This window comes from Streptomyces sp. sk2.1 (assembly GCF_008120935.1).
Classification (GTDB): Bacteria; Actinomycetota; Actinomycetes; order Streptomycetales; family Streptomycetaceae; genus Streptomyces.
In genome coordinates, this window is sequence record NZ_RDBO01000033.1 from 226735 (window position 1) to 283835 (window position 57101).

The 57101-nt window shown below is 72.1% G+C and carries 48 protein-coding genes (1 of these 48 running past the window's edge); 24 read left to right on the plus strand and 24 right to left on the minus strand.

The genetic code is table 11. The annotated features are described in order from the left end of the window. Window positions 1–48: 48 nt before the first annotated feature. Window positions 49–1305 carry a sugar ABC transporter substrate-binding protein gene (locus tag EAO76_RS13090; protein WP_222872154.1) on the minus strand — a complete coding sequence of 419 codons (1257 nt, stop codon included), beginning with the start codon at window positions 1303–1305 and terminating at the stop codon, window positions 49–51. Window positions 1306–1531: 226 nt separating this feature from the next. On the opposite strand from EAO76_RS13090, the gene gcvPA reads away from it, so the two are divergent. From gcvPA to EAO76_RS13120, 6 genes are all read left to right on the plus strand, one after another. After that, a complete protein-coding gene (gene gcvPA / locus EAO76_RS13095) occupies window positions 1532–2911 on the plus strand; it encodes an aminomethyl-transferring glycine dehydrogenase subunit GcvPA (RefSeq protein ID WP_148836098.1) in 1380 nt (459 codons plus the stop codon). Then, window positions 2908–4506 carry an aminomethyl-transferring glycine dehydrogenase subunit GcvPB gene (gene gcvPB, locus EAO76_RS13100; RefSeq protein WP_262375433.1) on the plus strand — a complete coding sequence of 533 codons (1599 nt, stop codon included), beginning with the start codon at window positions 2908–2910 and terminating at the stop codon, window positions 4504–4506. The genes gcvPA and gcvPB overlap by 4 nt, the downstream gene beginning before the upstream one ends. Continuing rightward, window positions 4503–5708 (plus strand): NAD(+)/NADH kinase, encoded by a 1206-nt coding sequence (locus EAO76_RS13105; RefSeq protein WP_222872155.1) that lies wholly within the window; start codon window positions 4503–4505, stop codon window positions 5706–5708. Before gcvPB ends, EAO76_RS13105 begins: the two co-directional genes overlap by 4 nt. 36 nt (window positions 5709–5744) lie before the next feature. Next, window positions 5745–6491 (plus strand): SDR family NAD(P)-dependent oxidoreductase, encoded by a 747-nt coding sequence (locus EAO76_RS13110; protein ID WP_148836099.1) that lies wholly within the window; start codon window positions 5745–5747, stop codon window positions 6489–6491. A 48-nt stretch (window positions 6492–6539) separates the two neighbouring features. Further along, window positions 6540–7181 (plus strand): GntR family transcriptional regulator, encoded by a 642-nt coding sequence (locus tag EAO76_RS13115; protein WP_148836100.1) that lies wholly within the window; start codon window positions 6540–6542, stop codon window positions 7179–7181. A 164-nt stretch (window positions 7182–7345) separates the two neighbouring features. Then, window positions 7346–7963, plus strand: coding sequence for a hypothetical protein (locus tag EAO76_RS13120; RefSeq protein ID WP_148836101.1), 618 nt, complete (start codon window positions 7346–7348; stop codon window positions 7961–7963). Window positions 7964–7990: 27 nt separating this feature from the next. Here the strand turns inward: EAO76_RS13120 and EAO76_RS13125 are convergent, their stop codons facing one another. Continuing rightward, entirely contained in the window at window positions 7991–8551 is a 561-nt protein-coding gene (locus tag EAO76_RS13125) for a hypothetical protein (protein ID WP_262375434.1), read from the minus strand. A gap of 419 nt (window positions 8552–8970) precedes the next feature. Here EAO76_RS13125 and EAO76_RS13130 point away from each other — a divergent pair, with 419 nt between their 5' ends. From EAO76_RS13130 to EAO76_RS13145, 4 genes are all read left to right on the plus strand, one after another. Further along, window positions 8971–9900: a serine hydrolase domain-containing protein gene (locus EAO76_RS13130; protein ID WP_262375435.1), complete on the plus strand. Its 930-nt coding sequence runs from the start codon at window positions 8971–8973 to the stop codon at window positions 9898–9900. A gap of 135 nt (window positions 9901–10035) precedes the next feature. Next, window positions 10036–10329: a helix-turn-helix transcriptional regulator gene (locus tag EAO76_RS13135; protein ID WP_148836103.1), complete on the plus strand. Its 294-nt coding sequence runs from the start codon at window positions 10036–10038 to the stop codon at window positions 10327–10329. Next, window positions 10326–10712 carry a VOC family protein gene (locus EAO76_RS13140; RefSeq protein WP_148836104.1) on the plus strand — a complete coding sequence of 129 codons (387 nt, stop codon included), beginning with the start codon at window positions 10326–10328 and terminating at the stop codon, window positions 10710–10712. The genes EAO76_RS13135 and EAO76_RS13140 overlap by 4 nt, the downstream gene beginning before the upstream one ends. Before the next feature lie 301 nt (window positions 10713–11013). Next, window positions 11014–11373, plus strand: coding sequence for a peptidoglycan-binding domain-containing protein (locus tag EAO76_RS13145; protein WP_222872156.1), 360 nt, complete (start codon window positions 11014–11016; stop codon window positions 11371–11373). Between the two features lie 167 nt (window positions 11374–11540). On the opposite strand, the gene EAO76_RS13150 is transcribed toward EAO76_RS13145, so the two are convergent. Then, window positions 11541–12743: an erythromycin esterase family protein gene (locus EAO76_RS13150; RefSeq protein ID WP_148836105.1), complete on the minus strand. Its 1203-nt coding sequence runs from the start codon at window positions 12741–12743 to the stop codon at window positions 11541–11543. Window positions 12744–12801: 58 nt separating this feature from the next. On the opposite strand from EAO76_RS13150, the gene EAO76_RS13155 reads away from it, so the two are divergent. Next, complete coding sequence (locus EAO76_RS13155; RefSeq protein WP_148836106.1) at window positions 12802–13536, plus strand: TioE family transcriptional regulator; 735 nt, start codon at window positions 12802–12804, stop codon at window positions 13534–13536. A 60-nt stretch (window positions 13537–13596) separates the two neighbouring features. On the opposite strand, the gene EAO76_RS13160 is transcribed toward EAO76_RS13155, so the two are convergent. Next, window positions 13597–13806 (minus strand): MbtH family protein, encoded by a 210-nt coding sequence (locus tag EAO76_RS13160; protein ID WP_148836107.1) that lies wholly within the window; start codon window positions 13804–13806, stop codon window positions 13597–13599. A gap of 165 nt (window positions 13807–13971) precedes the next feature. On the opposite strand from EAO76_RS13160, the gene EAO76_RS13165 reads away from it, so the two are divergent. Next, complete coding sequence (locus EAO76_RS13165) at window positions 13972–15063, plus strand: alpha/beta hydrolase-fold protein (RefSeq protein ID WP_148836108.1); 1092 nt, start codon at window positions 13972–13974, stop codon at window positions 15061–15063. A gap of 28 nt (window positions 15064–15091) precedes the next feature. Here the strand turns inward: EAO76_RS13165 and EAO76_RS13170 are convergent, their stop codons facing one another. From EAO76_RS13170 to EAO76_RS13215, 8 genes are all read right to left on the minus strand, one after another. Further along, window positions 15092–16792: an ABC transporter ATP-binding protein gene (locus EAO76_RS13170; protein ID WP_148836109.1), complete on the minus strand. Its 1701-nt coding sequence runs from the start codon at window positions 16790–16792 to the stop codon at window positions 15092–15094. Continuing rightward, complete coding sequence (locus tag EAO76_RS13175) at window positions 16779–27704, minus strand: non-ribosomal peptide synthetase (RefSeq protein WP_148836110.1); 10926 nt, start codon at window positions 27702–27704, stop codon at window positions 16779–16781. Before EAO76_RS13175 ends, EAO76_RS13170 begins: the two co-directional genes overlap by 14 nt. Before the next feature lie 55 nt (window positions 27705–27759). Further along, window positions 27760–29547: an ABC transporter ATP-binding protein gene (locus EAO76_RS13180; RefSeq protein ID WP_148836111.1), complete on the minus strand. Its 1788-nt coding sequence runs from the start codon at window positions 29545–29547 to the stop codon at window positions 27760–27762. A 40-nt stretch (window positions 29548–29587) separates the two neighbouring features. After that, window positions 29588–30643: an iron-siderophore ABC transporter substrate-binding protein gene (locus EAO76_RS13185; protein WP_148836112.1), complete on the minus strand. Its 1056-nt coding sequence runs from the start codon at window positions 30641–30643 to the stop codon at window positions 29588–29590. A 142-nt stretch (window positions 30644–30785) separates the two neighbouring features. Then, on the minus strand, window positions 30786–31658 hold the full coding sequence (locus EAO76_RS13190) for an ABC transporter ATP-binding protein (protein WP_148836186.1): 873 nt from the start codon (window positions 31656–31658) through the stop codon (window positions 30786–30788). 100 nt (window positions 31659–31758) lie between these two features. After that, window positions 31759–32877, minus strand: a complete 1119-nt coding sequence (locus tag EAO76_RS13200; protein WP_148836113.1) for an iron chelate uptake ABC transporter family permease subunit — start codon at window positions 32875–32877, stop codon at window positions 31759–31761. Next, complete coding sequence (locus EAO76_RS13205) at window positions 32874–33932, minus strand: iron ABC transporter permease (RefSeq protein WP_148836114.1); 1059 nt, start codon at window positions 33930–33932, stop codon at window positions 32874–32876. The genes EAO76_RS13200 and EAO76_RS13205 overlap by 4 nt, the downstream gene beginning before the upstream one ends. A 111-nt stretch (window positions 33933–34043) precedes the next feature. Beyond that, complete coding sequence (locus EAO76_RS13215; RefSeq protein ID WP_148836115.1) at window positions 34044–35399, minus strand: lysine N(6)-hydroxylase/L-ornithine N(5)-oxygenase family protein; 1356 nt, start codon at window positions 35397–35399, stop codon at window positions 34044–34046. 245 nt (window positions 35400–35644) lie between these two features. Between EAO76_RS13215 and EAO76_RS13220 the strand changes: the two genes are divergently transcribed. Then, window positions 35645–36592, plus strand: a complete 948-nt coding sequence (locus tag EAO76_RS13220; RefSeq protein WP_148836116.1) for a methionyl-tRNA formyltransferase — start codon at window positions 35645–35647, stop codon at window positions 36590–36592. Between the two features lie 53 nt (window positions 36593–36645). On the opposite strand, the gene EAO76_RS13225 is transcribed toward EAO76_RS13220, so the two are convergent. Both EAO76_RS13225 and EAO76_RS13230 read right to left on the minus strand, forming a co-directional pair. Then, the gene (locus EAO76_RS13225) at window positions 36646–36972 is read right to left on the minus strand and encodes a hypothetical protein (protein ID WP_148836117.1); all 327 of its coding nucleotides are present in this window, start codon (window positions 36970–36972) and stop codon (window positions 36646–36648) included. Between the two features lie 84 nt (window positions 36973–37056). Beyond that, window positions 37057–38733 (minus strand): NAD(P)-dependent oxidoreductase, encoded by a 1677-nt coding sequence (locus EAO76_RS13230; protein ID WP_148836118.1) that lies wholly within the window; start codon window positions 38731–38733, stop codon window positions 37057–37059. Between the two features lie 194 nt (window positions 38734–38927). Between EAO76_RS13230 and EAO76_RS13235 the strand changes: the two genes are divergently transcribed. From EAO76_RS13235 to EAO76_RS13245, 3 genes are all read left to right on the plus strand, one after another. Further along, window positions 38928–40019, plus strand: a complete 1092-nt coding sequence (locus EAO76_RS13235) for an NAD(P)-dependent oxidoreductase (RefSeq protein ID WP_148836119.1) — start codon at window positions 38928–38930, stop codon at window positions 40017–40019. A gap of 62 nt (window positions 40020–40081) precedes the next feature. After that, complete coding sequence (locus tag EAO76_RS13240) at window positions 40082–40576, plus strand: NUDIX domain-containing protein (protein WP_148836120.1); 495 nt, start codon at window positions 40082–40084, stop codon at window positions 40574–40576. A 5-nt stretch (window positions 40577–40581) separates the two neighbouring features. Continuing rightward, the gene (locus EAO76_RS13245) at window positions 40582–41559 is read left to right on the plus strand and encodes a mevalonate kinase (RefSeq protein ID WP_148836121.1); all 978 of its coding nucleotides are present in this window, start codon (window positions 40582–40584) and stop codon (window positions 41557–41559) included. On the opposite strand, the gene EAO76_RS13250 is transcribed toward EAO76_RS13245, so the two are convergent. The 4 genes from EAO76_RS13250 to EAO76_RS13265 form a co-directional block, all read right to left on the minus strand. Then, on the minus strand, window positions 41541–42641 hold the full coding sequence (locus EAO76_RS13250; protein ID WP_148836122.1) for a radical SAM protein: 1101 nt from the start codon (window positions 42639–42641) through the stop codon (window positions 41541–41543). The two genes, EAO76_RS13245 and EAO76_RS13250, sit on opposite strands and share 19 nt — an antisense overlap. Window positions 42642–42708: 67 nt before the next feature. Further along, window positions 42709–43566: a carbohydrate ABC transporter permease gene (locus EAO76_RS13255; RefSeq protein WP_187438589.1), complete on the minus strand. Its 858-nt coding sequence runs from the start codon at window positions 43564–43566 to the stop codon at window positions 42709–42711. Next, window positions 43563–44477, minus strand: a complete 915-nt coding sequence (locus EAO76_RS13260; RefSeq protein WP_148836123.1) for a carbohydrate ABC transporter permease — start codon at window positions 44475–44477, stop codon at window positions 43563–43565. Before EAO76_RS13260 ends, EAO76_RS13255 begins: the two co-directional genes overlap by 4 nt. Then, window positions 44467–45750: an extracellular solute-binding protein gene (locus EAO76_RS13265; protein WP_148836124.1), complete on the minus strand. Its 1284-nt coding sequence runs from the start codon at window positions 45748–45750 to the stop codon at window positions 44467–44469. Before EAO76_RS13265 ends, EAO76_RS13260 begins: the two co-directional genes overlap by 11 nt. 313 nt (window positions 45751–46063) lie before the next feature. Between EAO76_RS13265 and EAO76_RS13270 the strand changes: the two genes are divergently transcribed. Together EAO76_RS13270 and EAO76_RS13275 are read left to right on the plus strand one after the other, a co-directional pair. Then, entirely contained in the window at window positions 46064–47242 is a 1179-nt protein-coding gene (locus EAO76_RS13270; RefSeq protein ID WP_262375436.1) for a serine/threonine protein kinase, read from the plus strand. Between the two features lie 9 nt (window positions 47243–47251). Then, complete coding sequence (locus EAO76_RS13275) at window positions 47252–48004, plus strand: HAD family hydrolase (protein ID WP_262375437.1); 753 nt, start codon at window positions 47252–47254, stop codon at window positions 48002–48004. On the opposite strand, the gene EAO76_RS13280 is transcribed toward EAO76_RS13275, so the two are convergent. Continuing rightward, entirely contained in the window at window positions 47934–49427 is a 1494-nt protein-coding gene (locus tag EAO76_RS13280; RefSeq protein WP_262375438.1) for a N,N-dimethylformamidase beta subunit family domain-containing protein, read from the minus strand. The genes EAO76_RS13275 and EAO76_RS13280 overlap by 71 nt on opposite strands. A 169-nt stretch (window positions 49428–49596) precedes the next feature. On the opposite strand from EAO76_RS13280, the gene EAO76_RS13285 reads away from it, so the two are divergent. Next, complete coding sequence (locus tag EAO76_RS13285) at window positions 49597–50469, plus strand: class I SAM-dependent methyltransferase (protein ID WP_187438590.1); 873 nt, start codon at window positions 49597–49599, stop codon at window positions 50467–50469. Further along, window positions 50466–51227 carry a GNAT family N-acetyltransferase gene (locus EAO76_RS13290; RefSeq protein WP_148836126.1) on the plus strand — a complete coding sequence of 254 codons (762 nt, stop codon included), beginning with the start codon at window positions 50466–50468 and terminating at the stop codon, window positions 51225–51227. Before EAO76_RS13285 ends, EAO76_RS13290 begins: the two co-directional genes overlap by 4 nt. 19 nt (window positions 51228–51246) lie before the next feature. On the opposite strand, the gene EAO76_RS44495 is transcribed toward EAO76_RS13290, so the two are convergent. Then, entirely contained in the window at window positions 51247–51408 is a 162-nt protein-coding gene (locus EAO76_RS44495; protein WP_187438591.1) for a hypothetical protein, read from the minus strand. A gap of 63 nt (window positions 51409–51471) precedes the next feature. Here EAO76_RS44495 and EAO76_RS13300 point away from each other — a divergent pair, with 63 nt between their 5' ends. Both EAO76_RS13300 and EAO76_RS13305 read left to right on the plus strand, forming a co-directional pair. Further along, on the plus strand, window positions 51472–52158 hold the full coding sequence (locus EAO76_RS13300) for a hypothetical protein (protein ID WP_187438592.1): 687 nt from the start codon (window positions 51472–51474) through the stop codon (window positions 52156–52158). A 151-nt stretch (window positions 52159–52309) separates the two neighbouring features. Further along, window positions 52310–53032 (plus strand): DUF981 family protein, encoded by a 723-nt coding sequence (locus EAO76_RS13305; RefSeq protein WP_148836127.1) that lies wholly within the window; start codon window positions 52310–52312, stop codon window positions 53030–53032. A 56-nt stretch (window positions 53033–53088) separates the two neighbouring features. On the opposite strand, the gene EAO76_RS13310 is transcribed toward EAO76_RS13305, so the two are convergent. The 3 genes from EAO76_RS13310 to EAO76_RS13320 form a co-directional block, all read right to left on the minus strand. Beyond that, window positions 53089–53970, minus strand: a complete 882-nt coding sequence (locus tag EAO76_RS13310) for a glycosyltransferase family 2 protein (RefSeq protein ID WP_148836128.1) — start codon at window positions 53968–53970, stop codon at window positions 53089–53091. A gap of 142 nt (window positions 53971–54112) precedes the next feature. Beyond that, window positions 54113–55060, minus strand: a complete 948-nt coding sequence (locus tag EAO76_RS13315) for a hypothetical protein (protein WP_187438593.1) — start codon at window positions 55058–55060, stop codon at window positions 54113–54115. A gap of 127 nt (window positions 55061–55187) precedes the next feature. After that, window positions 55188–55412 (minus strand): hypothetical protein, encoded by a 225-nt coding sequence (locus tag EAO76_RS13320; protein ID WP_148836129.1) that lies wholly within the window; start codon window positions 55410–55412, stop codon window positions 55188–55190. Between the two features lie 108 nt (window positions 55413–55520). Between EAO76_RS13320 and EAO76_RS13325 the strand changes: the two genes are divergently transcribed. Continuing rightward, the gene (locus EAO76_RS13325) at window positions 55521–56363 is read left to right on the plus strand and encodes a helix-turn-helix transcriptional regulator (protein WP_148836130.1); all 843 of its coding nucleotides are present in this window, start codon (window positions 55521–55523) and stop codon (window positions 56361–56363) included. Continuing rightward, window positions 56332–56574, plus strand: coding sequence for a DUF397 domain-containing protein (locus EAO76_RS13330; RefSeq protein WP_376447841.1), 243 nt, complete (start codon window positions 56332–56334; stop codon window positions 56572–56574). Before EAO76_RS13325 ends, EAO76_RS13330 begins: the two co-directional genes overlap by 32 nt. 64 nt (window positions 56575–56638) lie before the next feature. On the opposite strand, the gene EAO76_RS13335 is transcribed toward EAO76_RS13330, so the two are convergent. After that, window positions 56639–57101 carry the end of a coagulation factor 5/8 type domain-containing protein gene (locus EAO76_RS13335; protein WP_148836132.1) on the minus strand. Its footprint extends 1343 nt past the window's final position, so the window shows 463 of its 1806 coding nt (coding positions 1344–1806); its start codon lies off the right edge, out of view; the stop codon is at window positions 56639–56641.

A 57101-nucleotide genomic window follows, 5' to 3' on the forward strand; every position in this document is an offset into this window, starting at 1 on the left:
CGGGCGGGGGCGACCGGCCGCTCGGGGGCGGTGGTGACGGCCATCGGGCTACTTCATCCTCTCGCGGCCGGTGGCCGCGGCGATCTGCCGTGCCGCCGATTCCAGGGAGGCGCGCGGGTCCTTGCCGCGGAGCGTCGTACCGGTGACGGCGGAGACCATGATGTCGACGGCCTTGGCGTCGTCCTTGGTGTACTCGACCGGCGGGATGTTGCGGGCGAGCCGGGCGAACACGTCGAGGACCGGCTGCCCGCCGAAGTACTCCTGGCCGGCGCTCAGGTACGGGTCCTCCAGCGCGGGCAGGTAGGCGGGGAAGAGGCCCTCGCGCTTGAGCATGGAGACCTGGTTGGCCCGGTCGGTGAGCACGAACTCGATGAAGTCCCAGGCCAGTTCGGGGTTCTTGCTCTGGGCGGGGACGCAGAGGGTGGAGCCGCCCTCGTTCGAGGTGCGGGGGCCGTCGGCGGTGAAGCCGGGCAGCGGCACCACGCCGAACCTGCCCTTCAGTTCCGGCATCTCCTCGGTGAGGGTGCCGGTCCACCAGGCGGCGGTGGGCGTGGTGGCGGCCTTGCCCTCCTTGGTGCCGGTGACCAGTCCGCTCCAGCCCTTCTCGTAGTCGACCAGGCCCCGGTCGTGCAGGGTCTTCATCAGGGTGAGGGCCTTCACGGCCTCGGGGCTGTCGACCGCGACCCGGCCGTTCCTGAAGTAGGACTGGCCCTGCTGCTGGAGGAGCATGGGCAGGATTCCGGTGTCGGTGGTGTCCATGATGAGCAGCTTGTGGCCGGTGGCCTTCTTGATGCGGACACCCGCCTCCACGTAGTCGTCCCAGGTGAGGAGCTTTTGCGGGTCGACCCCGGCGGCGCGGAAGTGGTCCTTGCGGTAGTAGAGCGCGCAGGGTCCGATGTCCCAGGGCAGGGCGAAGACCTCGCGGTCCGGACCGGTGACGGTGCGCCAGGAGGCGCGGTCGAAGTCGCCCCCGTAGCGGCCGCCGAGGCTGCTCAGGTCGTAGAAGCCCCGGGGGAAGTTTCCGGTGTAGCGGGGCAGTTGGGTGCCCCCGATCGTGAGGACGTCGGCGAGCCCGGAGCCGCCGCGCAGACCCACGGTGATCTTGTCGGCGGCGTTGTCGTAGCCGATGTCGGTGACGTCGACGGTGGTGCCGGGGTGGCGTTCCTCGAAGGCGCGGGCGAGGCGTTTCAGGGCGTTGGCGGCCACGTCCCACGACCAGACGGTGATCTTCCCGCTGACCTTGCCCCGTTCCTCCTTCTTCCCGCCACCGATGTCACGGGCGTCCCCGCCGCCCGTGCCCCCCATGGCGCATCCGCTGACCAGTGACGATGCCGCGGTCGCGAGACCCGCTGCCAGAACAACCCGTCGGGTGGGCCGTGTTGACACTCTTGCCTCCTGGAGCCTGAATGCCTAATGCTGTATTCAGAACACTGAATGACGGAGCTTCCCGTCAAGAGGTGTACACCCAAAGACTTTCGTTGCTGTGGTTCATGACCGGCCCGGCCGGGCCGGCTCACGCGAAAGGCGCGGCATGACGTCACCCCAGGACTTCGTCCACCCCTACATCCCCAACGCGGTCCCTGCCGTGCGGCAGGCGATGCTCGCGGAGATCGGCGCGGCGAGCGTCGAGGACTTCTACGCCGACATCCCGGACGGCATCCGGCTGCACCGCCCCCTCGACCTCCCGGACCCGCTGCGTTCGGAAGCCGAACTCACCCGCCACATGGAGGGGTTGCTCGGCCACAACACCTCCACCCGGCAGGTGCTCAGCTTCCTCGGCTCCGGCTGCTACCAGCACCACGTGCCGGCGGTCGTGGACGAGGTGGTCAACCGCAGCGAGTTCCTCACGGCGTACGCGGGCGAGCCCTACGAGGACCACGGCCGCTTCCAGGCGTTGTGGGAGTACCAGTCGATGATGGCCGAGCTGCTCGACGTCGAGGTCGTCAACGTCCCGGTGTACGACGGCTTCCAGGCCGCAGGAACCGCCCTGCGCATGGCCGGCCGGATCACCGGCCGCCGCCGGGTGCTCGTCGTCACCGCGATCGACGCCGACAAGCTCTCCCGGGTGTGCGACTACGTGCGCCCCGACCACGACGTGGTGGTGGTCCCGGTCGATCCGGGCACCGGTTGCGCCGATCTCGCCGCGGTGCGCGGGGAGCTGGCCGCCGGTGACACGGCGGCGGTGTACGCGGACATGCCGTCCGCGCTCGGCATCGTCGACGAGGCGCTGCCCCGCCTCGCCGAACTCGCGCACGACGCGGGGGCGCTGTTCGTCGTGGGCTGCAACCCGATCGCGCTCGGCGCGCTCGCGCCGCCCTCCGCGCACGGCGCCGACATCACCTGCGGCGACATCCAGCCGCTCGGCATCCACCAGAGCTTCGGCGGCGGCAACGCGGGCTTCATCGCCACCCGGGACGAGGAGAGGCTGGTCGCCGAGTACCCCTCGCGGCTGTTCGGCCTCGTGCCGACCGCCGTCGAGGGCGAGTACGGCTTCGGTGACGTCGCCTACGAACGGACCTCGTTCGCGCTGCGCGAGGAGGGCAAGGAGTGGGTCGGCACGGCCGCCGCGCTGCACGGCATCGGCGCCGGGGTCTACCTCGCGCTGATGGGGCCGCAGGGCATGCGGGAGATCGGTGACACGATCCTCGCGCTCACCGCGTACGCCCGCGGCCGGCTCGCCGAGGTGCCCGGCATCGAGGTCCCGTACGGCGACGCCCTGCACTTCGCCGACTTCACCGTCCGCTACACGGGCGGCAGGACCGCCGCCGAGATCCGCGCCGCGCTGAAGGAGCGGGGCATCTTCGGCGGTGTGCCGACCGGCGAGCACGAGGCCGCGTACTGCGTCACCGAAGTCCACACCAAGGCCGACATCGACCGGCTCGCCGCGACCCTGGAGGAGATCGTCAAGTGACCGCCCCGCACACGCCCGTGTCCGTCTCCCCCGATCAGGCGCGCATCGCCGGCAAGCCCGGCCTGCGCCGTTTCCGGCAGGCGTCCTGGGACGAGGAGCTGATCTTCGAGCTCGGTTCGCCGGGTGAGCGCGGTGTCCTCGTGCCGGCCCCGGACCCGTCCGTCCCGGCGGCCGAGGTGCCCGCGGCCCTGCGCCGGGCCGAGCCGCCCGCCCTGCCGGAGATGTCCCAGCAGCAGGTCCTGCGGCACTACCTGCGCCTGTCGCAGGAGAACCTGGGCGCCGATCTCAACATCGACGTCGGCCAGGGCACCTGCACCATGAAGTACAGCCCCAAGGTCAACGACCAGTTCGTCCGCGACCCGCGGATCGCGGCGCTGCACCCGCTCCAGGACGAGGACACGGTCCAGGGCGTCCTCGGCATCATCCACGGCCTGGAGCAGCTCCTGAAGGAGATCTCCGGCATGGACCGGGTCTCGCTCCAGCCGGGCGCCGGTTCCGCCGCGATCTACACCAACGTGGCGATGATCCGCGCGTACTTCGCCGCCCGCGGCGAGCTGGAGCAGCGCGACGAGATCATCACGACGATCTTCTCCCACCCGTCGAACGCGGCCTGCGCGAAGACCGCCGGCTTCAAGGTCATCACGCTCCACCCGGACGCGGACGGCTACCCGGACATCGAGGCGCTCAGGGCGGCGGTCGGCCCGCGCACGGCGGCGCTCCTCATCACCAACCCCGAGGACACCGGCATCTACAACCCGCGCATCGAGGAGTTCGTGCGGATCGTGCACGAGGCGGGCGGCCTGTGCTCGTACGACCAGGCCAACGCGAACGGCATCCTCGGCATCACCCGGGCCCGGGACGCGGGCTTCGACCTGTGCCACTTCAACCTGCACAAGACGTTCTCGACGCCGCACGCGTGCGGCGGCCCGGCGGCGGGCGCCTGCGCGGTCACCGAGGAACTCGCCCCGTACCTGCCGCGCCCGACGGTCGAGAAGGACCCGGGGACGGGCAGGTACCGGCTGGACGACGACCGGCCCGAGTCGGTCGGCAAGATGCGGCCGTTCTACGGGGTCGTGCCGAACCTGGTCCGCGCGTACGCCTGGATCATGTCGCTCGGCGCACCGGGGCTGCGGGCCGCCGCGGAGACGGCCGTCCTCAACAACAACTACCTGCTCCACAAGGTGCGGCAGATCCCCGGCGTCTCGGTCCCCTACGCGGCGGGGCGCCCGCGCGTCGAACAGGTCCGCTACAGCTGGGAGAAGCTCCACCAGGACACCGGCCTGCACTCCGAGGACCTCGGCCTGCGCGCCGCGGACTTCGGTACGCACTACTGGACCAGCCACCACCCGTACGTCGTGCCGGAACCCATGACGCTGGAGCCGACCGAGTCCTACACCCGCGCCGACCTCGACGAGTACGCGGCGATCCTCGCGGAGGTCGCCCGGGAGGCGTACGAGGACCCCGGGACCGTCCGTACGGCGCCGCACCGCTCGACCATCCACCGGGTCCGCCCGGAGGCCCTGGACGACCCGGCGGTCTGGGCGGTCTCCTGGCGCGCCTACCGCCGCAAGGTGCTCGGCGGGGCCGAGCGGTGAGAAGGGTCGGTCTGGTGGTCAACCCGGTCGCCGGTCTCGGCGGCCGGGTGGGCCTGGGCGGCACCGACGGCCCGGACCGGCTCCGCCTGGCGCGCTCGCTGGGCGCGCTGCCCTCGGCGGGGGTCCGGGCCACCGCCGCCCTGGGTGAACTGGCGGCGCGTTCGGGGCGGTCGACCGGGGGCGGGGACCTCGCGCGGTCCGGGGCACCGGGCCCTGCCCCGGCCGGTTCCCCACCGGACGCCGGTCTCTTCGTCGTCACCGCCGCCGGTCCCCTGGGCGCCGACTCCGTGGCCGCCGCGGGGCTCACGGGGCGGGTCGTGTACGCCGCCGGGGCCGGGCGGGACACCTCGGCCGCGGACACGGACGCCGCGGTGCGGGCCGTCGTCGCCGAGGGCGTGGACCTCCTGCTCTTCGCGGGCGGCGACGGCACCGCGCGGGACGTGCTCGGCGCCCTCGACGGGGCCTCCTGCCCGGTCCTCGGCGTGCCGACCGGGGTGAAGATGCACTCGGCCGTCTTCGCCGTCGGCCCGCGCGCCGCCGGCGAGGTCGCGGCGGCGTGGCTCGCCCGCGGGGGCGGCGTCCGGCTGCGGGACGCCGAGGTGATGGACCGGGACGAGGGCGCCCTGGGCGAGGGCCGTGTCACCTCACGGCTGTTCGGCTGGCTGCCGGTCCCCGACGTACCGGTCCGGGTTCAGCAGCGCAAGACGGGCAGCACCGTCACCGCGCCCGACGCGGTCGGCGGCATCGCGGCCGATGTCGCCGAGCGCGTCGGGGACGGGCTGCTCGTGCTCGGCCCCGGCACCACCACCCGGGCGGTCGCGGCGGCACTCGGCGCGGACACCTCCCTGACCGGGGTCGACGTGCTCCGCCTGCGGCCGGACCGGCCGCCGTGCGTCGTGGCCCGCGACGCGGGCGAGGCCGCCCTCCTCTCGGCCGGCCCCGCCTGGATCGCCCTCTCCCCCATCGGCGGCCAGGGTTTCCTCCTCGGCCGCGGCAACCAGCAGATCTCGCCGCGCGTCCTGCGCGCGGCGGGCGGTCGCGAGCGCCTGCTCGTGCTGTGCACGGAACGGAAACTGGCCGCGCTCGGCGGCCGTCCGCTCCTCCTCGACACCGGCGACGACGCGCTCGACGCGGAGCTGTCCGGCTACCTCCCCGTCATCACCGGCAGGCGGCGCACCTCGCTGTACCGCCTGACTGGATGACCCGCACCTCTTCCCCTCTTCCAGAAGGAGCCCAGGATGATCTCCCTTGAAGGCAAGCGCGCCATCGTGACCGGTGGCGGAGCCGGGATCGGCCGTGCCACCGCCCAGGTCCTCGCGGAGCTCGGCGCCCGTGTGGTGGTCGCCGACATCGACGCGGACGGCGGCGAGCGCACCGCGAAGGACACCGGCGGGGTCTTCACGCGCTGCGACGTGTCACGACGCGAGGACTGCGAGGCCGTGGTGCGCACGGCCGAGGAGCGGTTCGGCGGGGTGGACGTCCTCTTCAACAACGCCGGCATCATCCGCCGCTCCACGGTCTGCGAGATCACCGAGGACGACTGGGACCTGGTGATGGCCGTGAACATCCGCTCGGTGATGCTGATGAGCCGGCTCGTGATCCCCGGGATGGTGGCCCGGGGCGGCGGCTCCATCATCAACACCGGTTCCGGGTGGGGCATCCGCGGCGGCGGCCGGGCCGTCTCGTACTGCGCGTCGAAGGGCGCCGTCGTCAACATGACCCGTGCCATGGCCATCGACCACGGCCCCGACAACATCCGCGTCAACTGCGTCTGCCCCGGTGACACGGCGACCGGGATGCTCGCCGAGGAGGCCCGCCAGCTCGGCGAGAGCTCCGAGGCGTTCTACGCCGACGCCGCCGACCGGCCGCTCGGCCGGATCGGGCAGCCCCGCGACATCGCCCGGACCGTGGCGTTCCTCGCCTCCGACGCCTCGGCGTTCCTGAGCGGGGCGATCATCCCGGTCGACGGCGCCGGTACCGCGTGATCTGCCGGTAGCGGATAATCGACCGGACCGAAGGGAGGGCAGCCTCACATGCCAATCGAAAACCGCCCGCTGCGCGAACAGGTCAAGGAGGAACTGATCAAGCGCCTGGGGCGCGGCACGATCGCGACCAACTCACCGATCAACGAGGGGCAGCTCGCCACCGAACTCGGCGTCAGCCGCACACCGCTGCGCGAGGCGCTGATCACGTTGGAGCGCGAGGGCGTCATCACCAGCGAGCGCGGCAAGGGCTTCCGCTTCACGCCGCTCAGCGCGCAGGAGTTCCGGGACCTGTCCGCGATCGTCGCGACGCTGGAGGCGCTCGCCCTGGAGTCCAGCGATCCCGGGCACCTGGCGGAGATCGCTCCCCGCCTCCTGGAGGAGGCACGCGCCTTCTCGGCCCCGCAGGCGCCGCACGACGTCATAGAGCGTTACGACGACGCGTGGCACGACCTGCTCCTGTCCGGCTGCACCAACGACCGCCTGATGAAGCTGATCACCTCCCTGAAGGTGACGATGCACCGCTACGAGCGGGTGGCGCTGGGCGACCAGGACGTCCTGGAGCGTTCGGCGATGGAGCACGAGCGGATCGCCGAGTGCCTGCAGCGCGGCGACCTCGACGCGGCCGTCGCGGCGCTCAAGGAGAACTGGAACAGCGGGATGCACCGCATCCTGGAGCATCTGAAGGACTGACCGCGGGCGGCGGGCCCGCCGTCGCAGCATGAACACGGCGACGGCGGGCCGGGAACACCGGAACCCGGCCCGCTGCGCCTCACCCGCCGCATTGGCCCCGAGGAGGGGCCCTCGCCGCCGCAACTCCCTCGCGCCGGCCGGGAGGTGCGGATAGGTTGACGGCCGTGGACACCGAATGGACCTGGGCGCACTACAGCGACGACAACCCGTCCTCCGCACCTCTGAGCACCGGTGAGGACTACCCCACCGAGGCGGCGGCCAGACAGGCGCTCGCCCACCACATCGCCGCGCTCGGCTCGCCGCACACCGAGGAGGCACTTCAACAGCTGCGCTCCGCGCCGACGGGGCAGAACGTCGTCCTCGTCGTCCCGGACGCCGTGTTCACCACCAGGTTCGCCGGAATCCCCCACGAGGACCCCCGGGGGCGGAACCCCGAGGCACGGCCCGCCGGGTCCGCAGGTTCGCCCCGGACGGGTTCCGGCGGCCGTGACGAGGTCGAAGCGCTCCGGCCGGTCGACTCCGGCAGGGCGCGCATCAGGCCCAAGGACGTGCCCGTACCCATGCGGGTCGAGGGCTACCTGATCGGCCTGTGCGTCGCCGCGGGCTTCCTGCTGACCGGGACCGGCATCAGGGCGTGGGCCCGGCCGGAGAGCAACGTGGCCAGTCCGGTCCTCCTGCTTCCCGGCCTCGTCCTGTTCTTCGGCGCCTTCTGGTGGACGTCGAACTGGCGCCGCCGCGCCGCTGCCCGTCTCGCCCGGGCGGGCCGCGCCGGGCGACGATGAGCGGGAGCGGGCCGGGCGTCGAGCGGCTCAGTCGTGGAGGGTGACGCCGGGCAGCGGGTGGCCCGCGGTGTCGAACAACGCGGCTCCGCAGTCGCAGTGTTCACCGGCCAGGGTCTGGTCCGCCGGAAGTTCCCAGACCAGCATCTGCGCGCAGTCCGGGCAGTTCAGGCTGACCAGGGTCTGCTCGGGTTCCGAGCCCCAGGCCCGTACCGGGACGCCCTGGTGCGTCAGCCCGGCCGGCTCGTGCCCGTCGGTCAGCGCGACCATCACCTCGTAGGCGTCGGTGCCGCTGTCCAGCACCACGAGCGTGCAGCCGAGATGTGCCAGCACACCGGCCAGATGATCGAGCTGGCGGACCGGGACATCGCCCCGGCGCAGGGCCGGGTCGGCCTCGGCCGCCCGCTGGACGGCACTCGTGTCCACGTCCGCCGGGTCCGCCCCGAAGGCCCGTACCCGACCGGCCACGAACTCCGCCAGCTGCCCCGGATGGTCCTCACCGGTCCAGTCCATCACGAACAACACACTGTCGGCCTGAACCCCCCGGGCCCGCTCGTCGGGGGTCAGGACTGTTTCTTCCAGCTCTGTCACGGCGCTCACGCTACCAACCACCGGAAGCCGTCATGCCGTTGCCACCGCCACCGCCGTGCGGGACGGGCACTCGACGGCTCGGGGCCGGTCCGGGGTCGTGGTCGGGGACCGGTCCGGGACGGCCCCGATGCCCGGGCGTCCGCCCGCCGACAACGTGGCGGCATGAACACAACGCACATGTCACGAAGGGGTTCTGTGGGCACCGCCCTGGCGGGGGCCGGGGCGGTGGCCGTCACCGCGGCACTCCCCGGGCGCGGCCTCGCCGCCGCGCCCGCGCCGCTTCCGCCGCTGGACCCGGCCGCCCTGCGAGCGGCGACCTGGGACACTCGCCGTCGACCGCGGCCCAGTTACGCGTGGGCGGGACGGCCGGACGCCGGTACGGCGCCTCGGGCGTGGCCGACATCAGGACGGGGCGACCGGTGGAAACGCGCGACAGGATCCGGATCGGCGGCATCACCGAGGTTTTCGTCGCCACCGTGGTGCTGCGACTCGTGGCGGAGGGCCGGGTCGCGTTGGACGCGCCGGTACGGGGCGTCCTGCCGGGACTGCTGCCGGCCCGGTTCTCCCCCGTCACCGTGGCGCACCTGCTGAACCACACCAGCGGGCTGCCCGACCACGTCGGCGTCCCGGAGCCGAAGACCGTGCAGGAGGTGCTCCGGCACCGCTTCGACCGCTGGACGCCGCGGGAGTGGGTGGCGACCGCGACGCACGGGCCGCTGAAGTTCGCCCCGGGCACCCGGCAGAAGTACCGCGGCATCAACTACGTGCCGGCCGCGCTGATCATCGACGAGGTCACCGGCCGCCCGTACGGGGAAGCCGTCGCGGCCCGCGTCCTCGGCCCGCCGGGTCCGGCGCGCACCACGGTGCCCGGCGACGATCCGCGCGTCCGCGGACGGCATGTGCACGGCTATCCGGCGGAGGCCGACGGCCGGCTGCGGGACGTCACCGTGTACGACCAGAGCCCCTGCCGCGGCGAGGGCGACATGATCTCCACCACGAAGGACCTCGATCGGATGCTCGTCGCGCTGTTCTCCGGCGAACTGCTGCCGCCGGAGCTGCTGGAGCCGATGTTCACCCTGCCGCCCGAGGAGGTGCGCATGCTGGACGGCTCCCCCGCCCGCTACAGCACCGGGCTGCAACGGGCCACCGTCAGCGGCGTCGCCCTCTGGGGCAGGACCGGCGAGACGTACGGCTACAAGAACGCCGTGTTCTCCACCCGTGACCAGCGGCGCCGCTTCGTGCTCGCCCACCATCCGACGGCCGTCCGCGGCGACGAGGAGGGCCGGGTGGCCGCCCGGGTCGCCGACCTGCTCTCCCGCGACCCGAGCACGGGGAGGCGGCCCGCCTGAGGCGTGCGTGCCCCCGTGAAGGGCTCCGGGGGCGGGAGAGGCGTGGAGGAGGGCGTGGATCACCGGGACGGGTCCGGCGGGTGACGGCAGCCGCCCGACTTGATAGGCAAGTCGATGCTTGCCTATGGTTCGGTCATGGCGGACGATGTCTTCAAGGCACTGGCCGACCCCACCCGCCGGCTCATCCTCGACGAGCTGACGGAGCGGAACGGCCAGACCCTGTTCGAGATTTGCTCACGGCTGGTCACCAAGCATGGTCTGGGGCTGTCCCGTCAGGCGATCAGTCAGCACCTGGCCGTACTCGAATCCGCGGGCCTGGTCCTCTCCCGCCGCCAGGGCCGCTACAAGTTCCACGACCTGAACACCGAACCCCTCGAACACATCGTGGCCCGGTGGCTCGGGCCCGACACACCGGAGAGCACCACATGAGGATCCACATTTCCAGCGTCTTCGTCGACGACCAGGACAAGGCCCTGCGCTTCTACACCGACGTGCTGGGCTTCGTGAAGAAGCACGAGGTCCCCCTGGGCGAGGACCGCTGGCTGACCGTGGTCTCACCGGAGGACCCCGACGGGACCGAGCTGCTGCTGGAGCCCGACGGCCACCCCGCCGTGAAGCCGTACAAGACGGCCCTGGTGACGGACGGCATCCCGGCCGCCTCCTTCGCCGTGGACGACGTGCGGGCGGAGTTCGACCGGCTGCGCGGGCTCGGGGTGCGCTTCACCCAGGAACCGCTGAAAATGGGACCGGTCACCACTGCGGTTCTGGACGACACCTGCGGCAACCTGATCCAGATCGTGCACAGCGAATAGGGCTTCCCGCGTGGAGGTGGCGGGGCCCCGTCAACATCCGGCCAGTCTCGCCGCCGGGCCGTTCTCGAACTGACGTCGGGAACAAGTGCGGGAAGCCGGGGCACGCCGCCCCGCAGCGGTGCACCCCGGGCCCGGCCTCGAACACACGGACCGGTCCGCCTACGCCGCCCCCGCCCGGCGGGCGGCACACGATGCAGGGCCGCTGGCCGAACTTCGTCCCGGCGTTCTCGACAGAGAACCTTCGCATCCTTACAGTCGCAAAATGTCACACATAGTGATCATTTGAGTGGGGGAAGGTGCCATGAAAAACCGGATCATGTCCGTCCTGGGTGCCGCTGTACTCGCCGCCGGATTCCTGGGGGTCGGCGCGCCATCGGCCGGCGCCGCGCCCGGAGGCTGCGCCCACGTCTCGTCGACCCATCGCCCGACCGTTCAGTACGGCAATACGGGAGTGGCGGTGAAACAGGCCCAGTGCCTGTCGAACATCTGGGGCGGCGTTCCCAAACTGGGCGTCGACGGCGCCTTCGGCAGCAAGACACGCGCCAAGATCAAGTGGATCCAGGGGTGCCACGGCCTGACCAAGGACGGAATCGTCGGCGCCAGGACCTGGAACGTCCTCTACCACCCCGCCCTCGACTGCTACGACCCCTACCCGGGATAGGACTTCGCCGGACGACCGGGGCCCCGCCCGGACCGCTGTCGGGCGGGGCCCCGGTCCGTCCCGCCTCCCGCACGCGCCGGAGGACCCCGAAGAGGAGTGCGTGCGGAACACCGGGAAAGGCGTGCGCGGAACACCCGTGCCGAACACGGCGACCCGGGTGTCAGGCCCTATCCCCGGGGTACGTCCTTGACGAACACGATGCCGTCGCTGCCCGCCAGGTGGGCCGGGTCGAACGGGGCGTAGCCGAACCAGGGGGACACGCGGGGCGCGGGCAGTGCGTCGCCGAGGGCGGCGGCCAGTCGCGCGGCGTCGACGACACAACGGTCCTCCGGGAGCGCGTACAGGAGCCCTTCGAGGGTGTCCGGCGGCGGCACGTCCACACCCCGGTGCCGGATCGTGCCGAGGGCCGTGGCCACGAAGGCGTACTCCTCGCCGAGCCGGGCGCCCGCCAGCGCTCCGGCGCTCCACCATTCCACCGGCCCCTCCCACATCCGCATCGAGCTCTTCTCCCGCTGGAGGTGGGAGTTCTGGGCGTGGACGAGCACCGGGCCCCGCTCGGCGAGGGCGAGGAGGTTGTGGGCCATCATCTGGTCCCGCAGGCCCACCAGCCGGGTCATGCGGGCCGGTGAGGTGTCGGCCATCCAGTGGTGGTAGCGCAGCAGACCGGTCGCGGTGCGCCCGTACAGCCGCAGCCGGTCCCCTTCGTCCTGCGGGACCGCCTCGATCAGGTGCGGTGCCTGCGCGTCGAGCAGTGTCACCAGGTCGTCGGCGATCAGCCGCAGCCGGTCGGCATCGGCCGACCGTCCCACGGAGCGCGACGGGTCCATCATCGCGGCGGGCTCGGTCCACCGGTCGTCGGGGCCGAGCAGTCGGTCGAGCGTTTCCGCGGTGCAGGGGAGCAGGTCCGCGTCCACCCGGGCCGAGAGGTGGTCGTGCAGTGCGGTGAGGGTCCGCCGGGGGCTCTCGGCGGCGGTGATCTCCAGCGGGCCGTCGAAACCGGCGAAGCGGACCTGATCGGAGGCGGGCCGGCCGTCGTTGTGGTCGCGCATCCAGCGCACGAGCTCGCGGTTGCCCGCGTGGGCGCCCCAGCCGTGGCTGAATCCGTGCTCCATGACCTCGTCGAGCGCGCCCGCGCCCGAGGTGACGTACTCGTCCACGACCAGGCCCCTCATGCAGTCGCTCTCGACCGTGATCGTCCGGTAGCCCTCCTGCTCGACCAGTTGCCGGAAGAGCTCGTTGCGCAGACCCAGCAGGGTGTCCTCGCCGTGGGTGGGCTCGCCCAGGGCGAGCATCCGGGGCCGGTTCGGGAGCAGCCCCATGACGGCGGCGGCCTCGACGGCATGGACGGTTTCCTTGATGTCGGTTGCCATGCCCTGAACGGTATCGTTGAACCTTCGATTGAAACTTTTACGCGATACAGGCGGTTCGATGGGACGAAAGCTTCAAAGTCGTGAACGCCTCCGGCCGATCGACCTGGCGCGCGGGCACGGTCTGTCGACGCAGGCCGTCAGGAACTACGAGGAGGCCGGCATCCTTCCGGCCGCCGACCGCACACCGCACGGTTACCGCACCTACGCCCCGCTGCACGCGCGGGCCCTGCGCACGTTCCTCGCCCTGGTGCCCGGCCACGGCCACCGGACGGCGACGTCGATCATGCGGGCCGTGAACCGGGGCGAGGCCGACGAGGCGTTCCGTCTCATCGACGAGAGCCATGCCCAACTGCTCGACGACCGGCGGACGCTCCGAGCCGTGGAGAACGCCCTGCGCGACCTGACGTCCGCCCCCGGGCCCGAACCCGGCACCACGGCGCCCCGATCCGGCGGCATGTTCGTCGGGGCGCTGGCGGGGCGGCTCGGAATCCGGCCCGCGACGCTGCGCAAGTGGGAACACGCCGGGCTGCTGCACCCGCGCCGCGACCCGCTGACCGGGTACCGCGTCTACGACGAGGCCGACGTGCGGGATGCCCTGATGGCCCATCAACTCAGGCGGGGCGGCTACCTGTTGGAGCAGATCGCCCCACTGATCGCCCGGGTGCGGTCGGCGGGCGGACCGGGGCCCCTGGAGGCCACCCTGCGCGACTGGCACGACCGGGTTTCCGCGCGCGGACGGGCGATGCTGGCCGGGGCCGCCGAGCTGGAGGCGTACCTCCACGAGCACGACTGAGGCCCCTGCCGCCCGCCGGGGACGGCGAGCCCCGACCGCCCGTCCGCCGGTCGCGCGGGGTCATTCGGTGGCGGCCGCGAGGGACCGGGGACGCAGGTCGGTCCAGTTGGTCCCGACGAAGTCCAGGCACGCCTCCCGGGTGTTCTCGCCGAGGGCGACCGTCCATCCTCCGGGAACCTCGGCGAAGGACGGCCAGAGCGAGTGCTGCCCCTCGTCGTTCACCAGGACCAGGAAGCGGCCTTCGGGGTCGTCGAACGGGTTGGTGCTCATGCGTCGGTCCCTCCTCGGGGTGAACACACCGGCGACGAAACCCTGATGACCGCCCGTCAGTCCGGCGTACCGGAGCCCCGCACCGGGAAGAAGGTGAATTAGGTTAGGCTCACCTAATGCATGACGAGCCTAGTCGCTCCCCCTCCCCCTCACAAGGAGACGTTCATGCACATGGCGGAGGAAGCCCTCGCCGCGTTCGGACCGCCCGGTGAACCGGGCACCGACGCGTTCTGGGCGGCGGCGCGGACGCCCGTTCCGATGCCCGCCGACGACGGTGGCTGGCCGACCCTGTTCCTGTGGCGCGGCTCCCGGGCCGTCATCGAGTTCGAGAGCTGGTCCCCACCGGTCCCCCTGCGCCGGTGGGGCGCCACGGACTGCTGGTACGCCCTGGTGCGCATGCCGGCGCGGCTGCGGGTGACCTACCGGATCCTCTCGGACGGCGCGGCACACGCCGATCCGTTCAACCCGGTCGGTGCCGGCGGCGACCGGTCCATCGCCGCGACCCCGGACGCCCCGGCCCAGCCGCACTGGCCCCCGATCGGCGCCGACGACGTCCTGCCGCTCCCCCGCACCCGGCTCCGCTGGGCGGGCGGGCGGCTCGGCGGGCGGCGACGCACCGTGCGCGTCCATCCGGTGGGCGGCGGCGGTCCGGTGGTCCTGCTGCTCGACGGGGACGACTGGCTGTACCTGCACCCGGCCATGACCGCCTTCGAATCGGCCGTCGCCGCCGGTGACATGCCTCCCGTCACCCTGGTCTTCCTTCCGGCCGGGGACCGGCAGGCCGAGTTCGGGTGCCGGCCCGAACTGTGGGAGGCGGTCCGGGACGAACTGCTGCCGCTGGTCGCGGAGTCCGGCGTACCGGCCGATCCGGACCGGCTGGTGGTCGCCGGGCAGAGCCTGGGCGGACTGGGCGCGCTGTACGCGGCGCTGGAGTTCCCGGACCTGGTCTCGCGCGTCGCCTGCCAGTCGGCCTCCTTCTGGTGGACGCCCGGCGCCGCTGACCTGGCGGACCCCCTGGGCGGCCCGGTCGGGGGCACCGTCGCCGCGCGTCTGCGGCGGGACCCCGACCTGTCCGGGCTGCGGTGCGCGTTCGACGTGGGGGAGCACGAGACGCGGATGCTGCCCCACTGCGAGCTGACCGAGACCCTGACCGAACGGGCCGGTGCGACCGTACGGGTCTCCCGGTCGGCCTCGGGGCACGACCGGGCCGGCTGGCGGCACGCCCTGCTCAGGGATGTCGCCTGGGCGCTGGCCTGAACCGGCCGGGCGCGCCGTCCCGGTCGCCTCAGCGGGCCACCGCCAGGCAGTACTCCTCGTTGCCGGCGAGGAGGTTGCGATGGGTGTCCTCGGCGGTGATGACGCCGTCGTCCAGGACGAGAACCCGGTCGGCGGCGTCCAGGAGGGCCGGGCTGCTGGTGAGCACGACCGTGGTGCGGCCTCGGCGCAGCTTCGCGATGTTGCGCGCGATGAGCTGCTCGGTCACCGCGTCGACGGCGGTCGTCGGGTCGTGCAGGACCAGCACCTCGGCGTCCGCGGCCAGGGCGCGGGCCAGGGACAGCCGCTGGCGCTGCCCCCCGGAGAGGTTCGCCCCGCGGTCGCGGACCTCGTGGTCGAGCCCCTCGCGGTGGAGGGCGACGACATCGGTCAGCATGGACGCCTCGACGGCCTCGGGAACCATCCGGCCGGTGCCCGACGGGTCGATGTTCGTGCGGAGGGTGCCCGCGAAGATCTCCCCGTCGTACGGATTCACCAGCATGTGCTCGCGGACCGCCTCGACCGACAGTTCCGCGAGCGCCTGTCCGCCGAGCCGCACCGCTCCCCCGTACGCCTCGGGCGGCACGTTCACCGCGAGGACCGAGGCGAGGTCGGCCGCCTCGCGCGGCCGGTAGGCGGTGACCGCCACGAACGCACCGGCCTCCACCTCGAACTCCAGCCCGCGCAGGGTCCCGTACCGGACCCGGTCGACCGTCAGGCCGCCGCCCTCCGCCGGGCATCGCGGCCCCGGGGCCGTCACCGGCGGGGCGTCGAGCACCAGCGCCATCCGCTGGGCCGAGGCCCGCGCGATCATCACGTACTTGGGCATCTCCGAGAACATCTTCAGCGGTTCGATGATGAACTGCGCGAGGCCCACGGCCATGACCAGCTCCCCGATGGTGATCCGGCCGCCGAACGCCAGCCAGCCGGCCGTCAGCGACACGGCGGCGGCGAGCACCGCGTTGAGGGCCAGCGCGGTGCCCTCGTACGTGCCGTTCACCTTGGCGACGGTGATCGCCTGGCGCCGCGCGTCCGTGCTGACCCTCCGATAGGCCCCGAACGCCGCGTGGTTGCCGCCGAAGCCGTGCAGCGGGCGCAGGCCGACGATCAGGTCGGCGACCTTGGCGCCCGCCCGCGCCACCCGGGCCTGCTGTTCGCGGGTACTGGCCCCGATCCGCCTGGACAGCACGGCCAGGACCGACAGGATCGCGACGGTCCCCACGATCACCAGCAGGCCGAGCCGGACATCGGCCAGTCCCAGCGCGAGTGCCGCGACCACCACCGCGACCAGGGAGCTGACCAGCAGCGGCACCACCTCGATGATGTCGGCGGTCTGGTCGGCGTCCTCGGTGGCGATGGTCAGCACCTCGCCGGACTTCAGGTCCGTGTCCCCGGCCACCGGCTGGAGCACCCGGGCGGCCACCCGCACCCGCCACCGGTGCGCCTCGGTCGTGTTGGCCTTCTGCAGGACGCGCATCCCGAACCGCCACGACAGCGACACCGTCGTGATGATCACGGCCAGTGCCCCGATCGACAGGCCGAGCGCGGCCGGACCGCGGTCCCGCATGGTGTGCTCGACGATCAGGCCGAGCGCGATGGGGAAGGCGGTCTCCCCCGCCTGGTACAGGCCCATGAGGACGGTGCCCCGGACCATGGCACCGATGTTGCGGCGCAGCGCGGTCCGCAGGATGTCCGCTCCCGGCCGGGGGTTTCGCATGTCAGGAACTCTCATCGAGGTGACGGGCAATCGCTTCGGGGGTCCGCAGGGTGAGCAGGTCGCGGATCGTGATCACGGGACCGTACTCCCGGCGGAGCAGCCCGGTCAGCCGTACCGCCAGCATGGAGTGTCCGCCCAGGGACACGAAATCGCTCACCGCGCTCACCTCGTCGTCGTCCAGGTCCAGGGCCTCGGCGAAGAACTCGCACACCGCGGTCTCGGTCTCCGTCTCCGGGCCGCGTTCCTCCCCCGTGGTCAGCGCGCCGAGCGGTCTGGCCTCCGGCAGCGCCCCGGTGTCGGTCTTCCCGTTCACGGTCAGCGGAATGCCGTCGACCCGGGCGAAGTGTGTCGGGCGCAGGAAGTCCGGCAGTCCGGCGCCCGCCTCGGTGGCGACCCGTGCCAGGTCCGCGCCCTCCGGGTCCTCCAGCACGAGGTAGGCGGCCAGCCGGTACGCCCCGTCGACCTGCGGGTCGGGCTGGGCGACCGCGGCGGCGAACCGTACCGCCGGGTGGGCCGTGAACGCGGCCTCGACCTCCCCGGGTTCGACCCGGTGTCCGCGGATCTTGACCTGCTGGTCGGTGCGGCCCAGGTACGTCAGGTTCCCGTCGGGCCGGCGGGTCACCAGGTCCCCGGTGCGGTACATGCGTTCGCCGGGTTCGCCGAACGGGCACGCGACGAAGCGGTGCGCGGTCAGGGCGCTCTGCCCGAGGTAGCCGCGCGCGATGCCGACGCCCGATACGTACAGCTCGCCGGGGACGTCGTCGGGCACGGGCCGCAGCCACTGGTCCAGTACGTACACGTCGGTGTTGTCGATCGCCACGCCCACCACCGGGTCCTGGCACTCGAAGGTGCCGACACCGAGGGTGTTGATGGTGTACTCCGTGGGCCCGTACAGGTTGTAGCCGGACGTTCCCCCGGTGTCGGCGAGCCGCTGCCACAGCACCGGGCCGACGGCCTCGCCGCCCAGCAGCACCAGGGCGGGCCGCCGTGCCGGGTCGTCGAGCAGGCCCTCGGCCACCAGTTGCTGCGCGTAGGTGGGGGTCACGTTGATGACGTCGATGCCGTGCTCGTGGCAGTACTCGACCAGGCGGGGGGCGTCGCGGCGCAGTTCCTCGTCGCAGATGTGGACCTCGTGGCCGTCGGCGAGCCACAGGAGTTCCTCCCACGACATGTCGAACGCGAACGACACGGTGTGCGCGATCTTGAAGACCCGGTGGCCGTGCTCGGCCAGGACCGGTTCGAAGATCCGCCGCTGATGGTTGATCAGCATGTTGGTGAGCCCGGCGTACTCGGTCACCACGCCCTTGGGCCTTCCGGTGGATCCGGAGGTGTAGATCGTGTACGCGGGGTGGCGCAGGCGGTCCGGGTCGTCCGGTGCGAACGTCACGTACGGGTCGGCCCCGGGCAGCGGACGGTCCAGTTCGATCAGGTCGCCGCTCAGTCTGGGCGCCACGGCGCTCACGGTGAGGATCACCTCGGGCCGGGCGTCCGCGACGATCGTCGCGATCCGTTCGTCCGGGTGGTCCAGCTCCAGCGGTACGTACGCGGCGCCGACGCGCAGCACGGCGAACAGGGCCACGATCGAGTCCGGCGAGCGCGGGATCGCCAGGCCCACGGTCCTCTCGGGGCCGATGCCCCGTCGGGCGAGCACGCCCGCCAGGGCCCGGCTGCGGTCCCGGAGTTCGGCGAAGGTCATGGCCGAGCCGTGGGCGACGAGCGCGACCCGACCGGGGTCGCGGTCCGCCGCCCGGTCGAAGCGGTCGACGACGGTGTCCGTGCCGATGTCCGTGCGTTCCCCGGGCCCGGGGGCGGGCACCGGACCGGGCAGCGCGCCCACCGGCCCCGTCGACCGGGCCAGGTCCTCCAGCACGCGCAGATAGTCGTCGAGGAGGCGGCGGGCGCCCCCGTGGTCGTCGTCGCGGTGCTCCAGCTTGACCGTGAGGCGGTCGCCGGGCGTGACGACCCAGGTGAACGGGTAGTGCGTGGAGTCGTCGGCCGTCACCGAGGTGATGCCGTGCCGGGCGTTCATCCCGGCGAACGCGTCCAGGTCCAGGAAGTTCTGGAGCACGAACAGGTTGTCGAACAGGGTGTCGTGTCCGGCGGCCCGCTGGATCTCGCCGAGCCCCAGGTGCTCGTGCTCCATCGCCTCGACCCTGGCCGCCTGCACGGCCGCCAGGTACGTGCCGACCGGTTCGTCGGGCCGGGCCCGGGTCCACAAGGGCACCGTGTTGAGCAGCACCCCGACGATGCCGTCGTGGCCCTCGCCCTCCCGGCCCGAGACGGTCACACCGAACACGGCGTCGCCACGGCCCGTGCGGGCACCGAGGAGGAGTCCGAACGCGCCGGTCAGCACCGTGTTCAGGGTGACGCCGTGGGTCCTGGCCGCTTCCCGCAGCAGGTCCGACAGTTCGGCGGACACGGTGTGCACGAGGGCGTGCGGCAGTCCGTCCGGGAGGGCCGGGGCCGGTCCGGCGAGCAGGGTCGGGCCCGGCAGTCCGGCCAGGTGTTCCGCCCAGAAGCGGTTCGACGCCCCGGGGTCCTCGGCGGCGAGCGCCCGGGCGTAGTCCTCGAAGCCCGGATCGGCGGGGGTGGCGGCCGGCGGTTCGCCCGCGGCGAATGCCCCGTACGCCTCGAACAGGTCCCGCAGCACGATCTCGCGGGACCAGCCGTCCCAGAGCAGCAGGTGGTGGCTGAGCAGCAGGCCGTCCCGGCCGTCGGGCAGCCGCACCGCGGTCAGCCGGATCAGCGGCGGCTCGGCCGGGTCGAATCCCGTCTCCCGGTCCCGGACGCGCAGCGCCTCGACCTCCGCGTCCGTCGCCGGGGCGACCGTGCGGACGGGGACCCGCCGGCCCGTCCCGAGCACCTGGACCGGGTCGCCGTCGTCGTCGGTGGTGAAGCCGGCGCCCGCGGCCGGGTGCCGTGCGATCACGTACGCCATCGCCTCGGCCAGGGCGTCGGTGTCCAGGCGCCGGTCGAAGGTGAACCAGCTCTGCGCGACGTAGTGCCCGGCCGGGCCCGTCAGCTGGGCCTGGAAGAACAGGCCGCGCTGGAGCGGGGTGACCGGTGCCGTGCGCTCGGCCGTCGCGGCGGCGTCCGCGAGGTGCTCCAGCGCGTCCAGCCAGTGCCCGGTGATCTCGTCGGGCACTCCGTCGGCGAGGGTGAAGACCGCGTGCAGGCTGCCGGTGGTGTCATCGGTCCACGCGTTGACCTCGACGGCGTACCGGTCGGTCCGGTCGGCGCCGGTGAGGTGCGGTGCCCGGGACTCGCCGCCCCGGCCCAGGTAGTTGAACAGCACCTGCGGGCGGGCGGCCAGCAGGGGTGCCGTCTGCGGGTTGAGGTACCTGAGCCGGCCGTGGGCGAGGTGCGTGTGCTCGTCCGGCAGGCGTTCGGCGACCTCGCGGGCGGCCGCGACGGGGTCGGTGTGCGCCGTGAGCCGTACCGGTGCGATGGCGGTGAACCAGCCGACGGTGCGGGTGTAGTCGTGGTGTTCCAGGACCGGGACCCGGCCGTGCCGTTCCAGTTCGACCGCGAGGTCGGTGGGGACGGGCTGAACGCGTGTCAGGGCGGTGCGCAGCGCGCCGCACAGCAGCTCGGTGAGGCCCGTGCCGAGGGCGGCGGGCGCGTCGCGCGTCACGCGGTCGCTCGCCCCGGGGTCGAGCACGACCGCTCTCTCGCGCAGGCCCCGGACCTCGGGCAGCAGCGCGGGCGCCCGGAGCGTGGTGATCCAGTGCCCGAGGCCGTCGGTCTCCCGGGCGGCTCGCGCCGCCAGCGCCTCGGCGTACTCGGCGTAGGGCGTGGTCGGTGGTGCCGGGTCCGCTCCGCCCATGACGGCGGCCAGGTCGTCGAGGAGGATCAGCCAGGACACCGCGTCGACGGCGAGGTGGTGCGCGGTGACGACCAGGGTGCGGCTCGCCTCCAGCCAGGAGAAGGCGATGACGTCCCCGGCCTCGGGGTCGAGCCGGTCGGCGGCCTCGTTCGCCGCGGCCGTGGCGTCGGCGGCGTCCGTGGGGACGACGGCGACCTCGCGGGCGGGTTCGGTGCTCAGGGCCCACACGCCGTGTTCGACGCGCAGCCGCAGCCGCAGGGCCGGGTGCGCGGCCACGACGGCGTTCGCGGCGCGCCGGGCGTCGGCGAGTCCGGTGCCCTCGGCCGCCGGGAGCACTCTGGCCTGGGCGAACCGGGCGAGCGATCCGCCCAGTTCCCGCTGGCGCAGGATGATCGGTGTGGCCGGCAGCGGGCCGTCCTCGCGGTGGACCGGTGCGGGCTCCGCGGGCCGCGGGAGACGTGTGCGCAGGTGTTCGGCGAGGGCGCGCGGTGTCTTGTGCAGGAACACGTCCCGGGGGGTGAGCGGCAGGCCGAGTGTCCTGGCCCGGTTGATCAGGGTGATGGCGACGATGCTGTCTCCCCCGGCGCCGAAGAAGTCGGTGTCGGCGTCCACGGCGACGCCCGGGAGGGTTCGGGCGAAGACGTCGACCAGGGTGTCGAGCGCGAACTCTCCCTCGGTTCCCGTGAGTTCGCCCCGCCCGGCGGGGACTTCGGCCGTCGGGGGGTCGGTCCGCGCGGCGTTCGCGGCCAGGGCCGCGCGGTCCAGTTTGCCGTTGACCGTCAGCGGCAGGGCGGCGACCGTCAGCACCCGGCCCGGCACCAGGTGCGCGGGCAGCCTCGCGGACAGCCGGTCGACGAGGTCGCCGGGTGCCCGGCCCACGACGTGCGCGACGAGGTGGTCGCCGCCGTCCGCGACGGTGACGGCCGCGTCGACGACGCCGTCGAGTTCCCTGAGCGCCGACTCCACCTCGCCGGGCTCGACCCGGAAGCCCTTGAGCTGCACCTGGTCGTCGGCTCGGCCGACGAACTCCAGCTCGCCGCCGAGGGTGCGGCGGGCGAGGTCGCCCGTGTGGTACATCCGGGATCCGTCGCCGGCGAACGGGTCCGCCACGAACCGGCCCGCGGTGAGTCCCGGCCGCCCCAGATAGCCGAGTGCCACCTGGTCGCCCGCGACGTAGACGGCGCCCACCCGGCCCGGCGGCACCGGCCGGAGCCGGTCGTCGAGCAGATGGGTGACCAGGCCGGGCAGGGGGACGCCGATCGGGCTGACGTCGCGGCCGGGCCCGAAGTCCTCGTCGGTCAGCACCCGGTGGGTGACGTGGACGGTGGTCTCGGTGATGCCGTACATGTTGACCAGTCGGGGCGAGGCGGTGCCGTACCGCTCGACCCAGCCGCGCAGTCGTCCGGGGTCCAGCGCCTCGCCGCCGAAGACGATCCGGCGCAGTGACGTGACCGGTTCGGCGCAGTGCCGGTCGGCCTCGGCGAACCGGTGGAACGCCGACGGGGTCTGGTTGAGCACGGTCACCGCGCGTTCGCGGACCAGTCGGTGGAAGTCGACCGGGGAGCGGGTCAGGGCGTACTCCGGCACCAGCAGTTCGGCGCCGTGCGCCAGCGCGCCCCACAGCTCCCAGACCGCGAAGTCGAAGGAGAAGGAGTGGAACTGGACCCATACGTCGTGCGGGCCGAAGTCCATGTCGGACCGGGTGTTCGCGAGGAGGGTCACCACGGCGGAGTGCGGGACGACGACGCCCTTGGGCCGGCCGGTGGAGCCGGAGGTGTGGATCACGTACGCCGGGTCGTGCGGGCCGGCCTTCGGTCCGGTGGTGGGTGGCGCCGGTTCGTCGCCCCGGACGAGCAGCCGGGCCGGCACACCCGCCCGGTCGAGCAGCCGGGCGAAGCGGCCCCGCTGTTCGCGGTCCACGAGCACGACCCGCGGGGCGGTGTCGGCGAGGACGTACGCCAGGCGTTCGTCCGGGTACGCGGGGTCCAGCGGTACGTACGCGGCGCCCGCGGTGACGACCGCGACCAGGGCGACGACCTGTTCCGGGGAACGCGGGACGGCGACGGCGACCAGTTCGCCCGGACCGGCCCCGGCCGCACGCAGGGTCGAGGCCAACTCGTCCTTGTTCCGAGCAAGTTCGCCGTAGGTCAGGGAGCGGGTGGAGCCGTCGAGGGCGCACCCGGTGACGGCGGTGGCCGCCGGGTCGCGGTTCGCGGCGGCGTCGAACAGCTCGTCCAGGGTCGTCGGGGCGATCCGCGCCGGGGGCCGGGCGGGGCCGGGGGCCGCCGCGGCGACCGGGCCGTCCGGTCGTTCGAGCAGGCCGGTGAGGGTCCGGGTGAAGGTGTGCAGGATCGCCTCGGCTTCCTCCTTCCGCAGCAGTTCCCCGTCGTGGATCAGGTTGAAGCGCGGGCGGCCGTCGGGGGTGCGCTCCACCACCAGGGTCAACGGGTAGTGCGGGGCACCCTCGTTGACGATGCCGGTGACGACCAGGGTGTCGTCGGGTCCGCGCAGCTCCGCCACGTCGGTCGCGACGTCGAAGACCACCAGGGTGTCGAACAGGGGGCCCGTGCCGGCCTGCCTGCCGATCCTCGCCAGCGAGACGTGCTGGTGCGCCAGCACCCTGCCCTGGTGTTCCCGCACCGAGGCGAGCAGTTCGCGGGCGGTGGTCCCGTCGGTCCACCGGGCCCGTACGGGAATGGTGTTGATGAACAGGCCCACCAGGTCCTCGATGCCGGGCACCTCCGCGTCGCGCCCGGACACCGTGGAGCCGAACACGACGTCCCGGCTGTGCAGGATGCCGCCCAGTGTCACCGCCCACGCGCTGTGCACGGCCACGCTCAGGGGCATGCCGGCCGACCGGGCGGCGGCGTCGATGTCGTCGGGCGGTTCGGCGACGGCATCGGCGAACCGTCCGGAGGGGATGTGTCCTTCGGCGACCAGCGAGGGGCCGGGCAGGCCGGCGAGTTCGCCGCGCCACACCCGGTCGCTCTCCTCGTGGTCGTGCGCGGCGAGGCGGCGCACGTGGTCGCGGTGATCGCCGAGCGGGTAGCCGCTTCCCGGCGCGTGGTACTCGGCCAGCAGCGTGCGGAGCATCGGCGGCACCGACCATCCGTCGGCGACGATGTGGTGCACGGTCTGCACCAGGACGTCGCGGCCGGAGCCGGTGCGGACGAGTGTGCAGCGCATCAGCGGCCCGGTGGCCAGGTCGAATCCGGCGCGGCGGTCCCGTTCGGCGAGGTCGCGGATCTCGTCGTCGGTGGCGAGGGGGCGGTCCAGCACGGTGAAGGGTGCCGTCCCTCCGCTCTCCAGGACGCAGACGACCCGGCCGTCGGCGAGGGCCGTGAACCGGGCGGCCAGGTTGGGGTGCAGTGCGAGCAGCCGGGTCGCCGCCGCCGCGAGCCGGTCGGCGTCCACCTCGCCCTCCAGGGTGAGCAGTTGCTGTTCGACGTAGCTGCCCGTCGCGTCGCCGTCGAAGACGGAGTGGAAGTACAGGCCCTCCTGCAGTGGGGTGAGCGGCAGGACGTCCCGCAGTGCCGGGCCGTCCAGTTCGTCGACATCGGCCTGGGTGAGCGGCACCAGGGGGAAGTCGCTGGGCGTGTGGCCGCCGTGTTCGAGTGCGGCCAGGGCGGTCAGGGTGGTCCGGAGGTACCGGCCGATGGTGGTGATGTCCTCGTCGGTGAACATCCCGTCGGGCCAGGAGACGGTGGTGACCAGTTCATGGGCGCCGCTCTCGCCGGGTTCGGCGATCGCGTTGAACTCCAGGGCGCGCGGCAGGCGCATCCGGGGGTCCCGTTTCTCGCCCAACTGAATTGTCGATCCTGCGAGTTGCCAGTCCTCGCCGGTACCGGCGTCGAAGCGGCCCAGATAGTTGAACAGCACCTGCGGGGCGGGACCGGTCGGCCCGGTGTCGGTCAGGTACCGCAGGGCCCCGTAGGAGATGCCGTTGTCCGGCACCCGGGCGAGGTCCTCCTTGACCGCCTTGAGCGCGGCGGTCAGGTGGGCGGGCGAGGTGGGGTCGGACGCCGTTCCGGGGTCCACGACGACCGGGAAGAGGGTGGTGAACCAGCCCACGGTGCGGGACAGTTCCGGTTCGAAGCCGACGGTGTCCGCCACGAAGCGTCCCTCGCGGCCGTGTCCTTCGAGTTCGATGTGGGCGAACGTCTGGTCCTGTCCCCGGTCGCGGCGCCAGCGGGCGAGGGTGACGGCGAGCGCGGTCAGCAGCACGTCGTTGACGCCCGCGTGGAACTTCGCGGGGATGTCGCCCAGCAGCGCGGCCGTGTCCTCGGCGCCGATGGAGACGGTCCGGGTCCGTTCCCGGGCCACGGTGTCGGTCCCGGCCGGCGCGCGCCTGCCCACCGGTGCGTCCGTCCCCGGCAGGGGACACCGGAAGCGGGTGGGGTCCGTTTCGGACGCCGTGCGCTCCAGCAGTTGTGTCCAGCGCCTGAACGACGTCCCGACGGGCGGGAGTTCGACCGGTTCGCCCGCGGTGTACCGGCGCCATGCCGTGGCCAGGTCGTCCATCAGGATCCGCCAGGACACGCCGTCGATCACGACGTGGTGGGCGACCAGGACCAGCTGTCCCGCCCCTCGGCGCCAGACGGCGCGCAGCATCACGCCGTTCTCCGGGTCGAGCGCCTCGGTGGCGAGCGCGACGCACTCCGCCGGCGGGAGGTCGCTCTCCTGCCATCCCACGACGGCCTGCCCGGCCTCGGGGACGACGAAGCCCCAGCGGTCGCCGCGCACCAGCTCGGCGCGGAGCATGTCGTGGTGCCGGAGCACGGCGGCGAGGATCTCGTCGAGGGCGTCGGCGGTCAGCTCCGCCGGGGTGTTCAGCACGACCGACTGCACGAAGCCGTCGATCGCGTCCGTGGTCCCGCCGAGCCACTGCACGACGGGCGGTCCCACGACAGGGCCGGTCGCGACGTCGTCGCGGTCCGCGGCCGGTGCGTCCTGCCGGCTCGCCACCGCGGCCAGGGCCCCCAGGACGCTGTGGGTGAAGATCTGCCGCACGGTGACGTGGAGGCCCGCCTCCCGCAGCGCGCTCAGCAGCGAGATGGCCAGGATGCTGTCCCCGCCGAGCCGGAAGAAGTCCTGGTCGACGCCGACCCGCTCCAGCCGCAGCACCGCCGAGACGGCCGCGCACACCGCGTGCTCCTCGTCGGTGGCGGGTTCCACGAACGGGCCGGTGCCGATCGCGGGTTCCGGCAGCGCGGCCCGGTCGAGCTTGCCGTTCGCGGTGAGCGGGAACTCCTTCATCACGACGAGGTGGGCGGGCACCATGTACTCCACCATGTGGCGGGCGGCCCACGCCCTGACGTCCTCGGCCCGCAGGTCCTCGTCGCCCGCGGCCGGGATCACGTACCCCACCAGATGGGCGCCGCCGGCCGGGTTCTTCCGCGCGACGACGCAGCTGTGCCGTACGCCGGGGTGTTCGGCGAGACCGGCCTCGACGTCCTCCAGCTCCAGCCGCATGCCGCGGATCTTGACCTGGTTGTCGGCGCGGCCGAGGAAGTCCAGCGAGCCGTCCGGGGCGTAGCGTGCCAGGTCACCGGTCCGGTACAGCCGGGACCCGTCCCCGGCGAAGGGGTTCGCCACGAACCGGGAGGCCGTGAGGCCGGGGGCGTTGACGTAGCCGCGGCCCAGGAGGAATCCGCCCACGTAGAGTTCGCCGCCGACCCCGGTCGGGACCGGGCGGAGTTCGTCGTCCAGCACGTACAGCTGGGTGTTGGGGTTGGCCCTGCCGATCGACGTCGACAGGCGTTCGGCCGCGCCCCGGTAGACGACGTGGGAGACCCCGATGGTCGTCTCGGCCGGGCCGTAGCCGTGGTACATGGGGATGTCGAGGCGGATGCGGAACCGCTCGTACAGTTCCGGGGTCAGCACCTCGCCGCCGCACCACACGTGCCGCAGGCTGTCGAGTCCGCCGGAGTCGCCCGCGATCTCCAGCAGCACGTCCAGCATGGACGACACCAGGTAGGTGAAGGTGACGCGTTGCTCGGCGATCACGTGCAGCAGGTGGTGCGGGTCGCGTTCGCCGCCGGGCCGCAGGACCACCAGTCTGCCGCCGGACACCAGGGGCAGGAAGATCTCGTTGATGGAGATGTCGAAGGACAGCGGTGCCTTGAACAGGGACGCGTCGTCGGGGCCGAAGCCCAGGATCTCGTGGACCTGCCACAGCAGGCGTTCGCTGATCGCCTCGTGCCGGATCATGGCGCCCTTGGGCCGCCCGGTCGAGCCGGACGTGAAGATCACATAGGCCAGCGCGGCGCCGGGGACGGCCGCCGCCGGTCCTTCGGCGGGGTGGTCGGTGAATCCCCAGTCGTCCAGGTCGACGGCCACGGCGTCCGGTTCGTCCGCGCCGTGCCCGCCCGAGGCGTTGAGCTGGAGCACCACCAGGGCGTCCTCGATGACGACGGCCCGGCGCGCGGCGGGCCACCGCGGGTCGAGCGGCACGAACGCGCCGCTCGCCCGGAGCACGGCGAGGAGACCGACGACCATCTCTGCGGAGCGGTCCAGCGAAATGCCGACGACCTGTTCGGAGGAGATCCCCAGACCGTTCAGGTGATGGGCCAACTGGGCCGAGCGCTCATCCAGCTGACGGTAGGTCAGGGAGCGTTTCCCGTCGACGACGGCGACGGCGTCGGGCCTGGCGCGGGCCTGTTCGCGAAACATCTCCACGACGGTGGGGCGGTCCCGGTCGGCCCGGGTGTCGTTCCATCCGGCGAGGATCTCGATCCGCTCCGCCGCGCCGGTCGGGCCGATGGTGCCGATGGGCCGGTCCGGGAAGTCGGCCAGGTCGTCCAGCGCGAGCTGTGCCTCGGCCGGTGCGACGCCGTCGGGGACGAGGATGCTCCGGCCGTCCGGGCCGATCTCCCAACCCCCTTTCCCGAAGCCGCCGTTGTCGGCCCTTACGAGGACGTCGGCGAACGGTGTGCCGGGGGTGAGGCCCATGCCCTCGGGACCGCGGCCGGTCGCCCAGTACGCCAGTCCGATGGCGCACGCCTCGACGACGGTGCGGTCGTCGTGGTCGCCGGTCCGCCGGCGCAGGGCCGCCAGCCGGGTGGGAGAAAAAAGTACGCGGGGAGCGCCCGATTCCCTCATCGAAGACTCAGCATCCTTCCGTGCACACAAGTCGGACCGACTGACCCGGATTTGCCTAACTGCCCTCTCGCCAGGCGCGCCACAGCCGCGCGTACTGGCCGCCCAGTGCCACCAGTTCCTCGTGCGTCCCCTCCTCCGCCACGCGTCCCGCGGACAGCACCGCGATCCGGTCCGCCGCCATCGCCTGGGTCAGCCGGTGTGCCACGAACAGCGTGGTCCGGCCCGCGCACGCGGCCGACACGGCCCGTTCCAGCTCGGCGGCGCCCGCGCTGCCCGCCTCCGCGGTCGACTCGTCGAGCACCACCACCGGCGAGCGGCGCAGCACCAGCCGGGCCAGGGCGATCTGGGCGACCTTGGTGACGTCCAGGCGTTCGCCGCCCTCGCCGACCACGGTGTCCAGCCCGTCGGGCAGCAGCTCGACCCACCGGTCGGCGCCGACCGTGCGCAACGCCTCGGTCAGCCGTCCGTCGTCCGCGCCGGGCGCGGCGAGCCGCAGGTCCTCGGCGAGCGGCCCCGAGAACACGTGCGTCTCCTGCGTCAGGATGCTCACCAGGGCCCGTGCCCCGGCCTCGTCCAGACCCGCGAGGTCGTGCGGTCCGATGCGCACCGACCCGGCCTGCGGGGTCCCGATGCCGGCGATCAGCGCGGCGAGGGTCGACTTGCCCGCGCCCGTCGCCCCCACCAGGGCGAGCGAGCCACCGGCCGGGATGGACAGGTTCACGTCCCGCAGGACCGGTTCCTCGGCGCCGGGGTAGCGAAACGTCAGCCCCTCCACCGTCACCGGGTGGGGCGCGGTGTCCGCCGGGGCCACGGATCCGTCGCCCACCAGCCGGTCCTCGGCGGGCTCCCCCAGCACCCCGACCAGCCGGGTGAGGCTCGCGCCCGACTTCTGCGCCTCGTCGAAGGTGAACATGATGGCGCCCAGCGGGGTGAACAGCCGGTGGAACATCAGCGGGGCGGCCGACACCTCGCCCAGGCTGGCGGCGCCGGCCTCCAGCAGGGCGTAGCCCACCACGAGGATCAGGACCAGTCCGATGAACTCGGCGCGGTTCTCCCGGCCGACGAACCGGCCGAAGAGCCGGAACACCTCGATGCCGAGGTCGCGCACCCGCCACGACTCGTGGGTGACCTTCTCGCGGACGGCGCCCTCCAGCCGGTAGGCCCGTACCGTGTCGATGCCGTTCAGGCCGCTGATCAGTGCCTGCGCCCGGTCGGCCTGGGCCACCCGCTGCTTCCGGTAGAGCGGGGCGGACCGGGGCAGGTACCAGCGCAGGGCCAGCCCGTAGGCGGGCAGCGCACCGGCTCCGGCCAGGCCGAGCCGCCAGTCCAGGCCGAACATGCCGGCCGTGGCGATGAGGACCAGCACTCCCGCCGAGAACACCGTGGGAACGGCCGTCCGGATTCCCCTGGACAGCACGGCCACGTCGTCGCCGACCCGGGACAGCACGTCGCCCCGGCCGACCTGTTCGACGCGGGCGCTCGGCATTCCCAGCACCGCGCGGACGGCGCCCTCCCGCAGCCGTGCGAGCAGGTCCGCCCCCAGCCGTCCGATCAGGTACGTCGATGCCGCGGTGGCCGCCGCGCCGAGCAGCGCGGCGACCGCCATCCACACCCCGATCGTGACCAGGACCGAGCGGGGCTCGCCCCCGACCACGCCGTCGACCACCCGGCCCAGCAGGAGCACCGGGAGCACCTGGAGCGCGGCCCCGGCCACCGTGCCGAGGAGGGTGGCGGCGGTCAGCCACGGCGTCCGTCGGCAGTGTGCCGCGACCCATCGGGTGGCCTCGCCCCCGGTCGCCGTGCGCAGGGTCGCCGGGACGGCCCGGGTGCCGGTGGCGCTCATACGGCGACCGGACCCGGACGGGGGCGCGGCGGTTCGTGCGTCATCCCCGGCCGACCGATGCGACGAGTTCGTCGATCGCGTACGGCAGGGACAGCAGGGTGCCCTGGGACATGGCCGCTCCGACCGCCGGTCCCTCGCTGTCCAGCAGGTAGGACACCTTGCCGTTCTTGACGGCGGGCAGGTTGGCGAACAGCTCGAACTTCTTCAACGCCGCCGTGTCCGCCGCGTCGTTGATGACGAAGATGCGGTCGGCGTCGACCAGGTCGACGCGCTCGGGGGACAGCACGGTGAAGAACTTGCCGTCCGCCACCTCGTCGATCCCGGTCCGGTAGCTGAAGCCTATGCCCGTCACCAGGCGTCCGCGCACGTCGGTGGAGGTGAACGGGGCGATCGAGTCCTTGTACCAGGACAGTGCGACGGCGGTTCGGCCCTTGAACTCCGGGTGCGCCTTCCCGGCCGCGTCGAGCTTGTCCTGGATGCCCCGCACCAGTTCGGTGCCCTCGGCCTCCTTGCCGAGCGCCTTGGCGATGTGCACCGCGTTGTCCTGCCACGGGGCGCTGAAGGGTTCCTTCTCGCCCTTGGTGCGGCCCACCGTCGGGGCGATCCTGGAGAGCTTCTCGTAGGCGGCCTCGTCGATCTCGGAGTAGACCGCGATGATCAGGTCCGGCCTCAGGGAGGCGATCTTCTCGTAGTTGGGGCCCTGGTCGCCGTTCTTCATGACGACCTCGGGGCGGGTGTCGCCCCACTTGTCCTTCACCCAGGGCCACTGGGTGTTGATGTCGGGGGACCGGCCCGCCGGGTTGGGGTACTGGTCGACCATGCCGACCGGCTTGACGCCGAGCGCCAGGATGGCCTGGTCGTCCGTGTAGCCCACGGAGACGACCCGCCGGGGGGCCTCGGTGATCTCCGTGGATCCGAACGCGTGCTCCACGGTGACCGGGAACGTGCCGCCGCCGGCGGCCGGGGTGTCGTCGCCCCCCTTGTCCGCCGAGCCGGATCCGCACCCCGTGAGGAGGCCGAGCCCGAGGACCGCGGCGGACAGGACCGCCGCCGTCCGCCGCCATGGCCCCGCGGGCGTCATTCGATGGAGAAACATCCAGAACCCCTTGCTCTCGGGCTGTCCACTGCGCCCCGCACACGGGCGGTCAAACTTTGGCCCGAATTAGTGAGGCCAGCCTATCCTAACTTCCCAACTCGCCTTTATTTCAATCGAGTTGAAGTCACATCTTCATCCGATCTCACCGGCTGGGTGGTTCGTCGCCGCGCCCTCGCGGGGGCCGGACGTGGGTGCGGCCGATCGGTACGACGAGCGGCCGGCCGCCCACCGGGTCGTCGATCACCTCGGCGCGCAGCCCGAACGCATCGCGCAGCAGCTCGGCGGTGATCACCTCGCGCGGATGCCCCTGCGCCAGGATCGATCCCGCCCGCATCACGACGAGGTGGTCGCTGTAGCGCGCGGCCAGATTGAGGTCGTGCAGCACCATGACCACGGTGCGCCCCGCCTCGTGCAGGTCGTCCACCAGGTCGAGCACGTCGACGGCGTGCGCCAGGTCCAGATAGGTGGTCGGCTCGTCCAGCAGCAGCAGGTCGGTGCCCTGGGCCAGGGCCATGGAGATCCAGACGCGCTGGCGCTGCCCGCCGGAGAGCGAGTCCACCGGGCGGCCGGCCAGTTCGGACACCCCGGTCATGGCCAGCGCGCGTTCCACGACGCCGGCGTCGTCCGACGACCACTGCCGCAGCCAGCTCTGGTGCGGATGGCGCCCCCTGGCGACCAGGTCGGCCACCGTCAGCCCCTCCGGTGCGACGGGCGCCTGCGGCAGCAGTCCGAGCTTCTTCGCCACGTCCCTGGTCCTGAGCCCGGCGATGTCCTCGCCGTCCAGCACGACCGTTCCCCCGGTCGGCCTGAGCAGCCGGGCCAGGGTGCGCAACAGGGTGGACTTCCCGCAGCCGTTGGGGCCGATGATCGTGGTGACCACCCCCGGTGGGATCGCCACGTCGAGACCGTCGATGACCGCCCGGCCGCCGTACCCGACCGTGACGCCCCTGGCCGCCAGCCGCGACGCGCCCCCGGTCCCGGTCGCGGCTTCGGCCCCGGTCCCGGTCCCGGTCACGGCTTCGGCCCCGGTTCCGGTTCCGGTTCCGGTTCCGGTTCCGGTTCCGGTTCCGGTGATGAACTGAATGGCCACGGGCCGCCCTCCTCCGAGTTCTTTCCTACGCATGTGCCGTCCGCCTCAGATTCGCCCGCACCAGCAGCCAGAGCAGGAACGGGCCGCCGATCGCGGCGGTGACCACGCCGACCGGCAGGGTGATCGGCAGCGCCGTGCGCGCGACCAGGTCCGCGCCGATCAGCAACAGTGCCCCCATCAGCCCGGAGGCCACCAGCGGTGGTGTCGGGAACCCCGCCAGCCGCATCGCCACCTGCGGCGCCACCAGCGCGACGAACGGAACCGGACCTGCCGCGCTCACCGCCACGGCGGCCAGCAGCACCGCGCACAGCAGCAGGACCGCCCGCACCCGCGTGTACCGGACCCCCAGCCCGGCGGCGATCTCGTCGCCCAGGTGCATCGGCCCGAACTGGAACGCGGCACCGGCGACGACGGCCACGAGGACGAGTGCGCACCAGAACGCCACCCGGACCTCGTCCCACGACCGGCCGTCCAGCGAACCCACCAGCCACGCCTGGGCCCTGGCCACGTCCCTGATGTCGGCCGAGACCAGCAGCCAGGTCGTGATCGCCTGCGCCATGGCGCTCACCGCGATGCCGATGAGGATGAGCCGCAAGCCGTCGATCCCGCGCCGCCACGCCAGGAAGTACACCAGCAGCCCGGTGCCGAGACCGCCCGCGAGCGCCGCCGCGGACAGGCCCACCGCACCGGTGACCGCCGCGGCGGCGCCGCCCGACACGGTCACCAGGAACACCGCGACCGCGCTCGCGCCCCCGGTGATGCCCAGGACGTCCGGGCTGGCCAGCGGATTGCGCGCGACGGACTGCGTGATCGCCCCGGACATCCCCAGCGCGATCCCCACGACCAGGCCGGCCAGCGCGCGGGGCATCCGCAGGTCCATGATCACGAACTCGTCGACCCGTTCGCCCCGACCGAGGATCGTGGCGATCACCCGGGGCAGGCCGACGGGGAAGTCCCCGACGCCGATGGAGAGGCAGAACACCAGGAAGACCGCCGCCGCCAACAGCGCCGTGACCAGGACGAGTCGGGGCCGCCACACGAACGACACCGCACCGATCCGCACCCCCGGCGCCACCACCGGTCCCGCCTCCGCCCCGTTCGGGCCCGCACCCGCCCCGTTCGGTTTCACATCCGCCCCGTTCATGTGTTCCTGAACTTTCCGCGCCACACCAGGACCGCGAAGAACGGGGCGCCCAGCAGGGCGACCACGATCCCCGCGTCCAGCTCCCCCGGCCGCGCCATCAGGCGCCCCACGATGTCGCAGACCAGCAGGACGACGGAGCCGAGCAGGCCCGCGTACGGCACCAGCCAGCGGTAGTCCGGGCCGGTCAGGTACCGGGCCACATGGGCCACCATGAGCCCGAGGAACGCGATGGGGCCGCACGCCGCCGTGGCCGCGCCCGCCAGCAGGGTGACGGCGACGATGCCGACGGTCCGGCTCAGCGCGATGTTCGCTCCCAGCCCCCGTGCCACGTCGTCGCCCAGGTCGAGCAGGTTGAGGGCGGGCAGGGTGATCAGCGCCAGTACCGTTCCGACCGCCACGAAGGCGGTCACCGGCCAGATGACGTCGAATCCGACACCGGCCACGGAGCCCGCGTTCCAGAACCTCAGCGCGTTCAGCGACTTCTGGTCGGACAGTGCGACCGCCGTGGTCATCGCCGCGAGGAACACCGTGACCCCCTGCCCGGCCAGGGCGAGCGTCAACGGATTGCCCGCGCCCCGGCCGATGCTCGCCAGGCCGAAGACGACGACCCCGGCGACCGCCGCCCCCGCGAAGGCGAACCAGACGTACTGGAACGGGTCGGTGAACCCGAAGACGGCGATCACCGACACCACCGCGAACGAGGCGCCGGAGTTCACCCCCAACAGGCCCGTGTCGGCTATGGGGTTGCGCGTGTGCCCCTGGATCAGCGCCCCGCCGATGCCCAGCGCGAGGCCCGCCACGACCGCGAGCACCGTCCGGGGCACCCGCACGGTCTGCACGATGAGCCCGATCTCGTTGAGCCGCCGGTCGGAGCCGGGGTCCGCGGACAGCCCGTGCCAGACCTCGGCGGGGCTCAGCGCGCGGGCGCCGACGGCCAGCGACACCGCCGCCGCGAGGACGAGGGCCGCCCCGAGCACCGCCAGCCCCACGGTCCGCCGCCGGCGGACCTCCGCCGGGCCTCCGGGTGTCGGGCGCTCAACCGCAGTGGTGCGCATGTCGATGTACGTCATTCCTTCGATCCACCGGTGGTACGTGGGGAGTCGGGCGTCCCGGGCCCGGGACGCGGTGTCCGCGCCGTCGTCCGCGCGACGGGGCCGGAGCAGGGGCTAGCGGGCGGTGGTGCCGGCGCCGTCGGCGACCGGGCGGGCCTCGTCGGAGGCGGACTTGACGCCCCGGTCGAGCAGCGAGTCCAGGATCTCGCCGACCCGTATCGCGGTGTTGGACAGCAGGGAGGTCGTGATGCCGTGCGTGTGCTCCGTGCCGCCCTGCAGGTAGATCCCGCAGCGCAGATCGGGGTCCGTCGCGATGCGGTAGTCGCGCTCGACGCGGACGCGCCCCTCCTCGTCGCGCAGGCAGCGGTCGGCGATCCCGCCGAGGAGGCCGAGCGGGTCGGCGGGACTGTAGCCGGTGGCGAACACCACGACATCGGCGTCCAGCTGCGTCTCCTCGCCCGTGACGAGGGACTTCACGGTGGTGCGGACGTGGTCGGGCCGCTCCTCGACGCCGGTGACCCGGGACACGTTGAGGAAGCGCAGCCGTTCGGTGCCGAGGACCTTCTCCTGGTACACCCGCCGGTACAGGTCGTCGATCAGGTCGATGTCCACCACGGAGTAGTTGGTGTTCCCGTGATAGTCCATCAGCTGTTTCTTGACGCTCCCCGGAGCATCGAAGTAGTCGTCGACGGCGTCCGGGTCGAAGATCCGGTTGGCGAAGGCGCTGTCGTCGGCGGGGCTGTACCCGTAGCGGGAGAAGACCGCGCAGACCTCGGCCCGGGGGAAGCAACGGTGCAGGTGGGCGACGTTCTCGGCGGCGCTCTGCCCGGCGCCCACGACGATGAACCGCGAGGGCGACGTGCCCTCCAGCGCGTCGATCTTCCGCAGCAGGTCGGAGTTGTGCCAGATGCGGTCACCGCGTTCCACGCCCTCCGGCACGAAGGGGCGCAGCCCGGTGCCGATGACGAGGTTGCGGGCCCGGTGGACCTCCAATCCCTCCTCCGACCGGACGGTCACGTCCAGGTGTTCCACGACGCCGTCGTGGACGAGGGGCGTGACGGCGACGACCTCCCGGCCGTAGGAGACCATGTCGTCGACCTTGGCCGCGGCCCACTCGAGGTAGTCGTGGAACTCCACCCGCAGCGGGAAGAGGTTCTTGTGGTTGATGAAGTCGATCAGCCGGCCCTTGCTCCGCAGGTAGCACAGGAAGCTGAACTCGCTGGCCGGGTTCCGCAGCGTCACCAGGTCCTTGAGGAAGGACACCTGCATGGTGGCGTCCTCGATCAGCATGCCGCGGTGCCAGCCGAAGCCCGGCTGGCGCTCGAAGAAGTGGGCGGTGACCGGCTCCCGCCCGCCGACGCGTGCGTTGTGCTCGCCGAGCGCGATCGCCATGGCCACGTTGGAGGGGCCGAAGCCGATGCCGATGAGGTCGTGGACCGGTGGCGCGTCGTCGGGAAGAGCCTGTGACATGTCACTCCCATCGCTCGGGAAAGCCGTCTGTCCGGCATGGAGGAAGGTGCGGGAGACGGGCACGCCGACGAAGCGGCCCACTTGAACTTAGGTGAGCCTAAGCTAATTGCGCGACACTGTCGACAGGGCGGACCGAACAATCAACCACTGATCCATCGTCAACCCCGGCCCAAAGCGGCCCTGTTGCCAACTAAGGCAAGCCTAGCTTTACTTGCTTCGGTCCGTCCCTGACCGAGGAGGAACCCATGCGAGTCGTCATGTTCGGTTACCAGACCTGGGGGCACCGCACCCTGCGAGCCCTTCTGGACTCCGAGCACGACGTGGTGCTGGTGGTGACGCATCCCCGGAGCGAGCACGCGTACGAGAAGATCTGGAGCGACTCCGTCGCCGACCTCGCCGAGGAGCACGGCGTCCCGGTGCTGATCCGCAACCGTCCCGATGACGACGAGCTGTTCGAGCGCCTGAAGGAGGCGGATCCGGACATCATCGTGGCCAACAACTGGCGGACGTGGATCCCCCCGCACATCTTCGGCCTCCCCCGCCACGGCACGCTGAACATCCACGACTCGCTGCTGCCGAAGTACGCCGGCTTCTCCCCGCTGATCTGGGCCCTGATCAACGGCGAGACCGAGGTGGGCGTCACCGCGCACCTGATGAACGACGAACTCGACGCCGGTGACATCGTCCGCCAGGAAGCGGTCCCGGTCGGACCGACGGACACCGCCACCGACCTCTTCCACCGGACCGTCGAACTCATCGCCCCGGTCACCATCGGAGCGCTCGGACTCATCGCCTCCGGCCGGACCGATTTCACCCCGCAGGACCGCTCCCTGGCGAGCTTCTTCCACAAGCGGTCCGCCGAGGACGTCCGCATCGACTGGAACTGGCCCGCGGAGGACCTCGAACGCCTGGTGCGGGCCCAGTCCGAGCCGTACCCCAGCGCCTTCACCCACCACCGGGGCAGGCGGCTGGAGATCCTCGCCGCGGTCGTCTCCCAGAACCGCTACGGCGGCACGCCCGGCCGGATCTTCTACCGCGAGGGCGACGGCGTGGTGATCGTCGCCGGGGCCGACGCCCGCACCGGCCGCAACCACGGGCTGGCCATCACCCGGGTGCGGACCGAGGACGGCCGCGAGATGCCCGCGACGGAGTACTTCACCTCCATGGGCGGCTACCTGACCGGCCGCCCCTGACGCTGCGCGACCGCGCGCGGTCCCCGGCGGACGGCCGGTGCGCCGGCGGGGCGTCAGTCGGCCGGGGGTTCGTACAGCGGCAGGAAATTGATGACCGGTTCCTCGTAGGGGTGGACCCGGCGCACCGCCCGCAGGACGGCGCGGGCCCGGTCCTCGTGGCAGACCGACTCGACCCTGCACTCCGCACCCCGCCGCACGGCGCCGACCTCGCCGTCGTAGGGCCGCGAGCCGGGCAGCGGCAGCCAGGTGCCGGTGACGTGCCAGGCGCCGGCGCACCGGGCGTACTCCCCGACCTGTCCCGCACCGGCTTCGTGGAGGGCGTCGATCACCTGCTCCACATGACTCTCCGGGACGGATATCTCGATCTTCAGACGCACCATGCCGGGATCCTAAGGGCTGTTCCGGCCGGGCGGTGCGGAGCACGGATCGTCGACGTCCCGTGCTCCGTGCCACCCGGCGGCCGGTCAGTCGGCCAGTCGGTCCGATTCCAGCAGGACCCCCTCGTAGGCGAGCCACTGGGCGAAGGCGTGCAGTCCACGCGCCGGGTCCGTCGCGGGTGTCCAGCCGGGCGGCCGTGCGAGGTCGGCCGGGACGTGCCGGCCGGGGTCGCCGCCCGGTGCCGTGCGCACCGGCACGGGCCGCACGGCCTCGTGCACGGCACGGGCCAACTCGGCCGTCGTGCACGGCTTCTCGGCCGCGACCACGAGGTCGTGGTTCTCCGGCCGGTCGCGCAGGACCGTCCCGATCGCGTCGGCGAGGTCGTTGACGTACACGGGGTGCACCGGGGCCTCCGGGTCGCCCACGACCGTCACGGGCCGGCTGCGCAGGGCGTCCCACACCATGCGGCCGATGAGGGTGTGGCGCGAGCAGCCCGGACCGTAGACCTCCCCCACGCCCAGCGTGTACGGGACGGGGTCGTCGTGCGGACGGACCGTCACCTCGGGTTCGGGGCCGTGGAGCCGGGTCAGGTCGATCACCGCGGCGGAGAGCTCCGGCCGGTCGGCCAGTGCGCGCACGAGGTGTTCGCCGAGGGGGGTCGCCGCCCCGCGCCAGACGGGACCGTCCGGCCGCCGCGGGCGGTGCGTGCGATGTGTGCGATGTGTGCGGTGTTCGGCGGCGGCCTCGCGCCCGGCCCGCAGTGCCCGGTGCGCCACTTCGGCCAGGGGTTCGCGGCGTCGCGCGATCAACTCCTCCGTACCGGCGTTGCTGATGCCGCCGGGGCCGATCGTCGCCACCGCCTCCGCGTACGCCGCCGATGCCGTGGGCGGTACGGCGAGTCCGGTGCGGCCCGCCTCGAACCCCATGGCCAGGGCCGTCAGCCAGGTCCCCCGTACGTCCGCACCGGCCGGGCCGGTGCCGGGCGGGCGCAGCAGCGCGGCGGGGAGTCCGGCGCCCCGGAGGTACTGTTCCGCGTCGAGGTGCAGCCAGCGTCGCGGGCCGGGGCCGGGGACCCGCACCGCGCACTGTGCGACGCCGTGCTTGAAGAACGGCAGCACCGTCAGTCCGGTGAGGATCCGGCCCTCCTCCCCCGGCCGGTCCTCCGGCAGGAAGCAGACCGAACGGCGCGGTCCGCGGAAGGCGTTGCCGGAGATGGAACCGCGGTCGTCGTGCTCGACGAGGTTGGGCACGGCGACATGGCGCGGAACACTGTTGTCACTCAGGTAACGGTGCATCAGAATGTCGTCGGGCCAGCCACCGAGCCGTTGCCTGCCGTAGGCGACGAAGCCCTCGGCGACCCGGCGCGGCAGCACGATCGCCACGCACGGGAAGTACTCGTTGACGGCGTCGACCCAGCGGGCGCCGGCCATCGCCCCGAACCGCACGGCCGCCCCGTTGCGGGAGTCCCAGAGGGCGAACAGGGCCAGTGCCGCGTCGGGAAACTCCTCGATCGCGTGACGGACCCGCTCGTAGAAGGATTCGGACAACAACATGTCGTCCTGGACCACCAGTTGATGTGTGGCCCCGTCCTCGATCTCCGACCACGCGGCGAGTGCGGTGCGCAGCACCGACGGGGTGCCCGTGGGGTCGGGGTCCATGACCACCCGCAACAGACCGGACGGCGCGTTCAGGGCCATTTCCTCGGCTGCCGCGCGGCGTCTGGGATGGGTCATGACCACCGCGCTGAGCCGTTGACGCGTCATACGTCCTCCCTCTCTCCGTATCCGCCCGGCGGGCCGGACGCAAGCCGGATCCGGACAGTACGGGCCCCTCCGACGGCCCGCAAGAGTGCCGAAATCGCCCTCTGGCAGGCCGGGTACGGCCCATGGATGCTTGCCTGGCACGCCGGTCCCGTGAAGCGCGTGCACCTCTCCCGACACGCCGAAAAGAGGCTTCCATGCCCGGGTTACCCCACTCGACCGCTGCCGTCGTGGGCACCGAGGAGACCGTTCGTTCCCGGCTCGACAAGCTCCGCGACGCCCGTGTCGTCGTGACCGGCGGCGGCGGTCTCGTCGGCAGCCGGCTGGTCGCGCTGCTGCGGAGTGCCGGAGCCGTCGTCACCGTCCTGGACCGCATGGACGCCTATCCCGAGTCCGGCCACGAGACCTTCGGGGTGGCCCGCAGCGGCGCCCGGCTGGTCGTCGGCGACGTCCGTGACGCCGAGACCGTCGGCGGGCTGCTGCGCGACGCCGACTTCGTGGTCCACGCGGCCGCCTACGCGGACGTCGCCGCCTGCACCCGGCGCCCCGACGTCGCCTTCCGCGCCAACGTGGAGGGCACCCAGGTCGTCCTGGAGCAGGCCGCCCGGTTCCCGGTGCGCCGGCTCGTGCTCGTCTCCTCCGCCTCCGTGTACGGCGACGGCGCGTCCGACACCGCGGGGCCGCAGGTCTTCCACGAGGACCAGCCGCTCTTCCCGGTGTCCGTGTACGCCAACTCCAAGCTGTGGGCGGAGCACCAGACGCGGCTGATGCTCGGCGCCTCCAGCGGCACCGAGTACGCGGTGGTGCGCTACTTCTCCGTGTACGGCGAGCCCCAGATCCCCAAACCGGGCAGCCACTCCTGGATGGTGCCCTGGCTCTCGCTCCAGGCGCGCCTCGGCCGGCCCATGCGGCTCAACGGCGGCGGTGACCAGGTCCGCGACCTCATCCACGTGGACGACGTCGCCGAGGCCACCGCGCTCGCCCTGATCGAGGAGCAGATGGCCGGGCGAACCGTGAACGTCGGCACGGGCCGGCCCACCTCGGTCCGCGAGGTGGCCGATCTGATCGCCCCGTACTTCCCCGGCTCCCGGCAGATCGTCACCCCGCGCCCCGAGGGGGACCCGCTCGGCGGTTACGCCTGTGTCGAGCGCTCCCGCGAACTCCTGCGCTGGCGGGCCGGCATCGAGGTCCGGGAGGGCGTGGAGCGGTACGTGCGGTGGCTGCTGGCGACGCCGGACGCCACGCCACGCTGGCTGGCGGAGGAGTACGGGGAACCGGAAGGGGCGTGAAACGCTGCGCACCGACGGGCCCCTGGGGGCGCACGGACGGCGACGAAGGCGATGGGTGCACGATGGGTCACACCGGTTCCTACATCTGGTCGTTGCGCCGGCAGGTCGGCTCCCGGAAGCTGCTGGTGCCCGGCGCGCAGGTGCTCCTGATCGACTCCGGGGGCCGCGGGCTGTTCCAGCAGCGCGCGGACAACGGGGTCTGGGAGCTCCCGGCCGGTGCCTGCGAGGAGGACGGCGACTTCGCCGACGCCGCCGTCCGCGAGGTCGCCGAGGAGACCGGCCTGCGGGTGGAGCGGGACGACCTGGTGGCGTTCGGGACGCTCTCCGATCCCCGGGTGCACACCCTGACGTACCCGAACGGGGACGTGACGCACTGCTTCGCGCTCTGCTTCGTCGCCCGGCGCTGGTCCGGGGTGCTGTCGCCCGGTGCCGACGAGGTGCGCCGGGCCATGTTCCGGCCGCTCGACGCCCCGCCCCGGCCGCTGCACCCGCCGACGGCCGTGGTGCTGTCCATGTACGAGAGGTTCCTCGCGGAAGGAAGGTTCCAGGCCAGGTGAACGCCATGTACCCGATACGCGCGGTGGTGCCCTGCCGGGCCTGCCTGTCCGGTGAGGACCTGGACTGGCTCGGCGGTGGCCGCTCGGTGAGCCTCGCGCTCGGTCTGATGACGACCGTGGAGGTCCGTCCCGCCGACCCGCCCGACGACGGGGCCGAGGACGGCTGGCAGCGGGAGGTGTGGGCGTTCCTGCGCGCGCGGCTGGCCGGGCTCGCCCCGCGCCCGCCCGCCGTCGCGGTGCGCAGCCAGGCGCCCTCGGCGAGCGGTCTGTCCTCGTCCACGGCCCGGATCGTGGCGCTGTTCCGGGCGTTCGCGGACGCCGCCCTCCCCGGGCGGCGGCTCTCCGACGCCACGATCACGCAGTGGGCGTACGAGTTCGAGTTCGCCGTCTTCAACGGTGGCGGCATGGACCATCTCGCGGTCGTCGAGGGCGGTGCGCTGCTCCTCGACGGCCGCGAGCAGGGGCTGCCGGAGGTGTGGGACCGGCTGGAGTTCCCCGAGCGGTGGCGGGTGGTCGTCGTGGATTCCGGCACCCGCAAGGACACCGGGCACCACATCCGGGACGTGCGGGCGCAGCTCGCGTCCGGTGATCCCGCGCTGGCCGCCTACCGGTCCGCGGCCGACGAGGCGTCGGGCCGGGTGTGGGAGGCGTTGCGCGGCCGGGACCTGGCGGCGCTCGGGGCCGCGATGTCCGATGCCCATGCCGCCATGCGGGACCACCAGGGGATGTCGACGCCGCTGCTGGAGGAGTTGCGGGCGGTCGCGCTGCGTTCCGCCGGCCTGCCGCTGAAGCTCAGCGGGGCCGGCGGAGGCGGTGCGCTGGTCGGCGTCTGCCCGGTGGACGAGGTGGCGGGGACGGTGGAGCGCCTCGCGCGGGCGCTGGGGGTCTCCCATCCGGGTGCCCGGGTCGTGCCCACCGCGGCGGCCCCGGGCGCCCGGCGGGGGCCGGTGCCGGTGGCGGGCGGTCAGATGAAGGGGTCGTAGTCCTGGGTGAGCGGGGGCTCGCCGGTTCCGCGGGCGATGCGTTCCAGCTCCAGGTTGGAGCGGTGGCGTGCGCAGTGGAACCGGCAGTCCCTGCTCGGGTCGACGATTCCCCGGCGGTCCGCGTCCCGCCAGATGTCGGCGAGGTCGTCGGTGACGGCGTCGCCGATCCTCGCGAGCGGGTTGCCCCGGTGGTAGGAGCACACGTACACCCCGGAGGGTGTGATGAGGGTGCGGAGTTCGGCGACCCGGCAGCGGTCGTAATCCTTGGGCTGTACGGGGCCCACGTGGCCGCGCAGCGAGGTGAGGGTGGAGGAGTTGACGAGCTGGAAGCTCTCGCTCTCCAGCCGGGCGGCCTCGGCGAGCTGGCGGTCGACGGATTCCAGCATCGCGCCGGGCACCTGCACGATGTGGTGGTCGTCGTCGAACATGGCCTTGGTCTCGAAGTAGTCGCAGCCGATGTCGTGGGCGAGTTCGGCGGCGCGCAGCACCTCGTGGTGGTTGGTGACGGTCTCCCCGCCGGGTTCCCGGCGTGACATCACGAGGAAGGAGTAGCCGAGCGCTCCGGTCTTCTCGGCGGCGAGCAGCCGCATGTTCTCGATGACCTTGTCGAAGACGCTGCGGCCCTTGCGGTCGGGCCGGAACAGTCCGTACGTGTCGGCGGTGCCGGCGTCGACGGAGACCCGGACCCAGGTGGCGTAGCGGGCGAGCTCGGCGAGGTTCTGCCGGATCATCGTGCCGTTGGTGACGACTCCGACGGCCAGGCCCGCCTCGCCGAGGATGCGTAAGACCTTGCGGGTGCCGCGATGGGCGAGGGGTTCCCCGCCGCCTATGAGGACCACCGCCCGTACGGACATGGCGACGAGTTCCTCGGCAAGGGCGGCGAGCCGCTCGGGGGTGAAGCGGCTCTGGTTGAGGAGCTTTCCGCTGATGCACTCGGGGCAGGCCAGGTCGCAGAAGGTGGTCGGGTCGAGGTCCACGACGAGCGGGGCGCTGGAGGGTTCGCCGGCGGCGGCCTTGAGGATCCGGGGCCAGCCGGTGGGCTGGTACAGCTTGGAGACGAGGTCGAGGCGGTCGTGCGTCACGGGGCTCTCCTCTGCGGGATGTACGGGGTGTCGGCGGCGGGGCGTACCGGTCCCGGCCGGGCGTCGCTCAGCCCTTGACCGCTCCGGTGGCCAGGCCCGCGGCGATCTTGCGCTGGACGGCCAGGAAGAAGACGACGACGGGCAGGGCGGTGAGTGTGGCGCCCGCCATCAGCCCGCCGTAGTCGGTGCCGAAGCTGGTCTGGAAGGAGACCAGCCAGATGCTGAGGGTCTGCTTCTCCGGAGTGGACAGCAGGACGTAGACGAGGACGTACTCGTTCCATGCCTGCACCATCGCGAAGACGGAGGTGGCGACGAGGCCGGGGGCGAGCAGCGGCAGGACGACGCGGACGAAGGCGCCGAGCCGGCCGCAGCCGTCGACCATCGCCGCCTCCTCCAGTTCCACCGGGATCGCGGAGATGAAGCCGCGCAGCATCCACACGGTGAACGGCAGGGTGAAGACGAGGTAGACGAGGATCACGCCGCCGAGGCTGTCGGTGAGGCCGGCGTCGTTGAGCAGCAGGTAGACGGGGATGACGAGGGCGGCGAGCGGGATCATCTGGACGGTCAGGACGACGACGACGAACGCCTTGCGGCCGGCGAAGCGGAAGCGGGCCAGGGCGAACGCGGCGAGGGTGCCGACCAGGAGGGAGACCAGGACGGTGCCCAGGCCGATGACGGCGCTGGAGCGGACGTTGGGCCAGAAGGTCTCCGTGCCCATCGCGCGGGCGAAGTTGTCGAGGGTGGGGCTGCTCGGCCAGAACTCGGGCGGCAGGCTGAGGATCTCGGTCGCGGGCCGGAACGCGGTGAGGACCATCCAGTAGACGGGGAAGCCGATGACGGCGGCCACGAGGAGGCCGAGGAGGTCGTACCGGCGCCGGGAGCGCCGCCCGGTCCTCGTCCCGCGCCTTTTTCGTACCGGGCTCATTCGGCCTCCCCCAGTCTCAGCATCTGCCGCAGGTACACGACGGCGCCGGCGAGCAGCAGGATGACGGTGACCAGGGCGATCGCGGCTCCGGTGCTGTAGCGGTTGACGGCGAACGACTCGATGAAGGAGTAGACGCCGAGCAGGTAGTACTCGCGTTCCGGCTGGCCGCCGCGCATCAGCCAGATCTGGTTGAAGACGCCGAAGTCCCAGATCGCCATCAGGGTGGTGACCATCACGAAGAGGGGTTTGATCGAGGGGAAGGTGACGTACCGGAAGACCTGGGACGGACGGGCGCCGTCGATGAGGGCGGACTCCTCCAGTTCCGGCGGGATCTGGGCGAGTGCCGCGTGCAGGCTGACGGCGGCGAACGGCAGCGCGCCCCAGACGACGACCCCGGTGATGACGGCGAAGCCCTGCCAGGGGTCGGTGAACCAGTTGTGGCGGGCGAGGTCGATGCCGGGCAGCGTCGTCAGGAGCCAGTTGACGAGGCCGTAGTCCGCGTCGAAGAGCCAGCGGAAGATGGCCGCGGCGACCATCACCGGCATCGCCCACACGGCGACGAGCACACCGCAGAGGACGGCCCGCACCCATGGCGAGGTCCGTCGCATCAGCAGGGCGATCAGCAGGCCGAGCAGCATGGTGAGGGTGACGCAGACGGCGGTGAACAGGGCCGTGCGGGCCACCACCGTCCAGAAGAACCCGTCGCCGAGGATCGTCCGGAACTGCGCGAGACCGGCCCAGGGCGGTGACTCTCCGCTGAACAGCTCCTTGCGGGTCATGTCCTGGAAGGCCAGGGTCACCATGTCGACCAGCGGATAGGCCAGGACCACGACGAGGGCGAGGAGGGCCGGGGCGATCAGCAGGTAGGGCAGACGGGGGCGTGGCCTTCGGCCGGCCGGATCAGCGCTCATTGATCACTGCGTCGATCCTGCGGTCCGCCTCGCGTGCGGCGTCCCGCACGGACGCCTTTCCGGTGGCGATGCGTTCCAGCATCTCGGGCAGGACGTTGGACTTCTCCACCGAGGTCCAGCCGGGGGCGAGCGGGGTGACCCAGCCGCGCGTGGCGGCCTGGGCCGCAGGACCGTTTATGCCTCCGGCGGCGACGTCGGCGAGTTGCACGGTGTTGTTCGGGAGGGTGTTGGCGTCGATCAGCTTCTGCTGCGACTTGCTGTCGGTGAAGATGCGGATCCAGTCGGCGGCCAGCTTCTGGTTCCGCGACTTGGCGGGCACGGCCAGGGTGGAGCCGCCGAGGAACGGCGGGAGCAGTTGCCCGGAGGGGCCGGGGAAGGCGAAGGTGGCGAACTTGCCCTCGAGTGCCGGGTCGCCCCCGGAGCGGGGGTCGGCGGCGGCCTGGGCCTCCCAGGTGTTGCCGTAGAAGACGCCGACCTTGCCCTGTCCGACGACGCCCGGCTGGTCGCCGTTGTCCTTCGCCCGGTCGCCGACGTAGTAGTCGTCCAGGAGCTTCTTCCAGGTGGTGAGTCCGGCGACGGACTTCGGCGAGGAGAGGGCGCCCTGCCAGCGGCCGTTCTTCTCCACCGCCATCTCGCCGCCCGCGTCCTTGACGAAGCCCATGGCGGCGGACCAGTAGCGGCCGGGCATGTAGAAGGCCGAGAAGCCGGGGTCCTCGGCGCCGTACTTCTTCTTGAGCCGGTCGAGGGCGGAGATCAGCTCGGGATAGGTGCGCGGGGCGCGGGCGATGCCGATTTCCTCGAAGTAGTCGGTGCGGTAGACACCGACGCGCGCTCCCGCGTAGTACGGCACGCAGTACGTCTCGCCGTCGAGGCGACAGGCGTCGGCGAGGGCGGGCAGCCACTGGCCGGACCGGTCGAAGGTCTTCGGGTCCAGCGGTGCGAAGGCGCCGTTGACGAGGTAGTTGGTGGTCTCGCTGTTGCCCATCTCGACCACGTCGGGCACGTTCCGGCCCGCGAGGACGGCGTCGAGCTTCTGGTTCTTCGTCGTCCACTGCTGGTACTGGACCTCGACCTTCACGCCCGGGTGCTGCTTCGCGAACCTGGCGTTGGCGGCGGCGACCATCTCGGGCCAGCTCTCGCGGGCGTCCACGGTCAGCCACACCGTCAGGTCGCCGTCCGCCCGTCCGTCCCCGCCTCCCGAACCGCACCCCGCCACCGCGAGCAGCAACAGGGCTCCCAGAATCCCGGATCGGCGGGGCAGACGCAGTGTCATGGGTTCCTCCGTGCGGGATTCGTCAAGACGTACGGGCTTCGGTGACGGTCTTCTCACTACCCCGCGGATCACTGCTCTCCGCCACGACACGGAGTTTCGGCCGGAAGACGGCGGTGTGCTTCCCACGAAGGGCCCAGCGTTCACCCGTTGCGCTGCGTCGATGCCACCCGGTGACGAAAGGGACGGGGTCGCACTCGGGCCACATTGACGTGAATGACACGTCGGGTAGCCGGGTCGCTCTTGACGGTGACGGCGCGGTACCCGCAGTTTGGGCCCCTGCGGCACTCCACGACCCCGATCGAAGGGCTTGTACGTGACCGAGCAGAGCACCCCCGCGTCCGACATCTCCGCCCCCGCCGGCTCCGAGCGCCCCGTGCGGGTCAACGCCTGGAACGGATGGGACCCGCTGAGGCATGTGATCGTCGGCCGCGCGGAGGGCACCGTGGTGCAGGCCCCCGAGCACGCGGTGCGCCGCGACTATCCCGACGACGGCTTCCCGTTGGGGACGTACGGCCCCATGCCCGCGGACATGGTGGCCGAGGCCGAGCAGCAGCTCGACGACTTCGCCGAGATGCTCCGGCGGCGCGGCATCCGTGTGGACCGTCCCACCCCGATCGACTTCACCCGGGAGGTGTCCACCCCGGAGTGGGCGCACGACTCGATGTTCGGCTGCATGCCGCCCCGGGACCTGCTGCTCACGGTCGGCAACGAGGTCCTCGAAGCGACCATGTCGTACCGCAGCCGCTGGTTCGAGTACCTGTGCTACCGGCCGGTGCTGCAGAACCTGTTCGACTCCGACGACCGGATGCGCTGGGAGGCCGCGCCCAAGCCGCGGCTCACGGACGCCTCGTACCGGACCGGGTTCTGGGACACGTACAACGACCTGTCGACCGAGGAGCAGTTGGCCCGGGTCCGTGACTACGACCTGGTGCTCACCGAGGCGGAGCCGCTCTTCGACGCGGCGGACGTGGCGCGGTTCGGCAAGGACCTCTTCGTGCAGCTGTCGTTCGTCACCAACAGGAGCGGCTACGAGTGGCTGCGCCGCCACTTCCCCGACCACCGGGTGCACGCGGTGACCTCGACCAACACGCATCCGCTGCACATCGACGCGACCTGGGTGCCACTGCGGCCCGGTCTGGTGCTGCACTGCGGGGAGCGGCTCGCGGACGCCGAGCTGATGGAGTTCTTCAAGCTCAACGACTGGGAGATCGTGGAGGCCGTGCAGCCGGCCAGCTGGGACCACCCGCCGAAGCTGTCCTTCTGCAGCCCGTGGCTCGCCGGGAACATGCTGAACCTCGATCAGAACACCCTGTGCGTGGAGGAGAAGGAGGTGCGGCTCGCCGAGCAGTTGTCCTCGTACGGGTTCGAGATCGTGCCGGTGCCGTTCCGGGCGGTCGGGCCGTTCGGCGGCGGGCTGCACTGCGCGACCGTCGACATCGAGCGGGACGGCACCCTGGAGGACTACTTCCCGCACCGGTACGGCCGGTTCTAGGCGGATTCCGTGGTGGTGACGGACGAGACCCGTGCGGTCGTCCTCGACTTCTACGGGACGCTCGTGCGGATGGTGGAGCCGTTGCCGCCGGACCACCGCGGCATCTTCGCCCGCCGGGGTCTGGCGGCGCAGGGCGAGCTCTGGGGCGACCAGTGGTCGGTGGGCCCCGGCGAGGGCGAGGAGCACGCGGCGCACTCGGTCGACGAGACGGCGTACGTGACGTGGGAACGCGACCGGCTGCGGCGCCGGGCGCGGGCCTGCGGTGTGCCGGAGGCCGAGCTCGACGGTCTGGTCGCCGAGCTCGACCGGGCGATGAAGGCGGTCCGGCTGGAGCTCTATCCGGACGTGCCCGGGGTGCTCGCGCGGTTGCGGGAGCGGGGCCTGCTGATCGGGGTGTGCTCCAACTGGTTCTGGAACCTGGAGGACTGCGTCGGGGCGGTGGGGATCGGCGGGGCCGTGGACGTGGTGGTGGGCTCCGCGCGGGCGGGGGCCCGCAAGCCGCATCCGCTGATCTACCGCACGCTGGTCGAGCGTTGCGCGCTGCCGGCGGACCGGGTGCTGTTCGTCGGGGACATGTGGGTGCCCGACGTGCTCGGTCCGCTGGCGGCGGGGATGCGGGCGGCGCACCTGTGGCGGCCCGACCGGGCGGTGGAGGGTCTCGCACCGCCCCTGCCCGAGGGGGTGGTGCGGATCACCGGTCTGGACGAGCTCGTCCGGGCCGCGGGCTCCGGTGGCGGAGCCGGTCGAGGAGGTTGCGGGTGACGCGGCCGACGGCCGGATCCTGTTCGTGTCCGCAGACCACGGGCCAGTCGGTGGTGCCCGCGGTGAAGACGGTGCCGCCGCCGTCGGCGGTGTGGAGGCCCATGGTGGCGGCCCGGGGGCTGCTGATGGTCGGTTCGCGCGCGGGGCCGTTCCAGTGGCCCCATTTGAAGTGATGGAAATCCTCGTGCACCGGTTCGAGGACGTGAATTCCGAGAATGAGGAATGATTTCGGCGTTCCGTCCTCGCCGGTGGCACGGGCGATTCCATCCGCGTCGCAGGAGAACGCGGCACCGTCGCATTCGTATCCGATGAGGGGGGTCCCCGCCCCCAGCCGGTCCGCCGTTCCCCCGTCGGATCCGTCGCGCAATCCGGTGCCCTCGTAGATCCAGTGGTCGGCGTGCTGCACGGTGTATCCGACGCGGGGGCGGTCGCCGGGCCATTCGGTGGCGGGCCACATTCCGCCGTTCCGGAAACTCACTCCGGTGAGCGTGTTCTCGGGATTTCCGACTCCGTCGGGCGCGGGCACCCACCACTGGTCGGTGGCCGGCAGATGGGGGTATTCGTCGCCGACGTGATGATCGGTGTCGGAGACGAAAGCGGTGTTCCCGTCCGTCGGGTGCACCCGCCACCAGCAGGTGTTGGCGCTGAGAAAGGCGATGTTCCCGCCGTCGGCCACGAACCGCTCCGCGTGGGTGCGCATCGCGGCGCTCCAGTACTCGTCGTGGCCGACGCTGAGGAGCAGGTCGTAGGAGGCGAGCAGGCCGGGGTCCTCGTGCAGGTCGAGGTCGGTGCAGTACTCGACGGGGTAGCCGTGGCGTTCAAGCCAGGCGATGAAGGGCGCGTCCCAGTAGGCGAGGTCGATCACGCCCCCGGGACGGTGGAGGCTGACCTTGTGACCTCGGGGTTCGTCGCCGTTCCCGACCCGGTGGACGGGGTGGTCGTAGAGGCTGACGGCGCGTTCCAGACCGGGCCGGTCGGAGCGGTTGTAGGCGTGCCGGGTGAAGGTGGACTTCTTGTAGAGGATGCGGGAGCGGCTGCCGGGGACGCGGGGGCGCACGACGAAGAACTCCCGGGCGTGCCCCTCGATGTGCTCCGCGTCGAGGAGCGGGGGGTCGCCGGGGCGGTCCGGGCCGCATTCGACGAATTCGACCAGGTGGATTCCGGGCTCCCAGTCCCCCGGTACGGGCAGGGTGAGCGGCGGCCAGTTCCAGTCGTCGGCGGGCGACGCGCGTCCGGGTAATTCGTCGGGATGGCCGGGCGGGGTGTGCAGGCCGCCCGGATACTCCCCGGATTCCCCGACGGGTATGAGTTCCTCTCCGAGCCGGTAGAAACGGAGCCGGAACCGGGGGGCGTCGGTGGAGAGATGGAACGTCACTTCCCCGCCGACGGTGACACTTTCACGTCCGAGATATCCCTCAATCATGCCGCTCATGCTAGGCAGCCGCCGAACCGACGACAACGGCACCATCAACCGGCCATTCGATCCCCTGTTTTCGGACATGGCGGGTGGGCCGGGACTTTCCGCCACGACTGTTGGGTAGGGCGCTGTCCGGAAAAGGGCACGGCCGTCCATCGATCGGTGAGGGGCTCGCATGAGCGATGAATTCCGCGGTGAATTCCGTGTACGGGAACTGGTGCTGGGGATCGAGGGGCTCGCGCTGCTGCGCCACGCCGTGGACGGTGACGAGGCGTTCCTCCGGGAACGGGTGGCCGACATCCGCCGCTTCGCCCTCGACGAGGAGAAGCTTCCGGACGGCGGGGCCCTGGTCAGCGAGCTCGACCCGGCGGCGGGGTACGCGTCCTGGTCGGCGGTGTACGACTCGCTGCCCAGCTCGTACATCGAGGTGGAGGAACCGGTCGTCCACGCGATCCTCGACGGTCTCGAACCGGGGGTGGCGCTCGACGCCGCCTGCGGCACCGGCCGGCAGACCCGGGCGCTGGCCGCTCGCGGGCACCGGGTCATCGGCGTCGACCAGTCGCCGCAGATGATCGCGAAGGCCCGCGAGCACACCCCGGGGGCCGAGTTCCGCGCGGGGCACCTGGACCGGCTGCCGCTCGACGACGACTCCGTGGACCTCGCCGTCTGCTCGCTGGCCATGACGCACCTTCCGGATCTCGTTCCCGGCGTGGCGGAGCTGGCCCGGGTGGTGCGGCCGGGCGGGCGGATCGTGATCACGGACCTGCACCCGTTCGTGATCGCGCTCCAGGGCCAGTGCCTCTTCGTGCACGGCGCCGAGGAACTCGCCTTCGTCCGCAACCACGTCCATCTGCCGAGCCGTTATCTGGAGGCGTTCGGCCGGGCGGGGCTGCGGGTGCGCGGCTGCCACGAGCCGTTGTTCAACGGGAGCCTGGCGCCCGGCGGTTACGAGGAGTTCATCGCGGACGCGGCCCGCGCCGCCTGGGACGGCCTCCCGATCGTCGTCGTCTGGGACGTCGAGGTCCCGTCCGGCGGGGAGGCTCCGTGAGCCCGGTCCTGGTACGGCACTCGGAGCGGCCCGAGCTGTGGGACCGCATCCCCGAGCGGTTCGCCGGCGTGGTGCCCGAGTACAACCTGCACGGGGACATCAACGGGGACTACTGGAACCGGCTGTTCGACGACTTCCCGGAGTTCCAGTTCCTCCTGTACGACGACGAGCACGACGTGATCGCCGGTGCCGGCCGCTCGCTGCCCCGCACCTGGGACGGCACCGCGGCGGACCTCGGCCCGGGGCTGGACGACTCGATCGCGCGGGCCTTCGCGGACCGCGACGCCGGGCGCGCCCCGGACGCGCTGTGCGCGCTGGGCATCGAGGTCGCCGAGGACCATCAGGGCCGGGGGCTGTCCAAGGTGCTGCTCGACGCGATGGCGGACACGGCGCGGCGCGCCGGGCTCGCGACGGTCCTGGTGCCGGTGCGTCCCACCTGGAAGGAGCGGTATCCGCTGGTGCCGATCGAGCGGTACGCGGCGTGGACCCGGGACGACGGGACCCCGTTCGATCCGTGGATCCGGACCCAGGTGGGCGCGGGCGGCACCCTCGCGGCGGCGTCCGCGCGTTCCTCGCGGATCACGGGGACGGTCGCCGAGTGGGAGAGCTGGACGGGGCTCGCCTTCCCGGAGGACGGGGAGTACGTCTTCCCCGGCGGTCTCTCGACGCTCCGGGTCGACCGGGCGCGGGACCTGGCCGCGTACTGGGAGCCGGGGGTGTGGATCACGCACCGGGTCGGGGACGACCGGGCCCGTTAGGCCGGGCCCGGCACGCATCTCAGTCGAGCCCCTCCCCCGCGTGGACGGCGGTCCACGCGAACGCGGTCATCGCACGGACCTCGTCCGCACCCGCCTCCGGGCGGCGTTCGGGCGGGAGTCCGGCGGGGCCCGCGGTGGCGACGGCGGAGTTCCGCAGCCGGTCGAGCGCGTCCGCGGGCACGCCGTCCGGCAGCGGGCCCAGCCCGCGGGCCGCCCGGGCCGCCTGCCGGCCGAGCAGCAGGCAGTGGATCCAGAGCTCCTGCGCGAACTCGCCGCCGACGCCGCCCCCCTGCTGGCCCGGGGCCGCGTCCTGGAGGAGCCGGGCTGGATCCCGTACATGCGGTACGGCGAGGGTTACATCCGGCTCGTCGGGCAGGAGCACGGCGCCGACGGCGGTCGCGGGCACCACCGCTGGCGCGACGCCCTGCCCGCGACCGGCCTCACCAAGGACACGATCGGTGCCGCGCGGGCCGCGCACCTGCCGAAGGACCTCGCGGCGGAGGTGGCCCGCACCTTCGGCGGCGAGTTCGCGCAGGAGCTCTGGATCCACTGCCTGCTGCTCGGCCGGCAGGCGGCCCGGGCGGCCCGCGGGCTGGGCCCGCTGCCGGACGGCGTGCCCGCGGACGCGCTCGACCGGCTGCGGAACTCCGCCGTCGCCACCGCGGGCCCCGCCGGACTCCCGCCCGAACGCCGCCCGGAGGCGGGTGCGGACGAGGTCCGTGCGATGACCGCGTTCGCGTGGACCGCCGTCCACGCGGGGGAGGCCCCCCTGCGCCTCGTACCGGACCGGCCGCCCCGTCCCCGTAACTCCCGAGTCGACCCCTCGTGCGGCGAACAGTCGTTCGCATGGTCATCTCTATCAACCCGGGCGTCGCTGGCGCAATCAGCAAACCGTCAATCGGTCAACGTTGGCTTGCTTATGACGTGGTGAAACGTGGTGGGAGTGGTTCCGGGCGATGTCGGGAGTGTGTTTGCAGTTGGCGGCGAGCGAGGTCGCCCTCCTGGCGAGCGGTTGGTTTCGCGACGGCGGGCCCAAAAGGTGCATAAAGCGCAAAAGATTAACAAAGGGTTATTCTGCGGGAATGATTCAGTACGTCGAGCCCCTCGCCGCATCCGGCCTGAAGGTCGACTGGACTCGGATGCCGACCTACAACACGATCATGTCCGTGGCCGCCGGTGCAGGGCTTCTGCTCCTGGTGGTGCTGGGGCGTCAGTTCCTCGCCTCCCGGAGCGCCATCGCGCCCGAGGGGTGGGCGCTGGCCTTCGGTGCCCTCGGCTTCACCCTCGTCACCACCGGTCTTCACATGACCCTGACCTGGCCGCTCGCCGGGCAGGGTTTTCCGTTCGACAACGTCATCTTCGGTGAGCCGGCACTGGCCTTCGGCGTATTTCTGCTCGCCGCCGCTTTTTATCTCTGGAAGCGGGGCGCCGAACTCCTCGGCGACGACCGCGTCACCCGTACGGCCCAGATCGCCGCGCCCATTTCCGTGTTCGTCTTCGGAATGGGGCTCGCCTGCTTCGGCATCGCCGCCGCAGGCTGGAAGTACACCCTCTTCGCCGCCCCGCCGGAGGAGCCCATTTCCGGTGAGTTCGCGGAGTGGCCGCTTCTGGAAGCGAGCTTCATGTCAGGGCTGTACGTTCTGGTCGGCATCGGCGCGGTCCTCTTCCCGTTCGCGCTGCGGCGTCCCAGGACATGGATGAGCCCGGTCATCGGAGTCGCCTGGGGGTTGTCCGGACTCGCCTTCCTGTTCTTCGGCGGACTGAACTACTTCACTCACATCGGGCTCATCGTCAACACCATGTGAGTCGGCGCGGGCCCGGTAGTCCGAGCCCGTCACGCGCGCGGGACCATCCCGAGGGGTCAGAGGATCGGGGGGCGGCCCAGGCGGGTCATGCGCCACACCGTGCGCCACTTCATCGCCTTGCGCGGGCCGCACGACGTCCGTACGCCCTCGGCGAAGCCGCCCCACCACGCCTTCGCGCCGCTCAAGGAGCGCATGCGGAGCATGGTGATCCCGGTCCACACGCCGAGGTAGACCGGGATCAGCGGGACCGGGAGCCGGCGGCGTGCCAGCCATACGCGGTTGCGCGCCGTGAACCGGTAGTAGACCGCGTGCCGGGCCGGGGACGTCTTCGGGTGCTGCAGGACGAGTTCGGGCTCGTAGAGGATCTTCCAGCCCTCGTCGAGCGCACGCCATGCCAGGTCGGACTCCTCGTGCCCGAAGAAGAACTCCCCGGCCCACAGGCCGGTCTGCTTGAGCATCGGTACGGAGAAGGCGTGCCCGCCGCCGAGGAACGCCGTCACCAGGCCCCGACGCATCGGGTCGTCGGCGCGCAGCCGGGGAATCCAGCGCCGTTCGGTGTGCCCGTGCTCGTCGGCGACCCGGAACCCGATGATCCCGAGCCGCGGGTCGGACGCGAACAGTTCCTGGACCTTCCGGAACACGCCCATGTCGATGAGGAGCCCGTCGTCGTCCAGCTCGACGATGACATCGACGTCGCCGGAGTCGCGCAGCAACTCCAGACCGACGTTGCGGCCCCCGGGGCAACCGAGGTTCTCGTCGAGGGGGACCTTGGTCACGTTCTCCGCCACGTCCACATCGGTGAGGGGAGTCGCGTTGCCGATCAGTACCACGCGCGCCGCCGGCACGTCCTGCTTCTCCACCGAGGTGAGAAGAGCCTCCAGTTCCCGTGGGCGGGTGCCCATGGTCACGATGACGACTCCGATACGCGGCAACGACATAGCGGCAAACTCCAGTGGTTGGCGGAGTGCCGATGCTAGCGCCGCGCGACGTGGTCCTCGCGCCGCACCCGGCTCGACCGGGGCGGCCGTCGCGCTGCGGCAAGGCCATCGACCGCGGCCCTCGGGAACCGAAGCGGCCGGGTCAGTGACGGGCGGCGGTCCGCCGCCCGGACAGCCCCGCGCGTACGGCGGCTGCGCCGCGTGCCGTGGCGGCCACCGCTGCCGACCCCCCGACCGGCGACGCGTCCCGGCACATGGCGCACAGCTCCTCGTCCCCCTCCGGGGCGAACAGCATCGGCTGCACGTGGTGGGGCCCGGCGCACTCGCGCATCGCGGCCGGGCGGGGCGGCGGAGACACCAGGGGAGGTGTCACCGGCGGCGTCACGGGATCCGGTTCGCTCAGCAGGTACCGCAGGAGGCCGCCCGGACGGTGGATGGCCCGTTCGCGTCCCGGCAGGCCGCGCCGGACCCGGTCGCGCACGTCGGCGGCGGTGTGCCCGAGGTCCAGCCACTCGGAGGCGAGCGCGACGAGCTGCGGGACCATGCCGCGCGGCACGGTCAGCCGGGGGTCCAGGGCCGTGATGCCGGTGACCAACTCCCGTGCCTCGCTGTCGCGTTCGGGAGCGGGAACCGCAGGGCAGGGAGGGGTGGAGGTGTTTCCCGCAGGGATCTTTTCGGGATGACGACCGGCGGCCCGACCCTTCGGCTCACCGGCGGCCGGACAGACGGCCGTCGGACGGCCGTCGCACATGGCGGCCGTCGGACGCCCGTTGCGTACGGCGAGGGCTTCCTCGGCGGTCAGTGGCACGGAGGAGACCAGTTGCACGGTGGACCAGAGGCCGCGCAGCCCCTGCTGTCGCCACTCGTGCACGAATCCCTCCCCCTTGAGCTGGGCCTTGGCCCGGTTGAAGGAGCCCTTCCCGATACCGGCACGGGTGGCGGTGCGGGAAAGGGACTCCTCGGAGCCCGGAGGGAGGGAGAGCTGCCAGGTGAGGATGCGGACGGCGTCGGACGACAGCCGGGGATGCCGCAGGATCTCGTTGGAGATCTGGGAGAAGTGGCGCAAGGGCGCGATAACATGCCGAAGCATCGTTCGTGTTCCTGTCCTGTCGGGAACTGACGGTGAAGGCCCTTGTCGCCGGGTGCAACCAGCGATGGGGGCCGCTTCATCGGTCACCGTACATGAACATCCGCGCACGCAGGGTCACTTCGTCCGGTCACCACTCCCCGCCGTAACGCTCCTGCTTCCGCTGGATCCATGCCTGGATCACGTGCGTCTCCTCGGGTGACGCGGCGCGCAGGTCGCCCGCGTCGATGGTCGCCACGAAATGCACGAACCGCACCCGCCGAAGGGCTCCGTCCACCCCGATGACCTTGCCGGGGCCGTAGACGTCGGTACCGGCGTGGGCGACGTAGGCGTCCTGCTCGAAGGGTGTTGCCATGGTGCTTCCTCTCGGCTCGCTTCACTCTGCGTGGGTGATTCATGTCACAGGGTGAGCTGCCTGCGGCTACGCTCGCCAGAGGTTTCAGCGTGACGATGCGCTTCGCACATGGGGGAGTTGTCGGTGGCCGGTGAGGGGATTCCCAAGGCTCGGGTCCTGTATGGCAAGGAATTACGCAGCCGCAGGGAGGCGGCGGGGTTGACGCAGGAGCAGCTGAGCCAACGTGCGTTCCTGTCCCGTACACACCTTGCCCATATGGAGGCGGGGCGGCGGCTGCCCTCGCCGGAGGACGCCGAGCGACTGGATCAAGTGCTGGACACGGGTGGGTTCTTCGTGCGGTTCCTGCCCATGCTGGACGACGAACACAAGATCGCCGAGTACTTCGAGGCGGTTGTGGAGTTCGAGAAGCAGGCGACGGTGATTCGGCATTACGACCCCAAGCTGATTCCCGGTCTGCTCCAGACGGAGGCATACGCCCGCGAGGTGCTGAGCTCCGGCTTCCCGCTCAAGAGTGAAGAGGAACGTGACAGGCTCCTCGTCACACGCCTGAAGCGCGCCCGCATCCTCGGCAACTTCGAATCGCCCGTGGTGTGGGTGCTGCTCGACGAGGCGGCGTTGCGCCGTCCCATCGGCGGACCAGCTCTGATGGCCGAACAGTTGCGTCGTGTCGTGGAGTTCGGGGAGCGGCGACGCATACGGGTGCACGTCCTGCCGTTCTCGGCGGGCTACCACGCGCTTATGGAGGGCATGGTCTTCCTGATGTGGTTCCAGGACCTGCCGCCCATCGCCTACACCGAAGGGCTCAAGTCGGGGCGGATCTGGGAGAATCCATCGGCAGTGCGCGACTTCCAGGCGGCCTACGATCACGCACTGGGGGATGCGCTCTCGCACCGGGAGTCCCTGGCCCTCATCCGTTCGGTTGCGGAGGAATACGAACAGGAAGCGCGGTGAATCCATCGTCCAGGACGCCTCGGTCCTGTCCGCCTGGCGCAAGTCCAGCTACAGCGGTGCCAGCAGCGGCGACTGCCTCGAAGTGAACGACGACTGCACTGCATGCGTCCCCGTCCGCGACAGCAAGAACCCGCACGGTCCGGCCGTCGTCTTCGCGGCCTCGGCCTGGACGCCGTTCGTGACGGCGGTCAAGGGCGACCGTCCGGTGTGACGGTGCGTCGGACCACGGAGCGGGGCCCGGTCGTCGTGACGACCGGGCCCCACTCCTGTGCGTGCTACGGGAACGACACCACCTGCGACGGAATGGTGTCCGAGCCCGAGGTGGGCGATCCCGTTCCGTTGATGACGTGCTCGTACTGGCCCTTGCCGCCGAGCGACACCACCAGCAGGTCGTGGAACCTCACGCCCGGCTTCACCGGTGCCTGGAAGCCGTGGTCCTGGCGGATCGTCGGGTCCACGTTGAAGTAGCAGTAGCTGCCCATCCCCCAGCCCTCGTGGTTGTTCACCGAGTCGTCGACCTTGTAGGCCGCGAAGCCCTTGATCTCGCCGTCCTGGATGGCGGCCTGGTCGGGGGCGTCGTACGCCTTCTCGTTCTGGAAGAAGATCGTCCGGCCGTTCTCGCCGGACCACCGGACGTCGTACTTGTTGAAGTGCTCGACGAACAGGCCGGTCGCCAGGACGCCGTCGCCGTTGACCTGGAGGCCGTAGTCGGCCCGGTTGGTCTCCCAGCCGACCCCC

Bases quoted from the DNA above. Each gene is read 5' to 3' on its own strand.
- EAO76_RS13170 (WP_148836109.1), bottom strand. From the start codon at position 16,792: ATGAGAGTTCCTGACATGCGAAACCCCCGGCCGGGAGCGGACATCCTG.
- EAO76_RS13180 (WP_148836111.1), bottom strand. From the start codon at position 29,547: ATGAGCGCCACCGGCACCCGGGCCGTCCCGGCGACCCTGCGCACGGCG.
- EAO76_RS13150 (WP_148836105.1), bottom strand. From the start codon at position 12,743: ATGGCAACCGACATCAAGGAAACCGTCCATGCCGTCGAGGCCGCCGCC.
- EAO76_RS13255 (WP_187438589.1), bottom strand. From the start codon at position 43,566: ATGAGCCCGGTACGAAAAAGGCGCGGGACGAGGACCGGGCGGCGCTCC.
- EAO76_RS13325 (WP_148836130.1), top strand. From the start codon at position 55,521: ATGGGGGAGTTGTCGGTGGCCGGTGAGGGGATTCCCAAGGCTCGGGTC.
- EAO76_RS13285 (WP_187438590.1), top strand. From the start codon at position 49,597: ATGAGCGATGAATTCCGCGGTGAATTCCGTGTACGGGAACTGGTGCTG.
- EAO76_RS13310 (WP_148836128.1), bottom strand. From the start codon at position 53,970: ATGTCGTTGCCGCGTATCGGAGTCGTCATCGTGACCATGGGCACCCGC.
- EAO76_RS13260 (WP_148836123.1), bottom strand. From the start codon at position 44,477: ATGAGCGCTGATCCGGCCGGCCGAAGGCCACGCCCCCGTCTGCCCTAC.
- EAO76_RS13240 (WP_148836120.1), top strand. From the start codon at position 40,082: ATGGGTCACACCGGTTCCTACATCTGGTCGTTGCGCCGGCAGGTCGGC.
- EAO76_RS13265 (WP_148836124.1), bottom strand. From the start codon at position 45,750: ATGACACTGCGTCTGCCCCGCCGATCCGGGATTCTGGGAGCCCTGTTG.
- EAO76_RS13135 (WP_148836103.1), top strand. From the start codon at position 10,036: ATGGCGGACGATGTCTTCAAGGCACTGGCCGACCCCACCCGCCGGCTC.
- EAO76_RS13160 (WP_148836107.1), bottom strand. From the start codon at position 13,806: ATGAGCACCAACCCGTTCGACGACCCCGAAGGCCGCTTCCTGGTCCTG.
- EAO76_RS13165 (WP_148836108.1), top strand. From the start codon at position 13,972: ATGCACATGGCGGAGGAAGCCCTCGCCGCGTTCGGACCGCCCGGTGAA.
- EAO76_RS13230 (WP_148836118.1), bottom strand. From the start codon at position 38,733: ATGACGCGTCAACGGCTCAGCGCGGTGGTCATGACCCATCCCAGACGC.
- EAO76_RS13185 (WP_148836112.1), bottom strand. From the start codon at position 30,643: ATGTTTCTCCATCGAATGACGCCCGCGGGGCCATGGCGGCGGACGGCG.
- EAO76_RS13110 (WP_148836099.1), top strand. From the start codon at position 5,745: ATGATCTCCCTTGAAGGCAAGCGCGCCATCGTGACCGGTGGCGGAGCC.
- EAO76_RS13215 (WP_148836115.1), bottom strand. From the start codon at position 35,399: ATGTCACAGGCTCTTCCCGACGACGCGCCACCGGTCCACGACCTCATC.
- EAO76_RS13320 (WP_148836129.1), bottom strand. From the start codon at position 55,412: ATGGCAACACCCTTCGAGCAGGACGCCTACGTCGCCCACGCCGGTACC.
- EAO76_RS13145 (WP_222872156.1), top strand. From the start codon at position 11,014: ATGAAAAACCGGATCATGTCCGTCCTGGGTGCCGCTGTACTCGCCGCC.
- EAO76_RS13225 (WP_148836117.1), bottom strand. From the start codon at position 36,972: ATGGTGCGTCTGAAGATCGAGATATCCGTCCCGGAGAGTCATGTGGAG.
- EAO76_RS13245 (WP_148836121.1), top strand. From the start codon at position 40,582: ATGTACCCGATACGCGCGGTGGTGCCCTGCCGGGCCTGCCTGTCCGGT.
- EAO76_RS13140 (WP_148836104.1), top strand. From the start codon at position 10,326: ATGAGGATCCACATTTCCAGCGTCTTCGTCGACGACCAGGACAAGGCC.
- EAO76_RS13205 (WP_148836114.1), bottom strand. From the start codon at position 33,932: ATGCGCACCACTGCGGTTGAGCGCCCGACACCCGGAGGCCCGGCGGAG.
- EAO76_RS13315 (WP_187438593.1), bottom strand. From the start codon at position 55,060: ATGCTTCGGCATGTTATCGCGCCCTTGCGCCACTTCTCCCAGATCTCC.
- EAO76_RS13305 (WP_148836127.1), top strand. From the start codon at position 52,310: ATGATTCAGTACGTCGAGCCCCTCGCCGCATCCGGCCTGAAGGTCGAC.
- EAO76_RS13220 (WP_148836116.1), top strand. From the start codon at position 35,645: ATGCGAGTCGTCATGTTCGGTTACCAGACCTGGGGGCACCGCACCCTG.
- EAO76_RS13200 (WP_148836113.1), bottom strand. From the start codon at position 32,877: ATGAACGGGGCGGATGTGAAACCGAACGGGGCGGGTGCGGGCCCGAAC.
- EAO76_RS13175 (WP_148836110.1), bottom strand. From the start codon at position 27,704: ATGAGGGAATCGGGCGCTCCCCGCGTACTTTTTTCTCCCACCCGGCTG.
- EAO76_RS13235 (WP_148836119.1), top strand. From the start codon at position 38,928: ATGCCCGGGTTACCCCACTCGACCGCTGCCGTCGTGGGCACCGAGGAG.
- EAO76_RS13090 (WP_222872154.1), bottom strand. From the start codon at position 1,305: ATGGGGGGCACGGGCGGCGGGGACGCCCGTGACATCGGTGGCGGGAAG.
- gcvPA (WP_148836098.1), top strand. From the start codon at position 1,532: ATGACGTCACCCCAGGACTTCGTCCACCCCTACATCCCCAACGCGGTC.
- EAO76_RS13280 (WP_262375438.1), bottom strand. From the start codon at position 49,427: ATGATTGAGGGATATCTCGGACGTGAAAGTGTCACCGTCGGCGGGGAA.
- EAO76_RS13115 (WP_148836100.1), top strand. From the start codon at position 6,540: ATGCCAATCGAAAACCGCCCGCTGCGCGAACAGGTCAAGGAGGAACTG.
- EAO76_RS13155 (WP_148836106.1), top strand. From the start codon at position 12,802: ATGGGACGAAAGCTTCAAAGTCGTGAACGCCTCCGGCCGATCGACCTG.